Origin of the sequence: Arthrobacter sp. 147(2020) (genome assembly GCF_013116715.1) — a bacterium.
Lineage (GTDB): Bacteria > Actinomycetota > Actinomycetes > Actinomycetales > Micrococcaceae > Arthrobacter_D.
The window spans coordinates 1-57014 of record NZ_JABFOM010000014.1; the positions used below are offsets into that span (position 1 = coordinate 1).

At 64.0% G+C, this 57014-nt stretch carries 54 protein-coding genes, 5 tRNA genes, 1 other RNA gene and 1 pseudogene (1 of these 61 running past the window's edge); 37 read left to right on the forward strand and 24 right to left on the reverse strand.

Features of this window, described 5'->3' with window-relative positions; all coding sequences use genetic code 11:
• The 3 genes from HMI58_RS10610 to HMI58_RS10620 all read left to right on the forward strand — a co-directional run.
• On the forward strand, positions 1–2672 hold a 2672-nt coding region (locus tag HMI58_RS10610; protein ID WP_171619664.1), incomplete at its 5' end, for an HsdR family type I site-specific deoxyribonuclease.
• A complete protein-coding gene (locus HMI58_RS10615; RefSeq protein ID WP_171619666.1) occupies positions 2659–3399 on the forward strand; it encodes a SprT family zinc-dependent metalloprotease in 741 nt (246 codons plus the stop codon). The genes HMI58_RS10610 and HMI58_RS10615, both read left to right, overlap by 14 nt.
• A gap of 155 nt (positions 3400–3554) precedes the next feature.
• Positions 3555–3914 carry a hypothetical protein gene (locus HMI58_RS10620; protein WP_171619668.1) on the forward strand — a complete coding sequence of 120 codons (360 nt, stop codon included), beginning with the start codon at positions 3555–3557 and terminating at the stop codon, positions 3912–3914.
• A gap of 304 nt (positions 3915–4218) precedes the next feature.
• On the opposite strand, the gene HMI58_RS10625 is transcribed toward HMI58_RS10620, so the two are convergent.
• Positions 4219–5100 (reverse strand): hypothetical protein, encoded by an 882-nt coding sequence (locus HMI58_RS10625; RefSeq protein WP_171619670.1) that lies wholly within the window; start codon positions 5098–5100, stop codon positions 4219–4221.
• A gap of 175 nt (positions 5101–5275) precedes the next feature.
• On the opposite strand from HMI58_RS10625, the gene HMI58_RS10630 reads away from it, so the two are divergent.
• The 8 genes and pseudogenes from HMI58_RS10630 to HMI58_RS10665 all read left to right on the forward strand — a co-directional run bounded on the left by HMI58_RS10630 (position 5276) and on the right by HMI58_RS10665 (position 11431).
• The gene (locus HMI58_RS10630) at positions 5276–5866 is read left to right on the forward strand and encodes a hypothetical protein (protein ID WP_171619672.1); all 591 of its coding nucleotides are present in this window, start codon (positions 5276–5278) and stop codon (positions 5864–5866) included.
• A gap of 29 nt (positions 5867–5895) precedes the next feature.
• On the forward strand, positions 5896–6747 hold the full coding sequence (locus HMI58_RS10635) for a hypothetical protein (protein WP_171619674.1): 852 nt from the start codon (positions 5896–5898) through the stop codon (positions 6745–6747).
• A gap of 10 nt (positions 6748–6757) precedes the next feature.
• Positions 6758–6928 carry a hypothetical protein gene (locus HMI58_RS10640; RefSeq protein ID WP_171619676.1) on the forward strand — a complete coding sequence of 57 codons (171 nt, stop codon included), beginning with the start codon at positions 6758–6760 and terminating at the stop codon, positions 6926–6928.
• 79 nt (positions 6929–7007) lie between these two features.
• Positions 7008–7871: pseudogene (locus HMI58_RS10645) on the forward strand (ATP-binding protein); the annotation flags it as partial.
• Positions 7868–9115: a DNA-processing protein DprA gene (gene dprA, locus HMI58_RS10650; protein ID WP_171619678.1), complete on the forward strand. Its 1248-nt coding sequence runs from the start codon at positions 7868–7870 to the stop codon at positions 9113–9115. The pseudogene HMI58_RS10645 and the gene dprA, both read left to right, overlap by 4 nt.
• A gap of 14 nt (positions 9116–9129) precedes the next feature.
• The gene (locus tag HMI58_RS10655; protein ID WP_171619680.1) at positions 9130–9687 is read left to right on the forward strand and encodes a methylated-DNA--[protein]-cysteine S-methyltransferase; all 558 of its coding nucleotides are present in this window, start codon (positions 9130–9132) and stop codon (positions 9685–9687) included.
• Between the two features lie 126 nt (positions 9688–9813).
• Positions 9814–10734, forward strand: coding sequence for a tyrosine recombinase XerC (locus tag HMI58_RS10660; protein ID WP_171619682.1), 921 nt, complete (start codon positions 9814–9816; stop codon positions 10732–10734).
• A gap of 193 nt (positions 10735–10927) precedes the next feature.
• On the forward strand, positions 10928–11431 hold the full coding sequence (locus HMI58_RS10665; protein ID WP_171587029.1) for a DUF3145 domain-containing protein: 504 nt from the start codon (positions 10928–10930) through the stop codon (positions 11429–11431).
• A gap of 23 nt (positions 11432–11454) precedes the next feature.
• On the opposite strand, the gene HMI58_RS10670 is transcribed toward HMI58_RS10665, so the two are convergent.
• The 7 genes from HMI58_RS10670 to aceE form a co-directional block, all read right to left on the reverse strand.
• Positions 11455–12036 (reverse strand): dihydrofolate reductase family protein, encoded by a 582-nt coding sequence (locus HMI58_RS10670; RefSeq protein ID WP_171619684.1) that lies wholly within the window; start codon positions 12034–12036, stop codon positions 11455–11457.
• Between the two features lie 123 nt (positions 12037–12159).
• Entirely contained in the window at positions 12160–13395 is a 1236-nt protein-coding gene (gene fabF, locus HMI58_RS10675; protein ID WP_171587031.1) for a beta-ketoacyl-ACP synthase II, read from the reverse strand.
• 103 nt (positions 13396–13498) lie between these two features.
• Positions 13499–13744, reverse strand: coding sequence for an acyl carrier protein (locus tag HMI58_RS10680; RefSeq protein WP_019482900.1), 246 nt, complete (start codon positions 13742–13744; stop codon positions 13499–13501).
• An 83-nt stretch (positions 13745–13827) separates the two neighbouring features.
• Entirely contained in the window at positions 13828–14880 is a 1053-nt protein-coding gene (locus tag HMI58_RS10685; RefSeq protein ID WP_171619686.1) for a beta-ketoacyl-ACP synthase III, read from the reverse strand.
• Positions 14880–15842, reverse strand: coding sequence for an ACP S-malonyltransferase (locus tag HMI58_RS10690; protein ID WP_171619688.1), 963 nt, complete (start codon positions 15840–15842; stop codon positions 14880–14882). The genes HMI58_RS10685 and HMI58_RS10690 overlap by 1 nt, the downstream gene beginning before the upstream one ends.
• Positions 15843–15938: 96 nt before the next feature.
• The gene (locus HMI58_RS10695; RefSeq protein WP_171619690.1) at positions 15939–17174 is read right to left on the reverse strand and encodes a helix-turn-helix domain-containing protein; all 1236 of its coding nucleotides are present in this window, start codon (positions 17172–17174) and stop codon (positions 15939–15941) included.
• Positions 17175–17331: 157 nt separating this feature from the next.
• Positions 17332–20070 (reverse strand): pyruvate dehydrogenase (acetyl-transferring), homodimeric type, encoded by a 2739-nt coding sequence (gene aceE, locus HMI58_RS10700; protein ID WP_171587035.1) that lies wholly within the window; start codon positions 20068–20070, stop codon positions 17332–17334.
• 417 nt (positions 20071–20487) lie between these two features.
• Between aceE and HMI58_RS10705 the strand changes: the two genes are divergently transcribed.
• The 5 genes from HMI58_RS10705 to HMI58_RS10725 all read left to right on the forward strand — a co-directional run bounded on the left by HMI58_RS10705 (position 20488) and on the right by HMI58_RS10725 (position 22949).
• A complete protein-coding gene (locus HMI58_RS10705; RefSeq protein ID WP_171587036.1) occupies positions 20488–20907 on the forward strand; it encodes a DUF3052 domain-containing protein in 420 nt (139 codons plus the stop codon).
• A gap of 1 nt (position 20908) precedes the next feature.
• Positions 20909–21403 (forward strand): peroxiredoxin, encoded by a 495-nt coding sequence (locus HMI58_RS10710; RefSeq protein ID WP_171619692.1) that lies wholly within the window; start codon positions 20909–20911, stop codon positions 21401–21403.
• Positions 21400–22332 carry an NAD-dependent protein deacetylase gene (locus HMI58_RS10715; RefSeq protein WP_171619694.1) on the forward strand — a complete coding sequence of 311 codons (933 nt, stop codon included), beginning with the start codon at positions 21400–21402 and terminating at the stop codon, positions 22330–22332. Before HMI58_RS10710 ends, HMI58_RS10715 begins: the two co-directional genes overlap by 4 nt.
• A gap of 92 nt (positions 22333–22424) precedes the next feature.
• Positions 22425–22500: transfer RNA gene (locus tag HMI58_RS10720), tRNA-Val, on the forward strand.
• A gap of 113 nt (positions 22501–22613) precedes the next feature.
• Entirely contained in the window at positions 22614–22949 is a 336-nt protein-coding gene (locus HMI58_RS10725) for a DUF732 domain-containing protein (protein ID WP_171587039.1), read from the forward strand.
• A gap of 32 nt (positions 22950–22981) precedes the next feature.
• Here HMI58_RS10725 and HMI58_RS14955 read toward each other — a convergent pair whose 3' ends face one another.
• Positions 22982–24943 carry an acyltransferase family protein gene (locus HMI58_RS14955; protein WP_205208097.1) on the reverse strand — a complete coding sequence of 654 codons (1962 nt, stop codon included), beginning with the start codon at positions 24941–24943 and terminating at the stop codon, positions 22982–22984.
• 296 nt (positions 24944–25239) lie between these two features.
• On the opposite strand from HMI58_RS14955, the gene gndA reads away from it, so the two are divergent.
• The gene (gndA, locus tag HMI58_RS10735) at positions 25240–26679 is read left to right on the forward strand and encodes an NADP-dependent phosphogluconate dehydrogenase (protein WP_171619696.1); all 1440 of its coding nucleotides are present in this window, start codon (positions 25240–25242) and stop codon (positions 26677–26679) included.
• Between the two features lie 89 nt (positions 26680–26768).
• Here gndA and epsC read toward each other — a convergent pair whose 3' ends face one another.
• The 3 genes from epsC to msrA form a co-directional block, all read right to left on the reverse strand.
• Positions 26769–27356 carry a serine O-acetyltransferase EpsC gene (epsC, locus tag HMI58_RS10740; protein ID WP_171587041.1) on the reverse strand — a complete coding sequence of 196 codons (588 nt, stop codon included), beginning with the start codon at positions 27354–27356 and terminating at the stop codon, positions 26769–26771.
• A 22-nt stretch (positions 27357–27378) separates the two neighbouring features.
• Entirely contained in the window at positions 27379–28314 is a 936-nt protein-coding gene (cysK, locus tag HMI58_RS10745) for a cysteine synthase A (RefSeq protein WP_171587042.1), read from the reverse strand.
• Between the two features lie 101 nt (positions 28315–28415).
• Positions 28416–28940, reverse strand: coding sequence for a peptide-methionine (S)-S-oxide reductase MsrA (msrA, locus tag HMI58_RS10750; RefSeq protein ID WP_171587043.1), 525 nt, complete (start codon positions 28938–28940; stop codon positions 28416–28418).
• A gap of 129 nt (positions 28941–29069) precedes the next feature.
• On the opposite strand from msrA, the gene HMI58_RS10755 reads away from it, so the two are divergent.
• The 3 genes from HMI58_RS10755 (at position 29070) to HMI58_RS10765 (ending at position 31784) form a co-directional block, all read left to right on the forward strand.
• The gene (locus tag HMI58_RS10755; protein ID WP_225668052.1) at positions 29070–29951 is read left to right on the forward strand and encodes a Nif3-like dinuclear metal center hexameric protein; all 882 of its coding nucleotides are present in this window, start codon (positions 29070–29072) and stop codon (positions 29949–29951) included.
• A 110-nt stretch (positions 29952–30061) separates the two neighbouring features.
• Positions 30062–30802 carry a C4-type zinc ribbon domain-containing protein gene (locus tag HMI58_RS10760; RefSeq protein ID WP_171587045.1) on the forward strand — a complete coding sequence of 247 codons (741 nt, stop codon included), beginning with the start codon at positions 30062–30064 and terminating at the stop codon, positions 30800–30802.
• Between the two features lie 4 nt (positions 30803–30806).
• Positions 30807–31784 (forward strand): reverse transcriptase-like protein, encoded by a 978-nt coding sequence (locus HMI58_RS10765; RefSeq protein WP_171619700.1) that lies wholly within the window; start codon positions 30807–30809, stop codon positions 31782–31784.
• Positions 31785–31791: 7 nt separating this feature from the next.
• Here HMI58_RS10765 and HMI58_RS10770 read toward each other — a convergent pair whose 3' ends face one another.
• Complete coding sequence (locus HMI58_RS10770) at positions 31792–32556, reverse strand: peroxide stress protein YaaA (protein WP_171619702.1); 765 nt, start codon at positions 32554–32556, stop codon at positions 31792–31794.
• 118 nt (positions 32557–32674) lie between these two features.
• On the opposite strand from HMI58_RS10770, the gene rnpB reads away from it, so the two are divergent.
• The 3 genes from rnpB (at position 32675) to HMI58_RS10785 (ending at position 35751) form a co-directional block, all read left to right on the forward strand.
• Positions 32675–33081: RNase P RNA component class A (gene rnpB / locus HMI58_RS10775), an RNA gene on the forward strand.
• Positions 33082–33148: 67 nt separating this feature from the next.
• Entirely contained in the window at positions 33149–34348 is a 1200-nt protein-coding gene (locus tag HMI58_RS10780; RefSeq protein WP_171619704.1) for a DUF6395 domain-containing protein, read from the forward strand.
• Between the two features lie 134 nt (positions 34349–34482).
• A complete protein-coding gene (locus HMI58_RS10785; RefSeq protein WP_171619707.1) occupies positions 34483–35751 on the forward strand; it encodes an MFS transporter in 1269 nt (422 codons plus the stop codon).
• Between the two features lie 13 nt (positions 35752–35764).
• Here the strand turns inward: HMI58_RS10785 and def are convergent, their stop codons facing one another.
• The 4 genes from def to orn all read right to left on the reverse strand — a co-directional run bounded on the left by def (position 35765) and on the right by orn (position 38475).
• A complete protein-coding gene (gene def, locus HMI58_RS10790; RefSeq protein WP_171587050.1) occupies positions 35765–36337 on the reverse strand; it encodes a peptide deformylase in 573 nt (190 codons plus the stop codon).
• Between the two features lie 52 nt (positions 36338–36389).
• Positions 36390–37544: an acyl-CoA dehydrogenase family protein gene (locus tag HMI58_RS10795; RefSeq protein ID WP_171619709.1), complete on the reverse strand. Its 1155-nt coding sequence runs from the start codon at positions 37542–37544 to the stop codon at positions 36390–36392.
• A 115-nt stretch (positions 37545–37659) separates the two neighbouring features.
• Positions 37660–37735: transfer RNA gene (locus tag HMI58_RS10800), tRNA-His, on the reverse strand.
• Positions 37736–37872: 137 nt separating this feature from the next.
• The gene (gene orn, locus HMI58_RS10805; protein WP_171587052.1) at positions 37873–38475 is read right to left on the reverse strand and encodes an oligoribonuclease; all 603 of its coding nucleotides are present in this window, start codon (positions 38473–38475) and stop codon (positions 37873–37875) included.
• A 173-nt stretch (positions 38476–38648) separates the two neighbouring features.
• On the opposite strand from orn, the gene mptB reads away from it, so the two are divergent.
• Positions 38649–40178 carry a polyprenol phosphomannose-dependent alpha 1,6 mannosyltransferase MptB gene (gene mptB / locus HMI58_RS10810; protein ID WP_171619711.1) on the forward strand — a complete coding sequence of 510 codons (1530 nt, stop codon included), beginning with the start codon at positions 38649–38651 and terminating at the stop codon, positions 40176–40178.
• A 55-nt stretch (positions 40179–40233) separates the two neighbouring features.
• Positions 40234–40644, forward strand: coding sequence for a DUF3224 domain-containing protein (locus HMI58_RS10815; RefSeq protein ID WP_171587054.1), 411 nt, complete (start codon positions 40234–40236; stop codon positions 40642–40644).
• A 363-nt stretch (positions 40645–41007) separates the two neighbouring features.
• Here HMI58_RS10815 and HMI58_RS10820 read toward each other — a convergent pair.
• A tRNA-Arg gene (locus HMI58_RS10820) sits at positions 41008–41080 on the reverse strand.
• A 203-nt stretch (positions 41081–41283) separates the two neighbouring features.
• On the opposite strand from HMI58_RS10820, the gene HMI58_RS10825 reads away from it, so the two are divergent.
• Together HMI58_RS10825 and ettA are read left to right on the forward strand one after the other, a co-directional pair.
• A complete protein-coding gene (locus HMI58_RS10825) occupies positions 41284–41868 on the forward strand; it encodes a single-stranded DNA-binding protein (protein ID WP_171619713.1) in 585 nt (194 codons plus the stop codon).
• A 63-nt stretch (positions 41869–41931) separates the two neighbouring features.
• Positions 41932–43614 (forward strand): energy-dependent translational throttle protein EttA, encoded by a 1683-nt coding sequence (gene ettA / locus HMI58_RS10830; protein ID WP_171587058.1) that lies wholly within the window; start codon positions 41932–41934, stop codon positions 43612–43614.
• Between the two features lie 124 nt (positions 43615–43738).
• Here ettA and HMI58_RS10835 read toward each other — a convergent pair whose 3' ends face one another.
• The gene (locus tag HMI58_RS10835) at positions 43739–44623 is read right to left on the reverse strand and encodes an acyl-CoA thioesterase II (RefSeq protein WP_171619715.1); all 885 of its coding nucleotides are present in this window, start codon (positions 44621–44623) and stop codon (positions 43739–43741) included.
• A gap of 165 nt (positions 44624–44788) precedes the next feature.
• Between HMI58_RS10835 and HMI58_RS10840 the strand changes: the two genes are divergently transcribed.
• Together HMI58_RS10840 and HMI58_RS10845 are read left to right on the forward strand one after the other, a co-directional pair.
• Entirely contained in the window at positions 44789–45271 is a 483-nt protein-coding gene (locus HMI58_RS10840; protein WP_171619717.1) for a thioesterase family protein, read from the forward strand.
• Positions 45272–45274: 3 nt separating this feature from the next.
• Positions 45275–45946: a hypothetical protein gene (locus tag HMI58_RS10845; RefSeq protein WP_318779197.1), complete on the forward strand. Its 672-nt coding sequence runs from the start codon at positions 45275–45277 to the stop codon at positions 45944–45946.
• Between the two features lie 24 nt (positions 45947–45970).
• On the opposite strand, the gene HMI58_RS10850 is transcribed toward HMI58_RS10845, so the two are convergent.
• Both HMI58_RS10850 and HMI58_RS10855 read right to left on the reverse strand, forming a co-directional pair.
• Positions 45971–46456 carry a globin gene (locus HMI58_RS10850; protein WP_225668053.1) on the reverse strand — a complete coding sequence of 162 codons (486 nt, stop codon included), beginning with the start codon at positions 46454–46456 and terminating at the stop codon, positions 45971–45973.
• Positions 46456–47070, reverse strand: a complete 615-nt coding sequence (locus tag HMI58_RS10855; RefSeq protein ID WP_171619719.1) for a mechanosensitive ion channel domain-containing protein — start codon at positions 47068–47070, stop codon at positions 46456–46458. The genes HMI58_RS10850 and HMI58_RS10855 overlap by 1 nt, the downstream gene beginning before the upstream one ends.
• Before the next feature lie 93 nt (positions 47071–47163).
• On the opposite strand from HMI58_RS10855, the gene HMI58_RS10860 reads away from it, so the two are divergent.
• Positions 47164–48147, forward strand: coding sequence for an NAD-dependent epimerase/dehydratase family protein (locus HMI58_RS10860; protein WP_171619721.1), 984 nt, complete (start codon positions 47164–47166; stop codon positions 48145–48147).
• Between the two features lie 19 nt (positions 48148–48166).
• On the opposite strand, the gene HMI58_RS10865 is transcribed toward HMI58_RS10860, so the two are convergent.
• Together HMI58_RS10865 and pepN are read right to left on the reverse strand one after the other, a co-directional pair.
• Entirely contained in the window at positions 48167–48661 is a 495-nt protein-coding gene (locus tag HMI58_RS10865; RefSeq protein WP_171619723.1) for an OsmC family protein, read from the reverse strand.
• A gap of 31 nt (positions 48662–48692) precedes the next feature.
• Positions 48693–51245, reverse strand: coding sequence for an aminopeptidase N (gene pepN, locus HMI58_RS10870; RefSeq protein WP_171619725.1), 2553 nt, complete (start codon positions 51243–51245; stop codon positions 48693–48695).
• Positions 51246–51422: 177 nt separating this feature from the next.
• On the opposite strand from pepN, the gene HMI58_RS10875 reads away from it, so the two are divergent.
• Both HMI58_RS10875 and HMI58_RS10880 read left to right on the forward strand, forming a co-directional pair.
• The gene (locus HMI58_RS10875; protein ID WP_171619727.1) at positions 51423–51896 is read left to right on the forward strand and encodes a ribose-5-phosphate isomerase; all 474 of its coding nucleotides are present in this window, start codon (positions 51423–51425) and stop codon (positions 51894–51896) included.
• Positions 51897–51902: 6 nt separating this feature from the next.
• Positions 51903–52820, forward strand: a complete 918-nt coding sequence (locus HMI58_RS10880; protein ID WP_171619729.1) for an Fpg/Nei family DNA glycosylase — start codon at positions 51903–51905, stop codon at positions 52818–52820.
• Positions 52821–52916: 96 nt separating this feature from the next.
• Here the strand turns inward: HMI58_RS10880 and HMI58_RS10885 are convergent.
• Positions 52917–52990, reverse strand: a tRNA-Gly gene (locus HMI58_RS10885).
• Positions 52991–53122: 132 nt separating this feature from the next.
• On the opposite strand from HMI58_RS10885, the gene HMI58_RS10890 reads away from it, so the two are divergent.
• From HMI58_RS10890 to clpX, 5 genes are all read left to right on the forward strand, one after another.
• A tRNA-Pro gene (locus tag HMI58_RS10890) sits at positions 53123–53196 on the forward strand.
• Between the two features lie 87 nt (positions 53197–53283).
• Positions 53284–54846 carry a trigger factor gene (gene tig / locus HMI58_RS10895; RefSeq protein WP_171619731.1) on the forward strand — a complete coding sequence of 521 codons (1563 nt, stop codon included), beginning with the start codon at positions 53284–53286 and terminating at the stop codon, positions 54844–54846.
• Positions 54847–55079: 233 nt separating this feature from the next.
• Positions 55080–55676 (forward strand): ATP-dependent Clp protease proteolytic subunit, encoded by a 597-nt coding sequence (locus tag HMI58_RS10900; RefSeq protein ID WP_024475965.1) that lies wholly within the window; start codon positions 55080–55082, stop codon positions 55674–55676.
• A gap of 53 nt (positions 55677–55729) precedes the next feature.
• Positions 55730–56404: an ATP-dependent Clp protease proteolytic subunit gene (locus HMI58_RS10905; protein WP_171587068.1), complete on the forward strand. Its 675-nt coding sequence runs from the start codon at positions 55730–55732 to the stop codon at positions 56402–56404.
• 161 nt (positions 56405–56565) lie between these two features.
• Positions 56566–57014 carry the beginning of an ATP-dependent Clp protease ATP-binding subunit ClpX gene (clpX, locus tag HMI58_RS10910; RefSeq protein WP_171587069.1) on the forward strand. The gene runs 844 nt beyond the window's last position, so 449 of the gene's 1293 nt are visible here — the first part of the coding sequence; its start codon is at positions 56566–56568; its stop codon lies off the right edge, out of view.

The window sequence follows — 57014 nt, forward strand, 5'->3', positions numbered from 1 at the left end:
TTTCCGTGCTCTGTCAGCAGGGCAACCCAGAAAATCCACTACTCGCGGATTCGGGTCAGAACATCGGCAACCAGCGCCACGGTTTCGTCCGCCCGTTCTTCACGACCATCCAGCTGCTGTTCGCCGGCAACGATGTCGAGGGGCTGCATTATGGAGTGATCGAGACCCCGGAGAAGTACTGGTTGCGTTGGAAGGAGGAAGGCGAGAACGCCGAACTTGACCTCGCGATCCGCCAGATGTGCTCCAAGGAGCGCTTGCTAGAGATCATCCACGACTTCATCGTCTACGACGCGGGCGTGAAGAAGTCCCCGCGCCATAACCAGTACTTCGGCGTTAAGGCCTCTCAGGCACGCGTCGCGAAGCGCGAGGGCGGCATCATCTGGCACACCCAGGGGTCGGGCAAGAGCCTGACGATGGTGTGGCTGGCCAAGTGGATCCTGGAGACCCAGCATGATGCCCGCGTCCTCGTGATCACCGACCGCACTGAGCTGGACGAGCAGATCGAGGGCGGCTTCTCCGGCGTTGGGGAGAAGATCGTCCGCACCCAGTCGGGCGCGGACATGCTCGCGATGCTCAACACCTCGAACCCGCGGCTCTTGTGCTCCCTGGTCCACAAGTTCCGCGGCACCGACGAAGAGGCCCGCGACAAGGACGCTGAGGACTTCGCGAAGGAACTCAAGACGAAGATCCCGGACGGGTTCAGGGCCAAAGGTAACATCTTCGTTTTCGTCGACGAGGCCCACCGCACCCAGAGCGGCAAGATGCACCGCATCATGAAGGACCTGCTGCCGGGAGCGATGTTCATCGGATTCACCGGCACGCCGCTCCTGAAGAGCGACAAGAAGACCAGCATAGAGACCTTCGGGTCGTTCATCCACACCTACAAGTTTGACGAAGCCGTCCGTGACGGTGTCGTACTCGACCTGAAGTACGAGGCCCGCAAGGTCGAGCAGGAGCTTCAGGGATCCGCGGCGGTCGACAAGTGGTTCGACGCCAAGACCAGGAACCTCACCGACCTGTCGAAGGCTCGGCTGAAGCAGAAGTGGGGCACGATGCAGAAGGTCTTCTCCTCTGCACCCCGTTCGGCGCAGATCGTCCAGGACATCCTCATGGACATGGAGACCCAGCCGCGGTTGATCAGCGGCCGGGGCAACGCCATGTTGGTGAGCGACTCGGTCTATCAGGCCTGCACCTTCTACGAGGCCTTCGTGAAGAGCGGCTTCAGGGGCAAGGTCGCCATCGTCACCAGCTACAAGCCCAACCCGACCGCGATCTCCAAGGAAGACGCGGGCGAGGGTGACACAGAAGAGCTCCGCAAGTACGAGATCTACCGGCAGATGCTTGCCGACCATTTCGGCGAGCACCCCGACAAGGCCATCGGCCGGGTCGAAGAGTTCGAGACCGATGTCAGGAAGAAGTTCGTCAACGAGCCGGGCCAGATGCGGCTGCTTATCGTGGTTGACAAACTCCTGACCGGTTTCGATGCGCCGAGTGCGACGTACCTGTACATCGACAAGAGAATGCGCGATCACGGCCTCTTCCAAGCGATCTGCCGCGTCAACCGTCTCGACGGCGATGACAAGGCCTACGGGTACATCGTCGACTACCGTGACCTGTTCAAGTCGCTCGACAAGACCGTCATCGACTACACCTCCGAGGCTTTCGGCGAGTACGAGGCCGATGATGTCGACGGGTTGATCAGCGACCGCAACGAGCAGGACCGCAAAGATCTCGAGGAGGCTCTCGACGCCGTCCGTGCTCTGTGCGAGCCGGTCGCTCCGCCCAAGGGCACGCTCGAATATCAGCACTACTTCGTTGCGTCCACACCCGGCGATGCCGACCAGATCAAGGACAACGAACCCAAACGCGTCCTGCTCTACAAGTCCGTTGCCACGCTCGTACGCGCCTTCGGAGCCGTCGCCAGCGACATGGAAGCCGCCGGCTACACGGCGGCCGAGATCGCGATAATCAAGGACGAGGTCGCCCACTACGCCGCCGTCAAGAGCGAGGTCGAGGCCGGAGCCGGCGAGAACATCGACATGAAGCAGTACGAGGCCGGGATGCGCCAGCTGCTCGACACCTACATCAACGCCAAACCCGTCGAACAGGTCGCCGACCTGGAGAAGACCCTGGTCCAGCTGATCGTCGAGCGCGGGCCGGATGCAATCGACACGCTGCCACTTGGTATTAAGGGCAGCAGGGCAGCCACAGCGGAGACGATCATCAACAATGTCCGCAAGACCATCGTGGACGAGCACGCGATGAACCCGCGCTACTACGAGCACATGTCAGAACTTCTCGACGCACTCATCGAGAAGCAGAAGGAAGACGCCGAGGACTACGCGGACTACCTCCGCAAACTCATAGAGCTGACTAAGAAGGTCGGCACCCGGGAAGCAGCAGACGGCAAGACCTACCCGGAATGGGCGAACACACCAGCGCGTCGGGCGATCATGGACTTCGGGTGGCGTCCAGAAGATCTGGCCGTCGACCACGAAGCACTGCATCACCGAATCCAAGCGAGCAAGGAACACGGATGGGCCGACGCCGGTGCCGGCAGGATGAAGGAACGCGCGCTCGCTCGTGAGCTGCGCAAGGAACTCCCAGGCGTCGAAGAGGATTCACTGGCGGAGTTCATCGAACTGTTGAAGAACAATGATGAGTACCGTTAACGCCTACCTCACGGTCGCGGGCCTTGGCGTCGACGTTGTCTACAAAGACATCAAGAATCTGCACATCTCGGTCTATCCGCCGGTGGGCCGGGTGCGGGTCGCCGCGCCGCAGCGGACCACTGAAGACGCTATCCGGCTCGCCGTCGTGCAGCGGCTATCGTGGATCAAGCGTAAGCGGGAGCAGCTCCAGAACGCGGACAGGCAGACTGAGCGCAGGATGGTCTCGGGGGAGACGCACTTCGTATGGGGGCAGCGGTATCTCCTCGACGTCTCCAAGTCGAGCGGTGCGTACGGTGTCGAGATCAAGGGCAACACGCTCTGGGTGATCACTCCACCCGGAACCGACGCCGCCGGGCGGTTCGGGGCACTGGATCGTTGGTACCGGCGTGAGCTGAAGGCCGTCGTGCCCGCGCTGCTGGAGAAGTGGCAGCCGATCCTCGGGATCGAGGCTGACAAGTTCGTCGTGCGCCGGATGAAGACCAAGTGGGGCACCTGCGTCACCACGTCACGGACGATCTGGCTCAACCCGGAGTTGGCCAAGAAGGACCCTCGGTGCCTGGAGTACATCGTCGTCCACGAACTCGTGCACCTCCTGGAACGTGGACATGGGGAGAACTTCGTGGCTTTGATGGACCAGTTCCTGCCCGACTGGCGGGCACGTCGAGACGAGCTGAACGAAGCCCCGCTCGGGCACGAGGAGTGGGGCGAAGACGAACGGGCGTGTTGAAACGGAGCAGCCGCAGGGCCTGATGTAGGTGCTGACTAACGTTTGATCCGGTCATGCTCGTGTTCCGGCGCTAAGCAACCTCCTTCGCGGCCCGCAGCGCCAACCCCTACGCCGTCGAAGGACGAACTGAGAGGGCCGCAGACCAGCGATACTGCTTGAACCGCATGAGTGGTGGTGAACCGCCGTTGACTGTGATGCTTGGAAGCCACCTGCCGCGCAACCGTTCGCACGGGCTCGCTGCGGTTCCGCTGTCGCCGGAGGACTACGACCTAGAGTGGGACAAAGTCAGCCTTGCGATTTCGCAAGCAAGAACCTCTCAGAATCCGAGCCTCGTAGGAACGCTCGCGGGCCTCGGCATGACAATCTATGCGGCCCAAGGGTTTGAGGGTCCGCCGTTCCTTTGGTCGAGGAGAGACGCGGCCGCTGGCGCTGCCGCCCGCGGCGAGCTGACCGTCGAGGAATATGCAGCGTTTCTGAAGCTGATGGGCGAAAAGGGCATTTGGCCGGAAAGCTGAGCGCGACGGGCTGAGGCCTCCACCGACGCGGATCAATCGCAGGTCTGCCGCACCAGCACCTGCCGTCCTTGTGCTCCTGCATGACAAGGACCCGTTCCTCTCCGAGCAAAATGATGTCTTCGTAGCTGAGCATGGAACCAGTCCAGCATCAGCAGCAGGCTGTCTCCAGAGTTGCCTTGGCGTATGTGGAAAACCCGATTCAATTTTTGGGAGGACTGGGGGAGTAGCTCGTAACCTCACCTTTGATCCTGGCCGGATCAGTGCTTATTTGAGCAGCAGCACGACGTGTGTGGAAATCCAAGAATCATTGACCCGGCTCCCGTCCGCCGTCGCGCTTGGCCTCCTGTTCATCAAAATACTCAGCGAGCAGATCATCCACGACGGGGTCCATCTCGTCCATTGTCTCCTGCGCCCGTTTCTCGTCCTCCGACAGCTCCTCCTCGCCCTGCCACTCAAGTTCCCATGCCCGATACCTGAGCCGCAGACTCGGCCAGTCATAGGTGTCGTCGTCTGTGACCGTGGAAGCAAGCGGCTCTGGTGCCACCACATCCACTTCCGCCAGCGCCCGACGGAAGCACCAGCGCGCCTCGATGAGCCACACCCTGATCCGCGTGAGAGCGATACCCGCCAGCCAGACCTCCTCGTCGTCGGGCATGGGTAGTTCAAACAACGTTGGCGGGTAGGCCTCCAACTTCACCCGGAGCGCTTCCAGCTCGCGCTCTCCGCCCCGCCTCGTCGCGAGCATCTCGTGGATCTTTTGAAGCATCGCAGCGTGTTCTGATTCCAGCAGCTCCCGCCGCGCCCGTCCCTCGGCATCCTCGCGATGCTCACTCAAGTCCCGCAGCAGGAACAGGATTCGATCCTCTTCAAGCACGGTCTTCGGTCGGTGCTCCTTTGGGAGGCTGGCCTCGGCAGTTTGCACGTGCTGGGTCGCCACAAGCAAGAAGGAGAGTTCGGCCTGTTGCTGCCACCCCAAGGCCACGGTCGGCACGAGGATTGGAGGATCGAACAAGTTCCGTATCCACGGGCGCTCCGCGCAGTCTCGGCGGCGGTTCGCGTCCTCCCGCGCCAGTTCGTTCTCCCTCACCAAGCGCTCGAACCGCGCGCATTGCATCTCGGCTGCCTCGACCCACATCAATCCCTCGGACCACAGCTCAGGGCCAGGCCTCTTCCGTGATTTTGCCATGTCAAGGATGTTCGCACACCGCCGCCGTTGCCACCACGGAAGCAGCGGTTGGTATTCGCCGACGGACACACACTTTGACTGCCGACCGCTTTGTTCCAGTACCCTTCAACCTCCATCCGAACCGCGCCTACCATGGAGGAGGGGAGCACCTATCGTCCGCTTGTCGGGACACGCCATGGCATCACACATCGAGAATGGGCGGGATGATCACACCCTTGGAATTGCGACGTTGCGCCCCGGACACCGCATCAGCGAAATCCGTCGGCACCTCCATGATCGGCATCCTGGCCGGGCCCGCTACCAGGTCATTCCCACGCATCATCCGCCCGCCGGCGGGGCAAGTTTTGCGGCTATGGCCTCGGCCGAATATCAAACCCACCTCTACTGGCGCTCCCGCAAGAGAGACGTCAGAGTGCGCCTCGCCGCGATCAGAGAGGCCATAGCAGCCTCGCCTCATGTGTGGGATGACCTGTCCGCCGATGGCGTGCAGGAAGGGGTTGAGTCCTCGATCGAGGACGACGCACTGTTGGTGGCCGCCGTCGATTCCCTGGGAGACTTGAACGCCGAGGAACGTCCCTACTTTGGGAAATTTTTGGCCGAAACATATCTACGAGATGCTGATGGACGCAGAAGAGGCTTACTGGCACCAATTCTTCCGCAGGCGCTGACCGAAAGTTGTTGCGACCGAGATTCAGCAAACCGACTTCGTGCCGCGGTTATGGACCACACGGCAGACACAGCTGGAGCCGGTCGTGTATGGGACTAGGGACAGACCTCGATGGGACAATCAGGAGAATGACGACGGCCCTTCCCGACCTCTGGACCGACTGGTGCTCCGTCACGGGCGTGCCCGCCGGGAGGATCGACGAGGCCTCACTCTCTCGTTTTGTGCAGCAGGTACAGCCGTCCCGGGCTGTGCTCGCGGCGCTGCGCCGGCGGCTGGCTCCCAAAGATCCACCGGCCCCCGCGTGGCCGCGCGGGCACACGGAGGACACCGGCTCCCTGCAGCGGCTGATCCGGCGTGGGACGGCGATCATCCAGCACCCGGGCACACACTGGGTTTTCCGGCTGCGGATGCGCCGGATGCTGTTCACTGCGGTGCTGCTGGCACCGCGCTCCCACGGAGGCCTCGGACTGGACAGGTCAGGTGCGCTGGGACTGCGGCCGGACGGAATGCACCGGGTGCGCGGGCAGATCGGCGTCGCCCCGGAACCGGAGGACTGCCCGGCGTGCGCCACCTGGTCGTGGCTTGATGTGATCGGCACCAACAGCGGGTGGTCGCACAGTTCCGTCCGGGTCCTGGGACACCGCCGCGACGAAGTAGGCTCCGCGCACCGGCACCTGCGGCCGGATCCCAATCCGGATTGGCACCTCTCCATCGGCTTGCTGCCAGCCGTGGACCGCTGGGGATGGATCGATGCCTACCGCTCCATGCACCCATCCTCGCTGTCGGCGGTCATCAGTGCCGCGGCCCTGCTGCTCGACGGTCCGGAGCCCGCACCTGCGCCGGTGCCTGCTGCAGCTGCGATGCCGGCCAGCCCCCGGCGGCAGATGTCGCGTGAGGAGGAAGAGCAGATCCTCAAGCGCGCCGACGAACTGACCGCGCGCGTCGAGGCGATCCTTCGCGAGTTCGATACCGGCCGATAAAGTCGTGTGTATGGGATTCAACTGGGAGCAGGTCCTCGGGACCAAGGGTGCAGACCTCTCCGACACCTACGACCAGAGCGCCTCGGACGCGCTGTACCAGGACCACCCGGGCGCGGCTCCGCAAGCAAGTCCGGAAGACCCGGGCGATGAGGTCGTCCGCCTGCCTTTCGACGAGAGCTGAGCCTTCAAGCTCCCACGCCGGGGTGTCCGTTTTGAGACATAACCTCAGGTCAGCGCGCATGCACACTTAAGTGTGTAGTCCCCCGGGCGCCGGGAAGACAATGCTGGTCGAGCGCATGCCCGGGATACTCCCTGACCTCACGGACGAGGAAGCCATCGAGGTGACAGCCATCCACTCCCTCGGAAGGGTGCTCTCCTGCCAGGGTCTGCAGCGCAGGCCCCCCTTTGAAAGCCCACACCACACGTCGTCTACCGCAGCGATCATCGGCGGGGGCAGTGGAATACCACGGCCCGGCTCCGCCTCACGGGCCCACCGAGGCGTCCTCTTCCTCGACGAGGCACCCGAATACCAGCGCGGCGTCCTGGAAGCCCTGAGGGAACCCCTCGAAAGCGGCGAACTGATCCTCCATCGCTCGGCGGGCACCGCGTCCTACCCCGCCCGGTTCCAGCTGGTGATGGCTCTGAATCCCTGCCCCTGTGGACTGGCGAGCGGCAAGGGAATCGACTGCGTGTGCACCGCCGAGCAGCGCCGCCGGTACTTCAATCGTCTGTCGCAGCCCCTCCTCGACCGGGTCGATCTTCAACTGGCGGTCTCCCGCGTGTCCCTGGCCGACTACGCCGACGCCTCCACTGCCGAATCCTCCAAGACCGTGGCGGCACGGGTGGCTGCAGCCCGAGCCGCGCAGCGCGAACGGCTGGCCAAGTGGGGAGCCAGCACCAACGCCGGGATGTCCTCGGCCGTCTTGAATGACGGACTCAAGCTGGCCCGGGCGGTCACAGCTCCGGTCGATCGGGCCATGCAGCACGAAACCCTCACCATGCGCGGCCACGACCGGGTGCTGCGCGTGGCCTGGACCCTCGCTGATCTCGGCGGCCGTACGTCGCCCTCCAGCGACGACGTCGAGGTTGCACTCAACCTCCGGCTTCAGGAGAGTTCCCCATGACAGCCCCTGCTGACCCCTTACTGATCGCAAGGGCCGCCCTTTCCCGGTTGCTCGAACCGTCAGACAGTGTGGGCCTGGCACTGACGGCCGCCGTGGGACCACTTGATGCTTTACGCATCGCCAGCGGCCAACTGTCTGCAGGCGGGGTGCTGGCTGATGAGATCGCAGGACTCCTGGAGTCCAATGGCTTCAGTCCCCGGCCACACGTCCTGCAGGAGGCATTGGACCGATGGAAGCCGAGGGTGGCGGACCTCGCCCCGGAACGGGACCTCGCAACCCTCGGCCGACTGGGTGGTGCGCTGGTGACACCCGAGAGTGAGCTATGGCCCTCGGCACTGGACGACCTGCAACTTTCCGCGCCCTCCTGCCTGTGGGTGCGCGGGGACCTGGCTGCCGGCATCCCTGAACTCAGCCGGCTGGTCGCGGTCGTCGGCTCCCGCGACAGTACTGCCTACGGGGCGACAGTCACCGGGGAACTCGCCGCTGGTCTGGTCACCCGCGGCTACACGGTAGTGTCCGGTGGTGCCTACGGCATTGACGCCCAAGCTCACCGGTCCGCCCTGGCCGCGGCAGGGGAGGACCGCCAGGTACCTACCATTGGCGTCACGGCGTGCGGTGTCGACCGTTACTACCCGGCAGGGAACGAACAGCTTCTACGGGAGACTGCGCGCCGTGGACTGCTGGTCGCCGAGGTGCCGCCCGGTTCATCCCCCACACGGTGGAGATTTCTGCAGCGCAACAGGTTAATCGCGGCACTCTGCGCAGCGACCGTCGTGGTGGAGGCACGCTGGCGGTCGGGGGCGCTGAACACTGCTCATCATGCCGAGGGCTTGGGCCGCGCAGTAGGAGCCGTCCCCGGATCGGTGCACTCGGCCAACTCGGCGGGATGCCACCGGCTCCTGCGCGAGGGGAGCGCCGTGTGTGTGACGGATGCTGCCGAGGTGTCCGAACTCGCCGGACCAATCGGCAGTACCCTGGCGCCCGAGCCCGAGATCTCTCCCGCCGTCCATGATGGGCTCAGCGTCGAAGAGCTTCTCCTCTTGGATGCACTCCCGGTGCGGTCAACCACCAGCGTCGACAAGCTCGCCTCAGTGGCCGGCCTGAGCATCCGCGGCGTCCTGGCGGGACTGAGCCGCCTTGAGTTCGGCGGCCTCGCTGAACGCTCCGACGACGGCGGTTGGCGTCGAAAGAGCACACACCCTAAGCACCAGCAGGTCGAAAGCGCACACCGTAAAAACCAGTAGAAGGGAAACCACTCATGAAGTCGCACAGATTTATGGCTACCCCGGTCGGGAAGCTGCTGATCGTCGTCGAACGGGCATCGCTCACCGCTGTCTATCACGAGGTGCACAATCCACCGCCGATACCCTCGGCCGTCGGTGTCGCTTTCGCTAAGCTTTCGAAAGTGGCGGAAGCAGCGGGCGAAACGCCCACAGCAGCCAGTCTGGAGGCCGACGCCGGAACCTTTGACCGCGCTCAGGCACAGTTCCATGAGTACTTTGCCGGGAAACGCCGGGCCTTCAGCCTGCCGGTCCAGCCGAACGGGACGGACTTCCAGCACCGCGTGTGGGCCGCAGTTCTCGCCGTTCCCTATGGCGAAACCCGCAGCTACAAGGAACTCGCCGCCCAACTCGGCAACCCGTTGATGGGACGCGCCATTGGCGCTGCCATCCGGGTGAATCCGTTGGCAATCATCATTCCGGGGCACAGGGTGGTCAGCTCCTCCGGTGGGGTTACCGGGTATTCGGCGGGCCCGGCCGTCAAACGACTCCTTCTGGACCTGGAGGCGGGTGATGCGGTCCGTCCGGCGGCATGAAGGGCAATCTGCGAGAGCTGGGTAGTCACGGCGGCAGGCCTGAACCGAGCGTCAACATGATCCCGACTGGGGAGTGCAGCGGAGCGCCTCCTTGAGGATCGTTCCCACAGGGCGCACAGTGAACAGATGCAGCAACCGCCAGCCCCGTTCGCCGATGCGGTCGATCGGTACCGGACCTACCTGGTCGCGGAACGTAACCGCTCGGCCCACACCGTGCGCGCCTACCTCACCGATATCGGCGGGCTGCTCCGTTTCGCCCACGAGGCAGGAGTTACCCGCCTGGACGAGCTGACCCTTGCCGACCTCCGCGGTTGGCTGGGCACGATGGATGCGCAGGGCCATGCCCGGTCGACGATCGCCCGACGTGCCGCAACCGTGCGCAGTTTCCTGGCCTGGGCAGTGAGGGAAGAACTCATCGACGTCAATCCGGCCCTGCGGCTCCGGGCACCCAAGAAGGAGAAGACGCTGCCGGGAATTCTTTCGGTCAAACAACTGGACGGCATTTTCGACACTCTACGAACAGCGTCCGCGGGCGGCGACCCGATCGCCCTGCGGAACATCGCCCTCGTCGAAGTGCTCTACGGCACCGGGATCCGGGTCGGCGAGCTGGTCGGCCTGGACATCGATGACCTCGACCCGGACCGCCGGACCCTGAGAGTCGTCGGCAAGGGCAACAAGGAACGGACGGTACCTTACGGAGTGCCGGCGGCACATGCCCTCGACGACTGGCTCCGCCGGGGGCGCCCCCTACTGGCTCATCCGACCAGCGGGCCAGCCCTGTTTCTCGGTCAGCGCGGCGGACGGATGGACCAGCGGCAGGCCCGGTCCACGGTGGAGAAACTCTTCGCCGGGGTACAGGGCACCTCCGCGACCGGGCCCCACGCCCTCCGCCACAGCACTGCCACCCACCTGCTGGACGGCGGCGCCGATCTGCGGGCCGTTCAGGAAATCCTGGGGCACTCCAGCCTCGCCACCACCCAGATCTACACCCACGTATCGGTCGAGCGGCTCCGTAAGAGCTACGAACAGGCCCATCCCCGAGCCTGACCGAGCCAGGGTAGGGGCGGATTCAGAACAAGTCCGGGGCCGGCCAAGTGGCAACCAGGTAGTTACAGTGGCGCAATTAGGGTATGTAGGGCAGAATGAACCGTAGTTCGCCGTGTCGGCGGACACATTCGGACGAGTCCATTCACTGTTGCAGGTCGTTGGGGAAGACGTACCTACAGCTATGGAGGATGGAATGTCTGGTATTACGGCGCGCGGAGTGTTGTATATTCACTCAGCCCCTTCTGCGTTATGCCCTCATATCGAGTGGGCGATCGGTTCGGTGATTGATCAGCGGACCGATCTTGAGTGGTCCCCTCAGCCGGCCTCACCCGGGATGTTCAGGTCCGAACTGTCGTGGGTCGGGCCCCAGGGATCCGGAGCCCAGCTGGCATCAGCCCTCCGGGGATGGGCTCACCTCCGCTATGAGGTCACCGAAGAGCAGAGCGCCGGAGCCGACGGCGGTCGCTGGTCGCATACCCCTGAGCTGGGCATATTCCATGCCACGACTGATGTCCACGGCAACATCATGGTGACCGAGGACCGGATTCGGTACGCCTACGAGACCGGCGCAGGCGATCCCGCTGCCGTGTACCACGAGCTGTCGTTGGCGCTCGGCGAATCCTGGGACGAGGAGCTCGAACCGTTCAGGCATGCCGCCGAAGGTGCACCCGTGAGGTGGCTCCACCAGGTCGGCTAACCGATTTCCCCGATCAGGCCAGGTCAGCGGCGCACCCGATATCGGTGGTGCTGTACCCGGATCCCCTGGATTACTTCCTGAGGGTCTTCCAACAGGAGCTGACCCTGGACTGATCCGAAGTAGCGCTTCCCGGATCCGAACACCACGGGGACGACGTCCATGCGCACTTCATCGACCAGACCGGCGGCCAGCGCCTGACCGCCGACGTCGCCGGCAGCGACTTCAACGATCCGGTCACCGGCGAGTTCCTGTGCCTTGGCCACGGCTGCCTCGACGTTGCCGACGAAGTGAAATGGTGCCCCGGGGTCCCACCCCTCGGGCATCGGGCGGTGTGTCACGACAACCACATGGTCGATCCCGCCCGGTGGCTTTCCCTCCCAGCCGTCTGTCAGGTCGAAGACGCGGCGGCCAACGACTGTCGCCCCGATCTGGTCCCAGTACTGCCGGGTGTAGTCGAAGGAGGTCTGCGACACCATCACCATGCCGCTCTCATCCAGGGGGACATCGCCGTTGGTCAACCAGTCGAACAGTGGCCCGGGCTGGTCATTCTCGTCCGCGATGAACCCGTCCACCGACACTGAGCTGTACATAACTACCGTGCCCACCGGGCCCTCCTTTGCGCTGGGACGCCATAGTAGCGCGGGAGCAGTATTTAAAGGCAGAAGGCGCCGACCGTGACGGTCGGCGCCTTCTGCCTTGTTGTACTCCGAGGGCGATCGAGCCGCGGGCTAGACGCTGCGGACCACGATCACTGCGTTGTGCCCGCCGAACCCAAACGAATTGCTCAGTGCCACCAGATCGCCAGCAGGCAGCGTCCGTTCGGTGGTCACAATGTCCAGCGGAATGTCGGGATCCTGCTTCTCCAGGTTGATGGTCACCGGCATCTTGCGATCGTAAACAGCCAGGACAGTCATCACAGCCTCCACCGCACCCGAGGCGCCGAGCAGGTGGCCAGTCTGCGACTTGGTCGCTGACACTGCCACATTATCGATGTGGGAACCGAGGGCGGTCTTCAACGCCACGTACTCCGGCTTGTCGCCCACCGGGGTGGACGTGGCGTGGGCGTTGACATGGGAGATATCGGACGGCTGCACCCGGGCATCGAACATTGCTGCCTTCAGGGCGCGGGTAGCGCCCAGGCCACCGGGATCCGGAGCGGTGATGTGATATGCGTCAGCGGTCACCGAGGTGCCAGCCAGTTCACCATAGATTCGGGCGCCCCGGGCCAGTGCATGCTCTTCAGCCTCGATGAGAAGGGCTCCGGCGCCCTCACCCATGACAAAGCCGTCACGACCGGTGTCGTAGGGGCGCGAAGCGTGCTGAGGATCGTCGTTGCGCCGTGAGAGCGCCTGCATCGATGCGAACGCCGCAATCGGCATCGGGTGGATCGCGGCTTCGGCGCCGCCACACATGACGACGTCGGCCTTGCCGGAGCGGATCAGCTCCAGACCCTGGTGCAGGGCCTCAGTACCGGAGGCACACGCGGACACCGGGGTGTGGGCTCCCGCCCGGGCGCCCAGGTCAAGGCTCACTGCAGCTGCTGGGCCGTTGGGCATCAGCATGGGGACCGTCATGGGAAGGACCCGGCGGGGGCCCTTGGCGCGCAGGGTGTCCCAGGCATCAAGGAGCGTCCAGACACCGCCAATGCCGGTGGCAAACGCGACCGCGAACCGGTCGTGGTCAATTTCTTCAAGGCCGGAATCCCGCCAGGCTTCGCGGGCTGCGATGACCGCGAACTGCGTGGAGGGATCCATGCGCTTGGCTTCGACTCGTGAGAGGACCTCACTGGCAGGGGTCGTGACCTGCGCAGCGAAGGTCACGGGCAGCTCGTACTCCTGGACCCAGTCGGCTTCGATGGTTCGAGCACCGGAGACACCCTTGAGGGCGTTCTTCCACATGGTGGGGACGTCGCCGCCAATCGGCGTCGTCGCGCCCAGTCCGGTGATCACTACTTTGCGTGCCATGGTTCACTCTCTAAAACGTGGGGTGTTGCTGTGGAACGTGCGGGTGGACGCCTCCGCGGCTGCCAGCACCAAGTGGTGCTGGCAGCCACGGAGCCAAGTGGATCTAGGCCTGCGCGCCGGAAATGAAGTTGACGGCGTCGCCGACGGTCTTCAGGTTCTTGACCTCTTCGTCGGGAATCCGAACGCCGAACTTCTCTTCGGCGTTGACCACGATGGTCATCATCGAGATGGAGTCGATGTCCAGGTCATCGGTGAAGGACTTGTCCATCTCGACTGACTCGGGTGCAAGACCGGTTTCCTCGTTGACGATTTCGGCCAAGCCGGCCAGGATTTCTTCGTTGCTAGCCATGGATGGCTCCTTTTCTTGTCAAGCCGGATCAAAGACCCGGCATGGATAATCAAACCGCGGTTGACGGTTTGGCTTGGGAAAAACTAGGGAAGTACTACCACCTGCGCGCCGAACACCAGACCGGCACCGAAACCAATCTGCAGGGCCAGACCCCCGCTCAGCTGGGGGTGTTCCTGGAGCATGCGGTGCATGGCAAGTGGAATGGAAGCGGCCGAGGTGTTTCCAGCGTCAACGATATCGCGTGCCACTTCTACATGGTCGGGCAGCTTCAGCTGCTTGACCATCTCGTCGATGATGCGGATGTTCGCCTGGTGTGGCACGAAGGCCACCAGGTCCTCGGCCGTGACGCCTGCGGCGTCCAGTGCCTGCTGGGCGACCTTAGCCATTTCCCAGACCGCCCACCGGAAGACCGTTTGCCCGTCCTGGCGCATGGTGGGCCAGGAGGCTTTCGGCGTGTCTTCGAGGGATCCGCCGATGGCGCCCACTGAAGCGAGCTCGGCATCGCGGATATCCAGCAGCGAGTGGGACATCCGGATGGCCTGGTGCTTGCTGCCATCCGAGCCCCATACCGACGGTCCAATGCCGGCGCTCTCCGCCGGGCCGATTACCACGGCGCCTGCACCGTCGCCGAGGAGGAACGAAATGGTCCGGTCGGCGTTGTCGATGAAGTCGGACAGCTTCTCGACACCAACCACCAGAACGTACTCGGCGGTTCCTGCGTGCACCATCGCGTCCGCCTGGGCAATGCCGTAGCAGTACCCGGCACAGGCCGCCGAGATGTCATAGGCGGGCGCTGGCGTGGCACCGAGGCGGTCCGTCAGCTGCGCGGCAGCCGAGGGGGTGGCATAGGGGTGGGTCACTGTCGAGACGAGGACTGCGCCCAGCTGGGCGGCGTCGATTCCGGCGTTCTCCAAGGCCGACCGCGCCGCGGCCTCCGCCATGTCGATGACGCTGGTGTCGCGGTCGGCGCGGTGCCGGGTAACAATCCCGGTCCGCTGCCGGATCCATTCGTCAGAGGAGTCAATCCACTGGCAGACGTCTTCGTTGGTGACTATGACATCGGGCCGGAATACGCCGATGCCGTGGATGCGCGTGTGCTCGCGCAGTGGAGCTTGCTTCATGACGGGGGCGTTCACTAGTGTCCTTCTGCAATGGGGGAAATGACCGGATCCGGGGTGCGTGAGTGCTCCTCAATAAAGGAAGCGGCGGCATCCAGATCCTCAGGCGATTTTACGGCCAATGTGGGTGTCCCGCGCATTCCGCGCTTCATTAATCCCGTCAGCGTTCCCGCCGGCGACAATTCGAGAACCCCCGAAACCCCCATGTGCTCCAGCTGGGCCATGCAGAGGTCCCACCGGACCGGGCGCGACACCTGGGCGATCAGACTGTCCAGGTTTCCGTCCCCGGTGGTCACCGGGGCGCCGTCGTAGTTCGACAGCAGCGTGGCAACCGGATCAAGGGGTGTAAGCGTAGGCCGCAGTTCCTGAAGCGCCGCAACGGCGGGGCTCATGTGGTGGGTGTGGAAGGCGCCCGCAACCTTCAGCGGGATGACCCTTGCCTTCGCCGGGGGATCGGCAGTGAGTGCCGCCAGCTGGCCGAGGGTTCCGGCGGCAACAACCTGCCCGCCCCCGTTAGCATTCGCGGGTGTCAGACCGTGCCGAGCGAGTACCTCGGCGACGTCGTCGGGATCGCCGCCCAGGATGGCGCTCATCCCGGTGGGCACTACTGCTCCCGCTTCGGCCATTGCCGTGGCGCGGACCCTAACAAAGGCTGCCGCGTCCTGTTCGGACAGCGCACCGGCAATGGCTGAGGCCGTGACCTCGCCCACCGAGTGGCCTGCGACCACAGTGGCCGCCGTCATCGGACGGTTGCCCAGCAGCACCCGCGCGGTCACCAGACCGGCGGCAACGATCAGGGGCTGCGCCACGGCAGTGTCCTTAATCGTTTCCTCGTCCGAGATGGTGCCGTGGCGAACCAGGTCCAGTCCGGCCTGATCGCTGAGGGACTCGAGATGCTCGGGGACGCCTGGGAGTTCCAACCAGGGGCTCAAGAAACCGGGCGTTTGGGACCCCTGACCGGGGCAGACAATTGCAAGCACGTATCAAGCTTTCCAAACTGCTAGGTGATTGTTGGGTATTCCGGTACACGAAGCTCCGGAGGCCACTTTGTAGGAAGTCTACAACGAAGGCATGGGTTACGGACGAGTAGCAGGCCGCTCCGGCGGGGCCTGGACGGGCTGGCTGAGCCGGCCGACCACCAGTGCGGTTTGGAGGACGAACGCCTCGCGGGGGAGGAGCGGATCCCAGCCGGTGATGTCGCAGACACGCCGGAGCCGGTACCTGACAGTGTTCGCGTGGACGAAGAGGGCGCGGGAGGTCGCTTCGAGCGAGTGGCCCAGGTTCAGGTAGGCGGACAGTGTTTCTTCGAGGCCGTTGGAGGCTCCCACCAGGGGGCGGTAGATGTTCCGGATGAGGGCTTTCCGGGCGGTGTCGTCGCCGGAGATGACCCGTTCGGGCCAGAGATCGTCGGCGGCGACCGGCCGCGGGGCTGCCGGCCACGCACGGGCCGCCGTCAGCCCGGCGAAGGCTGCCTGTGCCGAACTGCTGGCGGCGACAAGAGATTCGGATTCCGGACCGTACACCACCGGTCCCTGGCCGAACAGATCGCTGAGGCGGCTGTAGGTGTTCTCGGTGTTTTCCACCCCGCCGAGGACCAGGATCAGCCGGTCGCCCTGGATGCCCACCAGGGTGTCCTCGGCGATTCGGTCGGTGGTGCGGCGCAGCTCGTTCAGGAACATGGCGTTCGGTTCAGGTGGTGAACTGCCAACCATCACCGTGATCCGGGCCTGCGATTTCCAGCCCACCGCGGCGATCCGGGAGCGGAGGGCGTCCGAGCTTTCACCCCGCAGGATGGCGTCTACCACCAGCGCTTCCAACCGCGTGTCCCAGGATCCACGGGTTTCGGCCGCCCGGGCGTAGACATCGGCGGCGGCGAAGGCAACTTCTCGGGAATAGCGCAGCACGGCCTCGCGGAGGGCGCCCTGGTCGGCGTCGGCAGCGAGGTCGGGCACACGGTCCTCGACCACCTGCACCACCACACGAATGAGCTGCAGCGCTTTCTGCAGGCTGATGGACCGGGTGAGTTCAGTGGGTGCTGTGCCAAAAACGTCGCTGAGGACCCAGGCAGGCGACACCGGGCGCTGGTACCAGTTCACAAACGAGGCGATGCCCTTTTGCGCCACCATGCCCAGCGCCGAGCGCTCATCCGGCCGCAGGCTTCGGTACCAGGGGAGCGACGCGTCCAGTTGTTGGAGAGTGGCGGTGGAGAGTGCGCCAATCTTGGCACGCAGCCGCTCCACCGTGTCGGGGTCGGCAACCGGGATCTGGGTCCTGCGGGAACTGGGCGGAAACGGGCGTTCGGACACAGGCATTCCATGAGCATACGTCTGAACCGGTATCCGGCTCCATTTGTGTAGAGGCTACAAACCGGCGATACCTTCGCCGGTGCCCAACAGAAAACTGCCCCGGGGAACGGGTGGATCGGTAATAACCGGTCCACCTGTTCTCCAGGGCAGTTTCTAGCGCGTGCTAGCTGTCCCCACCGGTGTTTCCGGTGGTGCCCGCGTTGACGTCGAGCAGCTTGTACTTGTCGATCGCTTCGGCGGGCGCGCTGGCGTCCACCTCGCCGCGGCGTGCCAGCATCTCGAGAGCCCGCACCACCACTGAGTGGCTGTCGATCTTGAAGAACCGGCGTGCTGCAGCCCGGGTGTCGGAGAAGCCGAAGCCGTCAGCCCCAAGAGTGGCAAACTCGTTGGGCAGGAACTGGCGGACCTGGTCCGGAACAGCCTTCATGTAGTCAGTCACGGCAACGATCGGGCCGGTGGCGCCTTCAAGCTGCTGGGTGATGAACGGTACGCGGGCTTCACCGGACGGATTGAGGAACGCTTCTTCCTCGGCGGCCAGTCCGTCGCGACGCAGCTCGGTCCACGAGGTGACCGACCAGACGTCGGCCGAAACCCCCCAGTCCTCGGCGAGGATCCGCTGTGCATCAAGGGCCCAGGGCACTGAGACACCCGAGGCGAGGATCTGGGTTCGCGGCCCGTCGATCTTCGCAGGCGAGACCAGATAAATGCCCTTGAGGAGGCCCTCGACGTCGAGCTCTTCCGGCTCTTTCGGCTGAAGGATCGGCTCGTTGTAGACGGTGATGTAATACATCAGGTTCCGGTCGTCCGAGCCTTCGCCGTACATCCGGTTCAGGCCGTCACGCATGATGTGGCCAATTTCGTAACCATAGGCCGGGTCATACGTGACCACTGCGGGGTTGGTGGAGGCCAACAGCGGTGAGTGCCCGTCCGCGTGCTGCAGTCCCTCGCCGGTCAGCGTGGTGCGGCCAGCGGTGGCCCCGATGATGAACCCACGGGTCATCTGGTCGGCGGCTGCCCAGTAGGAGTCGCCGGTGCGCTGGAAGCCGAACATCGAGTAGAACACGTACACGGGGATCAGTGGTTCGCCGTGGGTGGCGTAGGACGTACCGGCGGCGGTGAAAGCGGCTACCGATCCGGCCTCGTTGATCCCTGCGTGCAGGATCTGTCCTTCGACCGACTCCTTGTACGCGAGGACCAGGTCACGGTCGACGGACAGGTAGTTCTGGCCGTTCGGGTTGTAGATCTTCGCCGTCGGGAAGAAGGAATCCATCCCGAAGGTGCGGGCCTCGTCGGGGATGATCGGGACAATCCGCTTCCCGAACTCCTTGTCCCGCATCAGGTCCTTCAGGAGCCGCACGAAGGCCATGGTGGTGGCCGCCATCTGCTTGCCGGAGCCGCGCTTCGCGACCTCGTACGCCTTGTCGCCCGGCAGGGTAACCTCGGTGTGCTTGTTGCGACGCTCGGGGACAAAGCCGCCGAGCGCCTTGCGGCGTTCCAATAGGTACTTGATCTCGGGTGCGTCAGCGCCGGGGTGGTAGTACGGCGGGTTGTACAGGTCGTCGTCGATCTGCTCGTCAGTGATGGGAATGCGCAGGTGGTCCCTGAACGCCTTGAGGTCATCAGAGGTGAGCTTCTTCATCTGGTGGGTCGCGTTGCGCCCCTCGAAATGGGGGCCCAGGCCATAACCCTTGACCGTCTTCGCGAGAATAACCGTCGGCTTGCCCTTGAACTCGGTGGCGGCCTTGTACGCGGCGTACACCTTGCGGTAATCGTGCCCACCGCGCTTGAGCTTCCACACCTTGTCGTCGCTGAAATCGGCGACCATTTCCTTGGTCTGCGGGGTCTTCCCGAAGAAGTGTTCGCGGACAAACCCACCGGACTCGGCCTTGTAGGTCTGGTAATCGCCGTCGGGAGTGGAGTTCATGATTCCCACCAGGGAACCATCTTCATCCTTCTCCAACAGGTCATCCCACTCGCGGCCCCAGACCACCTTGATGACGTTCCAGCCGGCGCCCCTGAAGAATGCTTCGAGTTCCTGCATGATCTTGCCGTTGCCGCGCACCGGACCATCGAGGCGCTGCAGGTTGCAGTTGATGACGAAGTTCAGGTTGTCCAGGCGCTCGTTGGCTGCGAGTTGCAGCAGGCCGCGTGATTCCGGCTCGTCCATCTCGCCGTCGCCCAGGAAGGCCCAGACCTGCTGGTCGGAGGTGTCCTTGATGCCACGGTTGTGGAGGTAGCGGTTGGACTGCGCCTGGTAGATCGCGTTCATCGGGCCGATTCCCATCGACACGGTGGGGAATTCCCAGAAGTTCGGCATCAGCCGGGGGTGCGGGTAGGAGGAGAGCGCGTGGCCTTCCTTCGACTTCTCCTGGCGGAACCCATCGAGGTCCTCCTCGGTGAGGCGTCCCTCAAGGTAGGCCCTCGCATACATGCCGGGGGAGGCGTGGCCCTGATAGAAGACCTGGTCACCGCCGCCTGGGTGGTCCTTGCCCCGGAAGAAATGGTTGAATCCCACCTCATAGAGGGTCGCGGCTCCTGCGTAGGTGGAGATGTGACCGCCGACGCCGATCTCGGGGCGCTGCGCACGGTGCACCATGACGGCCGCGTTCCAGCGCATCCAGGCGCGGAACTTCCGTTCGATTTCCTCGTCACCCGGGAAATCGGGTTCCTGGTCCGCCGGAATGGTGTTCACGTAGTCGGTGGTCGTCACCATGGGCACGCCGACGCTCCGCGCACCAGCGCGCTGCAACAGCGAACGCATGATGAACTGCGCCCGTTCAGTGCCCTGGACCCGGATCAGCTCATCAAGTGACTCAATCCACTCGGCTGTCTCCTCCGGGTCACCGTCGGTTCCGCCGGTCAAATTACTAAGAATTTCCGGTCCACCTTGCTCTACAGCCACGCCAAACCTCTCCCACTCCGCAGATGATGTCTACGATGCTTACAACTGACGCAACGGAACGATGCTCCGCAGCCTGTCTGTGGCCACGACCCCAAGATCGTAAGGATCGTGACAAATCACTTTTGTAACTCTAGCCGCGACGAGTCGGAGATGCGTAGTGGAGACCCGGCAGCTGAGCGGTTTCCGCTCTCGGCGGTATTTGCGGCATCCGCCCGCGCCTGGATCCACCGGGGGCGTCCGGGCGGGACTTTCCGGCGGTTTCCTCCCTATATGGTGTACATATGCGACCGAGGATTCGCCAGGGAGACCGGCTGGCTTGATGCATGGCGTTTAAAGGTGTTGGCTGGTAATAATGCATATCAACGTAACTAGTGGATCCGCTAATCAAAGTGACCACAGTCTTTCGGGAGGAAAACAGTGAGCGAGGCCGAAGCCGCCACAACGGATACCGTGGCGGGCAAGTTGGGTTTCAAGAACGGGGACCTGCTTCAGGAACTCGGCTACGACGAGGATGTGGATTTCGACTTCCGCGCAACCCTCGAGGATGAAACCGGGTCTGAACTGCTCACTGAAGAGGACCAGGACGTTGTGGACGGTGTGCTGCTTTGGTGGCGCAACGACGACGGCGACCTCGTCGACGCACTCGTTGACTCACTGACCTGCCTCGACGAAGGCGGCACTGTCTGGGTCCTGACCCCGAAGTCCGGACGCACCGGCTACGTTGCCCCCTCGATCATCCAGGAAGCCGCTCCTACCGCGGGTCTGCACGCCACGTCGTCGGCTGGTGTCTCGAAGGACTGGGCCGCTACCCGATTGGTCAGCCGACGGAAAAGCTAGCATGAGCGGGCTCCCGCTGATGGGCGAGCCAGCACCTGACTTCGCCCTGTCCAACCAGTTCGGTGAGACGGTCCGCCTCAGCGATCTGCGCGGAACGCCCGTCGCTGTGGTGTTCTATCCCTTCGCGTTCTCGGGTGTCTGCACCGGCGAACTCTGCGAGCTGCGCGACAATCTGGCTTTGTTTGACGACGACGGCGTGCGGCTTCTCGCCGTTTCGGTCGATTCCAAATACACTCTGCGTGCGTACGCCCAGGACCAAGGCTTCAGCTTCGACCTGCTGGCAGACTTCTGGCCCCACGGCGATGTCGCCGCCCGATACGGCGCGTTCGACGCCGACCGGGGTTATGCAGAACGTGCCACCTTCCTCATCGACGCGCAGGGTGTCATTGTGGCGACCCTCCGCTCTGAGCTCGGCCAGCCCCGTCCGCTCGAGGACTACCGGGCGGCGCTGACCAACCTCACCGGCCGGGTAAACGGCGTCGGACCGTCATTGTGACACCCGAGTCAGCTGGGGGAGCAGCTACACCCCCTGGCCTCGGTCTGACCGGATTCGCCAGTGGTGACCCAGTAGATCCCGCTCCCACCTTCAGCCCCGAGCAACGCACCCGAATGGCAGAGGTGGTGAGACTGCTCAGCGGCCACCGCCTCGCCGTCCTGACCGGCGCGGGACTGAGCACCGACTCCGGCATTCCGGACTACCGCGGGCCCCAATCGGTCCCACGTAACCCCATGACGTACCAACAGTTCGTCGGCGATGAAGTGCTGCGGCGCCGGTACTGGGCCCGCAACCATGTGGGCTGGCACCACCTCCGTCACGCCGACCCCAACCCCGGTCACCTCGCCCTGGCGTCGCTCGAATCCCGGGGGCTGCTCTCCGGGCTGATCACCCAGAACGTGGACAGGCTCCACTCGGCGGCAGGCAGTGAACAGGTGATCGACCTGCACGGGACCTACGACCGCGTCGTCTGCCTGCAGTGCGCCAGGAGCTATAGCCGGTCCGAGATTGCGGTCCTGCTGGAAGCGCTGAACCCCGGTTACCTGGAGCGTGAATCGAACGCGGGGGACGTCGCGCCTGACGCCGATGCCGACGTCGACGACACGAGCGATTTTGTGATGGCCCCCTGCCCCAACTGTGGCGGCATGCTGAAGCCGGACTTCGTGTACTTCGGGGAGAACGTGCCGAAGGACCGGGTTGCCGAGGCCTACCAGGTGGTGGACTCCGGCGACGCGTTGCTGGTCGCCGGGTCATCCCTGACCGTGATGAGCGGACTGCGTTTCGTCAGGCACGCCGCGAAGGCAGGGAAGCCCGTGGTAATCATCAATCGGGGCGCCACCCGTGGTGATGACCTGGCCAACATGCTGGTCAACCTGGGGGTCTCCGAGGCGCTCAGCTACCTGGCCGATGAACTGCCCGACCTGCAGTAGCGGGCAGGGCGGACGATTGGCGTTCTCTTGGGAATCCCAGTAGAGTAATTCTTCGTTGGTTGGCCGGTCCGAGGGCCGCCACCGACAGGTAAGGGTCTTTAGCTCAGCTGGTAGAGCGCCACGTTTACACCGTGGATGTCATCGGTTCGATCCCGGTAGGACCCACCACCAAAAACCCCGCCCTTTCAAGCACTAACGCTTGAGACGGCGGGGTTTTTTTATCAGGAACTGCGCTACCGGTCGGAACCGGGTTGGACGAAGAGAAGGGATCTACAGTCGCGATGATCAGCAGTGGAACTTCACGCCGCACCTCAGGCGCAGCAATGCTGTGCCTGATGGTTGGCCTGGTTGGCTGCGGGACAGCCGACAGGGGGAGCGTGGCCGCCCAGGAGCGCTTCCTCACCGAGCTCCGCGAGCAGGCACCCGATTCGGCCTATTCCGGGGACGAGCAGTTGATTGCCACCGGTGAGCAGGTGTGTGCCGATCTGGAGGCAGGTGCCAACCTCGAGGAGCTGGGCGCCCGCAACCCCGCCGAGAACCTGACCGACGAAACCGTGGAACGCATCCGGATCACCCAGGCCCTCGCCGCCGAGCATCTCTGCCCCGGCGCAGCCTGAGGCACTATCGGCCGTCAGGCTGGCAGCCGACGCTACCGGACCCTGTCGATCTCTTCGCCTAACGGTCCCGCCAGCGCCCTACTGAACGTGGTGGTGATGTGGTGCTCATCCCGGTAGACCAGCAGGTCTCCAATGATTGACGGACAAATGTCGGTACAGAGGTAGCTACTCAGGTCAATGAACGACGAGTTGCCCTCCTGCACCGCCCGCTCTTCCGCGGCAATAATCTCGCCGTCGAGCGCTTCTGCCCGGGGCAGGTCACAGGCCGCGGCCTCCTCGGTGTTCCGGGACAGGCAGTCCAGCGGGGACGCACTGTGGTTCGGGGTATCCGCGAGGACCAGTGCGTGCGATGACGCAGGCAGTGCGGCCAGAGTGGAACGCAAGCCCGCCTCCCACTGCTCCACGAGTGCGGTCGAGGTGTCAACGGGTGCCACCTCCCCGAAGTTGCTGAGCACCACTACAGCTGGATTGAGTTCATCAATGTACTCGAAGGCGCTCTGACGCCATTCCTCGCACTGGGAGTATGGGCGCTGCTCGTGGAGGATCTCAATATCCACAGATGGGCAGCTGGATTTCGTGAGATTGTGCAGGCGGAAGGAGCCGTCGGTGGCGTAGGCCTCCAGAGCCGGAAACCACTGTGCGGCATGGGAGTCGCCGAAGAGCACAATGTCCACGGTGCCGTCGGGGTCCCCGTAGACGCAGTCGGTCCTGACCTCGGTCGCGGGGAAATCGGCGTGACAGCCGTCGTCGTACGTCCCAGGAATGCTGTCCGGTGCATCGCGCAGGGTCGGGTTCAAGTTGGCTGGAACGAAGGTGGAGCCATTGGGGGCCACCTGCAACGGTTGCGACGCCGCGTCACGGGTAGAGGCGATCGGTGCTGTGCTCTGCACCGCGTTGAGACCGGCGGCGACCGCCACGAACGCCAGAGACGCGAGTGCCGCAGTTGCGATGACCCGGCGTGAGCGCAACGGGCTCCCCGCCGCCGGGTGACGGAAACGATTCTCCACATACCTGTACAGCAGAACCGCCAGCGGCACGCTGAGTGCACCCAGAGTCAGGGTGAGGGCCAGCGGTAGCGGATTTTCATAGCCGACCGCCGCCTGCGGGATAACCAGCAGCGGCCAGTGCACCAGGTAGATCGAGTACGACCAGGCGCCCACCTTCTGCATCGGGGCGCGGCTCAGCAGCACTCCGGCACCGCCCGGCGGAAGGTTGCTGCCGCACACGATGACGGCGGCAGTGGACAACACCGGAAGGAGCGCAGCCCACCCCGGGAAGACGGTGTTCTCATTGAGGGCTATCAGGCTGAGGGCGATGCCAGCCATCCCCAGCCAGGTGCCGAGCGCCGCCAGCCGGCCATTCAGGCGTACCCGCCCGGAGTGCAGGGCGAAGGCCGCCAGGGCGCCGATCCCCAGCTCCCAGGCGCGGGTCGGCAGCAGGAAGAACGCTGCCGGTTGCGAGGTCCCGGTCAGGACGATGCACAGGGCAAAGGAGAGGACGACGATCGACAGGACCACCCAGAACAGCCGCCGGGTCGATCTGCGCACCAGCAGGAACCCCAGCAGCAGGAGCAGCGGCCAGAACAGATAGAACTGCTCCTCAACGCCAAGCGACCAGTAGTGCTGGAACGGTGACGGCGCGGTTTCGGCGAGGTAATCAGCACCCTGCGCGGCAAACAGCACATTGGGGACATACAGGGCGGTGGCGATGGCGTCCTCTAGAGCGCCGGGACGGGTGGCTGGGGGAAGAAACACCAGCGACGCCACGGTGGTCAGGGCAAGCACAGCGAACGAGGCGGGGATGATGCGACGGATACGTTTGGCGTAGAACTCGCCAAAGGGGATCCGGCCCTGGGCTTCCAGCATGGAGATCAGCTGGCCGGTGATGAGGAAGCCGGAGATGACGAAGAAGATGTCGACGCCGACGTAGCCTCCCGGCACCGCTGACAAACCGGCGTGGTAGAGCACTACCGCCCCCACCGCTACCGCCCGCAAGCCTTGGATGTCCGGCCGGAACGGAGCCGACTGTCGGGCGGTTGGTCGCGAAATGACAAGCTCCTTCCCTGATGAATGTCTTGGGTTAATCTATATCAGTCGTGCAACGATCGTCCTCGGAAGGGTTGACCTCGGTGCCGGCAGGGGGGACACGGCTGCTTCACTATTGGTCGCCGTGTGGCCAGTAGGTATCCGGCGGTAATAAGGTAAAAGTACTGTTTCGTGGCGCGGAGCTCTTCCGGCTGCCCGCGCATCGGCCCCCGACACCCGGGGGCAAACCCAGTATTGGAGACTTCATGAGTGCACAGATTGGTGTCACAGGCCTAGCGGTCATGGGCGCAAACTTGGCCCGCAACCTTGCCCGCAACGGTTACACCGTCGCGTTGCACAACCGGTCGATCGAGAAGACCGACGCGCTGCTGGCGAAGCACGCCGACGACGGCGACTTCGTCCGCACCGAAACCCTTGAGGAACTGGTCGATTCCCTGGAGAAGCCCCGCAGGGTCCTGATCATGGTCAAGGCTGGCGGACCCGTGGATTCGGTTATCGGCCAGCTGGAACCGCTGCTCGAGCCAGGCGACATTGTGATCGACGGCGGCAACTCCCACTACGAAGACACCCGACGACGGGAAGCCGCCCTGGCGACCAAGGGCCTGCACTTCGTGGGCGTTGGGGTCTCCGGCGGCGAGGAGGGCGCCCTGCTGGGCCCGTCCATCATGCCCGGCGGCTCACGCGAGTCCTACGATTCCCTGGGCCCCATGCTGGAGAAGATTTCCGCCAAATACAACGGTGAACCCTGCTGCCGCTGGATCGGCACCGACGGTGCCGGGCACTTCGTGAAAATGGTTCACAACGGCATCGAATACGCCGACATGCAGGTGATCGGCGAAGCCTACGACCTGTTGCGCTCCGGCGCCGGCATCGAGCCCGCCGAACAGTCCAAGATCTTCACCGACTGGAATACCGGCACCCTCTCGTCCTTCCTGATTGAAATCACCGCTGAAGTGCTCGGCCACACGGATGCCAAGACCGGCAAACCCTTCGTCGACGTCGTCGTCGACTCGGCGGGGCAGAAGGGCACCGGCCGTTGGACAGTTGTGTCGGCGCTGGAACTGGGCAGCCCGACGTCGGGCATCGCTGAGTCCGTATTTGCCCGGGGCCTGTCCTCGCAGCGGGACCAGCGGGCCCAGGCACAGGACATCCTTGCCGGTCATGAGGGCACCGTGGACCTGCCTGAGTCGTTCGTTGAGGACGTTCGCCTGGCCCTGTACGCGTCGAAACTGGTCAGCTACGCCCAGGGCATCGACATGCTCACAGCTGCTGCCAAGGAGTACGGCTGGGAACTGAAGCTCGACGAGATTGCGTCGCTGTGGCGCGCTGGCTGCATCATCCGTGCCGAACTGCTGGACGACATCATGAAGGCGTACGCTACTGCTGACGGCCAGCCGGTGAACCTGCTGCTGGCCCCGGCATTCGCCGAGTCGATTGCCGGGGCGCTCCCCGCCTGGCGTCGCGTCGTGTCGACAGCCGTCCAACTCGGTATCCCCGTGCCGGTGTTCTCGGCATCGCTGGCCTACTACGACGGTCTGCGCCGTCGTCGGCTGCCCGCGGCACTGACCCAGGGCCTCCGGGACCTGTTCGGTGCCCACACCTACAACCGGGTGGACATGGATGGCACGTTCCACACCCTGTGGGGCGAGGACAAGTCCGAAATTGAAGCGGTGGACACCCACTAGCTCCTCTTAACTAGTGATGGCCCGGGCATAGTGCCCGGGCCATCACTAGTTAAGAACCAACGCCGGCTGACCGCGCTGAAAGTGGGGCGCTAGATGTACAGCGCCGGATCGATGTACTCGGCCGGATCGACCGCCGGGAGAGTCTCCCGTGTGGAGTCACGATGCCTGAACGTTGCGGGAATGCCGGTGGCAATCGAATCCGGGGGCGTGTCCTTGACGACGACGGCGTTGGCGCCGATCGCACTGCCGGCACCAATCGTGATTGGTCCGAGCACCTTCGCACCAGCACCGATCGTTACCCTGTCACCGATCGTCGGATGCCGCTTGACCTTTTCAAGAGACCGCCCGCCCAGCGTGACGCCCTGGTAGAGCATCACGTCGTCGCCGATCTCGGCGGTACCGCCAATGACCACGCCCATGCCGTGGTCAATGAAGAACCGCCGGCCAATGGTCGCTGCGGGATGGATCTCGATCCCGGTGGCGGCCCGCGCCAGCTGTGCGAGCAGCCGTGCCGGGAACCGGAGCCCTGGCCGCGCCCACATGCGGTGCGTGAGTCGGTGCACCCAGATGGCGTGCAGACCGGAATAGACCAGTCCATTCTCGATGGAGCCACGGGCGGCTGGATCGTGCTCTCGCGCCGTCTCCAGATCCTCGTGCAGTCGCGCTAGAAAACTCACAGACTACTTTCTGTTGGTGGGGTTAGCCCCGGATATCGTCAAAAAGGACAGTGGAGATGTACCGCTCACCGAAGTCGCAGACAATTGCCACAATGAGCTTACCCGCGTTCTCTGGCCGCTTGGCGAGCTCCAACGCCGCCCACACGATGGCGCCGGACGAGATGCCGCCCAGGATCCCTTCCTGGGTTCCGAGGGCACGGGCCACCCGCACTGAATCCTCAACTGTCGCATCCATGACCTCGTCATAGGCGTTCCGGTCCAGGATTTCGGGGACAAAGTTGGCGCCGATACCCTGGATCTTGTGAGGTCCGGGCGCGCCACCGTTAAGGATTGGCGAGTCCGCTGGCTCCACGGCAACGATCTGCACCCCGGGCTTGCGTTCTTTCAGGACCTGCCCGACGCCGGTGATGGTTCCGCCGGTGCCCACGCCTGCCACGAAGATGTCGACGGCGCCGTCGGTGTCTTCCCAGACCTCCTCGGCAGTCGTCGCGCGGTGGATGGCGGGGTTGGCCTCGTTGGCGAACTGCTGCGCCCAGATGGCGTTCTCAGTCGTCGCCACGATGTCCTTGGCCTTATCAACGGCGCCACGCATACCCTCGGATCCGGGTGTCAGCACAATCTCGGCGCCGTAGGCACGAAGCATCACGCGGCGCTCTGTGGACATCGTCTCGGGCATGGTCAAGAGCACCCGGTAGCCGCGCGCCGCACCGACCATGGCGAGCGAGATGCCAGTGTTGCCCGACGTCCCCTCCACGATGGTGCCGCCTGGCTTGAGTGCTCCGGCCTTCTCGGCAGCATCGATGATGGCGACGCCGATTCGGTCCTTGACGCTGTTCGCGGGGTTGTAGAACTCAAGCTTCACGGCAACCTGGGCGTCGAGGCCCTCGGTGAGACGGTTGAGACGGACCAGGGGGGTCCGCCCCACCAGCTGAGTGACGTCGTCGTAAATCTTTGCCATTGCTACCTGCCTAGGGTCGGGGGTCGGGGGAGTGCTCGCCGGATCCTGCGCTGCGCGCTGGGATTCAGCCTAGCCGCGCGGCGTTCCGCCGTGCCGGAAATCTAGTCAATCAGCCATTGAGCGTAATACTTGCGCGCCTTGGCCAGCTTGGGGTTGATGATCACGCGGCAGTAACCCTGTTCGGGGTGCTTTGCGTAGAAATTGTTATGCCACTCCTCCGCCGGGTGGAACCGCGGGAGCCGGGTCACCTCGGTCACGATCGGGTCGGACCAGCTCTCCTGGTTCCGCTCGATGGCCCGCTCAAACAGTTCCTTCTGCTCGGTGTCCTGGTAGAACATCGAGGACCGGTACTGGGTACCGACGTCGTACCCCTGCCGGTTCAGCGTGGTGGGGTCGTGCGACACGAAGAACATATCGAGGATCACCTCGGCAGGGATGACCGTTTCGTCGAAGGTCACTGCCACAACCTCGGCGTGACCGGTGGTGCCTGAGCAGACCGCGTCATAGTCCGGATCGGGGGTATGGCCACCGGTATAACCGGAGATCACATCGGTGACGCCGCGGGTTTTTTGGTAAAGGGCGTCGAGGCACCAGAAACAGCCTCCGCCGAGCACGAATGTCATCATGCCTATATCAATGCGTTGCCGGGCCAGAAGATTCCCGACCCTATCCGGCGCAGCCGCCGGAAGCGCCACGAAAATTGGGCCGTTCCTACCTGAGCGGGTACAACTAGAGCCATGGAAGCTGATCCGTTGATGACTGGCCAACGCACTACCGACGGTGTTGGGAGTCCCAAACCGCCCAGCGTGGCCGAGGTGCTGTTGGCGGTTGAAGAGCTCTGGCCCGAAACCCTGGCGGAAAGTTGGGACGCGGTTGGCCTGGTGGTGGGAAAGCCGAGCAACAGCGCCTCGAAGATCCTGTTCGCCGTCGATCCGACGCACGAGGTCATCAGCGAGGCGCTTGAGTGGGGCGCCGACCTCATCATCACCCATCATCCACTGATGATGAAGCCGGTCAATTCGGTGGCGGCAACCCACTTCAAGGGCAACGCGGTGCACCGGCTGATCGAAGGCGGGTGCGCCCTCACCACCGTGCACACCAATGGTGACAGCGCCGTCGGGGGAGTATCCGATGTGCTGGCGGACGCGTTCGGCCTGACGGATGTCCAACCCCTCACGTCCTCGACCGGCGGTTTGCCGGAGGAAGGGCTGGGGCGGGTAGGGAACCTGAAGACCCCCACCACCCTGGGAGACTTCGCGGGAGTGGTGTTCTCCATTCTCCCCGCGGTGGCCGGTGGAGTCCGGGTGGCCGGCGACCGGGATGGGCTTGTGCGCAGGGTTGCCGTCTGCGGCGGCGCCGGAGACAGCCTGTTCGACCAGGTACGGGCAAGCGGGGCTGACGTGTACGTGACCGCCGATCTCCGACACCACCCCGTCTCGGAGGCCCGGGAGGCAGCCTCGAACGACCGGCCTTACCTCATCGATGTGTCGCACTTCGGCAGTGAGTGGCTGTGGCTGACCCCCGCCGCGGCGGCGCTGGCCAACGTGCTGGCGGACCACGGGTTCGACGCCGACATCCGGGTGAGCAGCGTCAACACCGACCCGTGGGACTTCGTGCTCACCGCAGGGGTGCACTAGGGCGCGGTACGCCCGACGGCGCGCGCCGTCGTTCTGAACGGCGGTGACCGCGGGAGGCGCCGTGCAATAGGGTAGATGGACGGGTAATCGGCAACCGCGGAGGTTTTACTGTGGCAAAAGCAGCACCGGCAGAACAGCTTCGGCTGTTGGAACTTCAGGCACTGGATTCGCGGTTGAACCAGCTGCAGCGGCAGGCCGCCACCGCGCGTGCCAATCCGGCCCTCGCTGAGCTGGCAAAGCAGCTGGAAGGCACTGACAGCGAGCTCGTTGCGACCGCGACTGTCCTCAGCGACCTGGAACGTGACCTCACCCGCGCTGAGGATGACGTGCAATCGGTGGTGAACCGCTTGGAGCGCGACCAGAAACGCCTCGACAGCGGGACCGGGAGCCCCAAGGACCTGACCGCCCTTCAGAGTGAGATCGCGTCATTGACCAAACGCCGCTCTGACCTGGAAGACGTGGAATTGGACATCATGGAACGGGTGGACGCCGCCCGTGCCGCCAAGGAAGCAGCTCAGCAGCGGAAGGTGGAAGCGCAGGAGCGCCTCACCGCGATCGAGTCCACCCGCGACGCCGAACTGGCCACCATCGAGGAGGAGGCAGGATCCGTACGCGCCCAGCGCAGTGAACTGGCCGGAACGTTCGACGCCGGACTCCTGGCGTTGTACGAGAAGACACTAGCCCGCCGCGGTGTCGGTGCGGCACGACTGTTCCATGGCACGTCGGAGGGCTCGGGAATGCAGTTGAGCCCCGGAGATCTTGCTGAGCTCAAGAAAGCCGCTGAGGACGACATCGTGTTCTGCCCAGACTCGGGTGCCATCCTGGTCCGCTCCGCCGAATGGGGCAATTAGGCCAGTGCCAGCTGAACAGACCCTCTTTGACCACCTGAGTGAGCCCACCGAACCTGCAGCACCTCCGCGCTTCCTGATCGTGGAGGCCGACGGCGGTTCCCGGGGAAACCCCGGACACGCTGGCTATGGCGCCCTGGTCCGGGACCCCGAGACTGGGGAGATCCTGGTCGAAAAGGCCGCCTATCTGGGCAAGGTGTCCAACAACGTTGCCGAGTACTCGGGGTTGGTGGCCGGCCTGGAACTGGCGAACGAGCTGGATCCCACGTGCCGCATCCTGGTCAAGATGGACTCCAAACTGGTGGTCGAGCAGATGGAGGGCCGCTGGAAGATCAAGCACGCGGACATGCGCGCCCTGGCCACCAAGGCCCGTGCGGTGCTCGACCCCTCCCGGGTCAAGTACCAGTGGATTCCCCGCGAGATCAATAAGGACGCTGACCGGCTGTCCAACGAAGCGATGGATGCCGGGATGGCCGGTATCCCCTGGGTGCCGCGCGCTTCCTCAGCCTCGGCCGCCGCTTCCTCACCGGAACCTGAGCCGTCCGACGGCGGACCGGAGCGGGTCAGGCAGCCCACGGGACGGCTGCACCACGTGGAGCTCTGGGTGAGGGACCTGCAGGAGGCAAACGACTCGATCGGCTGGCTGCTCCGGCAACTCGGGTTCACCGTCAAGGAGACCTGGGCCGAGGGCACCAGTTTTGTCGGTGCCGACGGCCTGTACCTGGTGATCGAATCAGGATCGGCCGTCGCCGACGAACCCCACCAACGGTTGCACCCCGGGCTGAACCACCTGGCCTTCCGGGCAGGCACCCCGGCGGAGGTCGACTTGCTGGCACGCCGGGCCACCAGCCACGGGTGGACCCCAATGTTTGCTGCCGCCTACCCGCACGCCGGTGGCAAGGACAGCTATGCAGCGTACCTGGAAAACAAGGCCGGCTTCGAGGTGGAACTGGTCGCCGAATGGGACGGCGCCGCGGGAGACTAGGACGCGCTCAGCCGGGCAGGATGATGTTCAGCTGAGCCGGTTTGCGGGGTGTCGCGGGGATCAGTTCAGCGGTCCAGCGTTCCCGGGCGGCTTTCAACAGCTCCGCTGGGGTGCCCGGCTGCCGCGCCCGCCGGGTCAGCAGATGCCGGGCAAGCAGTCCACGGGTATGCTTCGCGGCGTGCGAGACGACTGTGCGCTTGCCGTCCCGTTCGAGCAGAACGTTGACTGCGACGGTCCGCTCAGGGTGGCCGGCCCACGCCGTCGCGTAGGTGCTGGAACGGCAGTCGACCACCAGTGCGTCCCCGGACCGGTCGCCCAGGGGCGCAGTCAGCCGCGGCTTCCAGAATGAGGAGAGGGTTCCGGTGGCGGGGAGTGTGACTGACATGGATAACCGGTAGGCAGGAATGGCATCGGCGAAACCCAGGGCACCCCACAGCGCCGAGACCACCACCACCGACTCATGGGCTTTTCGACGCTGTACCGGGGTCATGGTGCGGTAGCCCAGCGCGTCGTACAGCACGCCGGAGTAGATCAGGTAAGCGGGGGCCGCCGGCTGGTCGCGGAGCGTGACGTTCCGTTGTATTTCGGCTCCGAGGGACTGGCCCACTCCCAGAATGCTGTGGGCGGCGGGATCGGTGCTTGCGGCGGCGAGGGCATCCAGCACAGTGTGGCGGGCCTCGGTCAGTTCAGGGAACCCGAGCATTCCCAGATCCACTGTGGGCCCCTTAACTGCGGGTGACTTACCTTCGGAGGGCGGCAGTAGAATCAGCACCGCACCACTTTACCCAAGATCTCCGGGTGTTACCGAACCGTGCCTCCGGACTGTGCGCGGGGCGAAGCTGTTCGGCGTGCGGCACGGGTCTCCGCCAGCCCGTAGAATCGATGAAGGATGGGTTGACCAGGCGGTCGCGTTGGACCGGTCGCAGTGCCTTGTGCACGGGCTCCGGTTCGCCGAGGAACGTCCGGGCTCCGCAGAGCAGGGTGGTGGGTAACGCCCACTCGGGGTAACCCGCAGGAAAGTGCCACAGAAAATAGACCGCTGCGCCAGGCAGCAATGTCTGGGGTAGTAAGGGTGAAAAGGTGGTGTAAGAGACCACCAGCGTGCCGGGTGACCGGTGCGGCTCGGTAAACCCCACCCGGAGCAAGGCCAGACAGGGCGCGTTTGAAGGCTGCTCGCCTGAGTGTCCGGGTAGGCCGCTGGAGGGCGTCGGCAACGGCGTTCGTAGATGGATGGCCGCCGCTTCTTCGCCGGCGACGGCAGGAAGCACAGAACCCGGCGTATCGGTCAACCCATCCCTCGACCCCGGTCCTCCCGGGCAGTGTCCGCTCCCGGACGAATCGCCCTGTGTCGTTATCATTACGACATGCAAACGGTGAAGTTTGACGCCTTTATTGGCAAGAACCGCCTCCGTCTCGGCATTTCCGGAGACGTGAGCCGGGGAGAAGTGACACGATCCGAGGGCGGTATCGCCATGATGCTCGTCGACCCGGTGCTCTCGGTGGAGTGCGAAGGGATCGACTTCGCATCCATCCACCCGGATGTGCTCGCCCTGATCGGAGTGCTGGCCTTTTTCCCCGTGCTGCCGGAGACCGATTTCGAGCTACGTACCAGTTTCCCGGTATCGGCCAACCTTCAGGCCGCGCTTCGCAGACCCTGGATTCTTCCGGGGGTGTCAGTCTCTGGCAATGGTGTACCCGGCCCGTATCTCCCCAAGGTCGACACCGTCATCAGCTATGGCGGCGGAGTCGATTCCCTCGCGGCAAGCATCCTCTTCCCGGGGATCCCCTTGGTCCATGAAACACCCCTTCCGACGAGCACGGCAACCTACACGGATGTAGTAAACGCCATTCTGCGCAGGCAGCCCGAAAATTGGGTGGTTTTCGATAACCTGAGGCAACTCTTTTCGGCGTGGGGTCTCCCTCTGTGGGTCGCGGTGTATATCTCTTCGCTGATTGTCGAGCCGCGCAACATCATTTCGGGCACCGAAATGACCGGAACCTATCTCTCTGGGGGAGTCGGCTACAAACCCCGGAACGCAGACGTCTGGTACCGGGTATTCCAGACTATCGGGGTGAATATACTTCCCACCTCGTTCCTCTCCGAAATTGGCAACGCCAGAATCGTCATGGCGGGAGGGCGCATGAATGATGCAGCTTATTGTGTGAAAATCGATGTACCGGGCTGCAATAGGTGCACCAAGTGTCTTCGCCGCAGGCTCATCCGAGCCATGCTCAATCCGAAGGAGACCGTGATGGTTGACGAGTTTGTGCGCAGCGAATCCATTGTGGAATTCCTTGCCACCCGACCCCTTTATTACGGAGACGTGTTCATTCACGCCGCAGGGTCAACAGCGCGGCCAACGTGGGTCAATGAGCACATTGCCGACCTGATCGAAGCGCACGGCTCGCTAGCTTTCCATGACGCGTATTACCCAGACGCATTCGAGCACTTCGGGTATCCGGATGAGCTGCGCAAAATGGCTGAGGAAGGAATGGCGGCCGTGGGCATTCCATCTTTCGATGCGGCAACGCGAAAACAATTCGAAACATATTCCCAGCTCTAGCCGGACTCGTATAAACGGCGCAAGTACGCGGGATTATCGGGGCGCAATAGCCGTGGGTCAATAGCCCCGAATGAAGTTTTTGCTGAATAGCGAAGATGGCATCTGACCGGTGTTTGCTCGGATACGCTATCCCAATGACAAACACCGTGGCGCCGCAGAAGTCGCTGCTGGTACGCAATCCAAACTTCCGTGCACTGTGGCTTTCCGGAACGGTCGGCGTGCTGGGCACAGCCGTCACCTCCATCGCACTTCCGGTCATCGCAGTGGTCGAACTGCAGGCCAGCGACTTCGCCGTTGCGGCCCTCGCGGGAATGACTTTTCTCCCCTGGCTGCTCCTCGGGCTACCGGTGGGCGTGTGGGTGGATCGGTGGCCACGGAAGCCGGTCATCGTGTGGTCCCTCATTGGCCGGATCGCGGCTTTGGCAACCATCCCCGTCACCTTCTGGCTCGGGATCATGTCGGTGGCGCAACTATTTGTCATCGCGTTCCTCGTGGGTCTCTCGGCCGTCTTCTTTACCCTGGCGGATCAGGCACTCATTCCGCAGGCTGTTTCCAAGGACGAACTTGTCGAGGGAAACGGCCTGATGACTGCCTCGTCAGCGTCAGCGGACGCGGCAGGGCGGGGCATCGCTGGCTGGCTGACGGTGGCGGTAGGCGCCTCGAACTCGCTCCTGGTCCAGATCATCACCTCCTTCGCCTCCCTCGTCGCCATCTCCTCCCTCAAGCTCAAGGAAGCCGAACCCTATCAGGGGGAGCGGCGCATCTTCCGGGAAATGAAGGACGGTCTGCGCTACACCTTCAGTACCGGACCGCTCCGGGCCATCCTGTTCAACGCTGCCCTCTGGAACCTCGGCGGCAGCATGGTCGCCTCCCTTTTGGTGCTCCTGGTGCTGCGAACACTGAATGAGTCGGAAATCTGGCTGGGGGTGCTCATGGCTGCGGCATCGGTCGGCGGAGCGCTGGGCGGCATCACCGTCAAACGGGCTACCGAGCGGTTCGGCTCGGGCCCGGTCTGGCGCTACGCAATGGTTCCCGGCGTACTCGGGTACGCGTCGCTCCTGATCATGACCCCCGGCTTCGGAATGCTCTGGGGAGTCGTGGGGATGTTCGTGATGGGCGTGTGCATCGCCTGGAACATCGTGGTCGGGTCGGCCTTCCGGCAACGCGTGTGTCCGCCTGCCATGATGGGCAGACTTGGTGCTGCCTCCCGGATGGTCAGCTGGGGCATGCTCGGCGTGGCCAGCATCCTCGGGGGAGCCCTCGCCGAGCTGGTCGGCATCTGGAATGCCGTCCTGATCGGGGTCCTGCTGTCAGTCGCAGCGCCCTTGGTGGCCATCTTCGGTCCGCTGCGCCACGTGGAGCGACTCGAGGACCTGGAACCCGGACAGGAGCCATGGGACTGACGCCCGGGCCCGTCTAGTGGCCGAACGGGTCCGGATCCACCCCCGGCATCCAGGTCAGCCCGGGAACTCCCCAGTCATTTTTCTTGATGGCTTTGCGGGCAGCCTTGGAATACGGCTCGATGAGTCGGTCCACGTAGAGCTTGCCCTCAAGGTGGTCATACTCGTGCTGCATGCAGCGCGCAAACCACCCAGTGGCAACGAACTCCAGCCGTTCCCCGAAGCCGTCGAAGCCGGTCACCTTGACCCAGTCGGCCCGCTTCAGGGGGAAGGACTCGCCCGGCACCGACAGGCACCCCTCGGACTCTTCCTCCGGGTCGGGATCGGCCCCCGAAATTTTGGTGGTCACCAACGAAGGGTTGACCAGTACCCCGCGCGGCGCCACGTCGTCGTCGTTCTCCATGCCGTAGACAAAGATCCGCTGACCGACGCCGATCTGGGGGGCTGCGAGCCCAACGCCGTTGGCCTCGTCCATGGTCTCGAACATATCGGCAATCAGGGCGCGGAGGTCGTCATCAAACGCGGTGACGACGGCGGCCCGGCGGTGCAGCACTGGCTCACCGGTGATGGTGACGGGACGAACAGTCATTGTGGTGTTTCCTGTGGATTGGGGAGGGACTACGACTAGTGGCAGGGGTGGGTCAGCCGGCGATGTGGCGGCCGACGACGTCGCGCATGATCTCGCTTGTGCCGCCGAAGATAGTGAGCAACCGGGTGGCCAGGAACGCCTGGGCAACCGGGTATTCGAGGATGTACCCGTACCCTCCGTGCAGCTGGAGGCAACGGTCAGTGATCGACGTGGCGCGTTCGCTGGCCCACAGCTTGACCCGTGCGGCGGCGGCAGCATCCAGGGTGCCCGCGTTGAACGCGAGCATCGCCTGGTCGACGTAGGTCTCGGTGACCTCCACCTCCGTGAGGATATCGGCGAGCTGGAAGCGGGTGTTCTGGAAATCGATGACCCGTTCGCCGAACGCGTTGCGCTCCTTGGTGTACGTGACGGTGGCCTCGTAGATCGCACGGGAGACAGCTGAGGCCGCAACAGCGATCGCGAGCCGACCCTGCGGCAATTGTTCGTGGGCGTAGCGGAGTCCGTGACCGAGCTCGCCCACCAGGTTGTCACCGACCACCCGGACACTGTCGAAGAAGAGTTCAGCGGTATCCGAGGCCTTGAGCCCCATCTTGTCGAGCTGCTTGCCGGTGGTGTATCCCTCGCCCTTTTCGACCATGAAGAGCGAGAAGGAGTCGGCTCCGCCACGGCCCGTGCTGCCATCGGTGCGAGCCATCACCAGTGAAGCGTCACCGCTGATGCCGTTGCCGATGAAGGTCTTCTGCCCGGAAATCAGCCAGTCGTCGCCGTCGCGCACGGCCTTGGTTCTGATCCCACGCAGATCACTGCCCGCCCCCGGTTCGGTCCAGGCCACACTCGTCACCCGTTCGCCACTGACCATTCCGGGAAGCCAGCGCGACTTCAGGTCGTCGCTGCCGTAGGCAAGCAGGTGGGGGAGCACCATGTCGTCGTGCAGGTGGAAAGCCAGTCCGACGGCGAGGTGGTTGGTTTTGGCGAACTCTTCGTCCAGCACAGCCCGGAACCGGTAGTCGGGCATTCCTGCGCCGCCGAACTCCTCGGGCACCGCCAGGCCCAGCAGGCCCTGCTCGCCAGCAGCCGTCCACAGGGTGCGGGGCATCAGGTGGTCCTGATCCCACTGGGTGTAGTGCGGGGAAACCTCACGGGAGGTGAATTCGGCCGCGACCTCACGGAACAGCAGATGGTCTTCCTCGAACACTGTGCGTTCCATGCGGTCCAACCTCCACGGTGGTTCATGGCCGGCTGTCCCCGGCCTGGGTCTTACAGGTAAGGCCGCCCCCGAAGTTCTTCAGGAACGGCCTTCCAAGGTCAACCATCGACCTTCTTGGGGTGAGTAACGGGGCTTGAACCCGCGACCTCCTGGACCACAACCAGGCGCTCTGCCAACTGAGCTATACCCACCATGTGCCTTACGAAATGGCAGTCCCGCAGTTCATTCCTGCGGAAGTGTCACCTACAAAAGGCAGCGCAGACAAGTCTACACAATTTTTGCCGGGCCTTCGCCACCGCGGCTACGCGAGGGCGTTGGGGCCGGCCCGTCAGTCGGCCAGCGACCCGGCAATCGCCTTGCTGGTTGCTGAATCCGGGCCCGGGCTGGGCACGAAAACTGACTCCCGGTAGTAACGCAGCTCACGGATGGAATCGCGGATATCCCCGAGTGCGCGGTGCCCGCCGCTCTTCGCGGGGGACTGGAAGTACGCGCGGGTGAACCACCGCCGCGCGAGCTCCTTTATGGTGGACACGTCAATGATCCGGTAGTGCAGGTGGTCGATCACGGCCGGCATGTCGCGGGCCAGGAAGGAGCGGTCCGTCCCGACCGAATTGCCACCCAACTGGGCCTTCCGTGGTTCGGGGACCCATTTCATGATGTAGCTGAGCACCTCCGCTTCGGCTTCCTTCATGGTGATGCCCTGGGGGAGCTCGGTCAGCAAGCCCGACGTGGTATGCATGTCGCGCACAAAGTCGCCCATCTGCGCGAGCGCCGCGTCGTCGGGCTTGATGACGACGTCGACCCCGTCACCCAGGATGTTCAGCTCGGAGTCGGTCACCAGGACAGCTACTTCGATCAGTGCGTCGGACTCAAGGTCAAGCCCAGTCATTTCGCAGTCGATCCAGACAATGTGTTCATTAGATATCGGCACCTCCCAAATGTACCGCGACTCCCGGCCGGGCCGTCGTCGTACCCCTCGGACATCCCGCCTCGTGGTGCGCGGCGTTACCGGCCCCGGTACAGGGGGCGATGCTAATATCTAGCCAGTCTGCCCGGTCAGAAGTGCAGAAGTTTCGTGTTCCACCGAGGATTGGATAACAGCAGATGACCGCCCAGGTGCCAGCGGACGCCTCGCAGCCCCGGACGGATTCAGCCGTGGCTGACCGACCCAACGTGGCGGTCATTCAGGGATTCATTGGGTCCCTGATGATGATGATCGGTTCGTACGGCGTGGGCTGGCTATCCCTGGCATCGGTGGAACTGCGCAGGATTCCGATCATCATCTGGATGCGGTTCGAACCGGCTGGCGCCGTGGTGTCGGTGTTGATCCTCGCGCTCGGCGGCATGCTGTTGGTCAGGTCCTGGCTGCGGCTCGGGCAGCGGCTCCACGGGTGGGGCCCGGAATCCCGACCGGTCATACTTCGTGCAGTCATCGCCTGGGGCGCGCCGATGTGTCTGGCGCTGCCGTTGTTCAGCAGGGACGTGTTTGCCTACATCGCCCAGGGGCAGGTGGTTCTCTCCGGGTTGAACCCCTACGTCGACGGCTATTCGCAGATCTCCAACTACCTGCAAATCGGGGCAGACGACATGTGGGCGCAAAGCCCTACCCCGTACGGCCCCGTGTTCCTCTGGATCGAAGCCCTGGTCGTGGGCATCACCAATGGGCAACCCGATTTCTCGGTGCTCCTGTTCCGACTTATCGCGATCGTCGGGGTGGCGATGTGTGTCTACTACGTGCCCAAGCTCGCGGAACTGCACGGCATCAATCCCAACCGGGCGCTCTGGCTTACCGCCGCGAACCCGCTCTTCCTGATCAACTTCATTGCCAGCATCCACAATGATGCGCTGATGATTGGTCTCGCACTCTGCGGCCTGTACCTCGCCGCGACCCAGAAGCCGTGGCGTGCGGTGGTCCTGGTCACGCTGTCGGTCGCGATCAAACCCATCACGCTGATCTTCCTCCCGTTCATCGGGCTGATGTGGGCCGGCAAGGGGGCAAGCTGGCGGCGGAAGTTCCTCTACTGGGCCCTCACGGCCGGCATCTCCTTCGGGATCCTGTGGGTGATGGGGCTGATCAACGGCTTCGGGTTCGGCTGGGTGGGTGCGCTGAGCACTCCCGGTAGCGTCTGGATCTGGTACGCGCCGATCGGTTTTCTGGGCATGGTCGTCATGATCCTCGGGGATGCGGTGGGGCTCGACGGCCAGGCCTTCGCCGAAGTGGTGTACCTGATCGGTCGGCTTGTGGCGCTGGCAATCATCGGCTGGCTGATGTTCACCGGGGAACACAGCAGACTGGTGCGCCGCCTGGCCCTGGCATTCGCTGCGATCGTCTTCCTCGCCCCCATGATCCAGTCCTGGTACGTGGTCTGGCTGATCCCGCTGTTCGCAGTTACCGGTATCCGCAACGACTGGCAGGTCAAAACCCTCTACTTCCTCGTGTCCTTCTTCATGATCTACGCCATTTCGGACCAGCTGGATATTTTCCCCTATTTCGAACTGAGCCTGACGGTCGCACGGCAGGTGGCAGCGGTCGTCGCGCTGGGCTTTGCGCTGTACCTGGTTTTTGTTGATCCGAAGACAAAAATCCTGTTCCGGAAACGGTACGAGGAGCCGGTCGCGGGCGAGCTACGCTAGCGGCCGCTGGCCGGTCAAACATGCTTTCTGTGGCCGAACCGGCGATACTTGGACGATGACCGACTCCACAGAACACATCATCAGCGGCGAATTCGAGATCTCTGTCTGGAGCCCGGAACCCTACTCAGTACCAGGTTCCTCGAGCGAGCTGACCAAGGTGAGCGCGACGAAGGTCTTCAGCGGAGGGCTGATCGGCACCAGTTCAGCAGAGCTGCTGATGGCTGGCAACGACTATGGCGCAGGGTATGTTGCCTCCGAGGTCTTCACCGGTTCGGTCGATGGCAGGGAAGGCACCGTGATCGTGCAGCACTGGGGGATCGCTGAAGGCACCGCAGCCGCCAGTTCCGGCCACATCATTCCGGGATCCGGGACCGATGGTCTCAAAGGAATTTCCGGCAAGGCCGTGTATTCACAGGACGCCGCAGGGCAGCACCACCTGGAGCTCAAGGTCACTTTCGGAGACTAGGATTCACCAGTGATCGCCGGGTCGGGATTTCCCGCACCTGTGCGGCGTCGGCCGTCCCCACCGAGATCCGGCCTCACCCTCAGGGCCAGCAGGACAAAGGCAAGTCCGGCGGCCGTGTGCATGCAGGCGAGCAGTAGGCGACTGACAATATCAGGGGCCGGAGATCCTCGAACTCGGTCACCCGCGCAGCATCAAAAGCACTGGACGTTTCACCGCCCGCCCTCAGATGTTCCGGTTCACCACCCGACCGAGACATCGCCCCACTTCCGGACCGTTCAGCAGCTCTCGGGAAGCTGTTGTGGGCCTAGGCTACGACGGCAGGAATCGGCAGTCCAGAGCGTTGACCCATCGGCGTGATTCTTGTGCCCCCGGCGCGACTCGAACGCGCAACCTACGGATTAGAAGGCCGTTGCTCTATCCATTGAGCTACGGGGGCCGACGGCGGAGATCTCCACGCCACCGCAAGTTTATCGTCAAGTTGGACGAACGCCAGTCGGCGACTCTCCCTCCACCTGGTTCCCTTCCCTCAGGATGTCCACATAACCGGATCGGGTACCCTCTGCGCCCGCGCGCAAACAGGAGACTGGATGCTGTTGGCAAGCCAGCCAGCATCCAGATATCTGCTGAAGGGTACGACCGATGAGTGACAACATCACCGTCCGCGGCTACGTGGCCACCGACGTCAAAACGGGAGTGGCAGTGAGCGGCCTCGCCTACGCGAGTTTCCGGATGTGCTCGACCGAACGCCGGTTCGACCGCCAGACCAATTCATGGACTGATGGCCAGACCAACTGGTACACCGTGTCAATGTTCCGCCAGCTTGCCACCAATGCCGGGGTGAGCATCAAGAAGGGCGACAAGGTGGTGGTCAGCGGGCGCCTGCGGGTCCGGCCCTGGATCCGTGAGGACGGCCGCACCGGTACCTCGGTGGACATTGATGCCGACACGGCCGGACACGACCTGATGTGGGGTACTGCACACTTTCGGCGGACCAGTGCTGACCGTTCCGGGACCGAGACCTCGACCGCCGGCGATCCACCGGATGTCCAGGACTCCGATGTCGATGATCCGGACGTTGATCGGGACACCGGTGAGATCTTCGACCGTCCGGGTGATGAGGCTGCTCCTGGTGGCCAGGAGACCTCCGGGGCGGACCCCTCCGACGATGCCGACCACGCCGGGGGCGAGCAATCAGGCCGTCAACTCAGCGACGCGCCGTTCTAGTACCGCTACGACTGTCGCGCCCACAAATGGGAGATAGGTGGGTGCAGCGACTAGCCTTGAGGTATGGCGGAATTTATCTACACAATGACCAAGGCACGCAAGGCTGTCGGCGACAAAGTAATCCTCGACGACGTCAGCATGTCCTTTTATCCTGGCGCGAAGATCGGCGTCGTGGGTCCCAACGGCTCGGGCAAGTCGACCATCCTGAAGATCATGGCGGGTCTTGACACTCCCTCCAACGGTGAAGCAAAGCTGAGCGCCGGCTACTCGGTGGGAATCCTGCTGCAGGAACCACCACTGAATGAGGAAAAGACTGTCCTGGGCAATGTGCAGGAAGGCGTCGGGGAAATCTACGGCAAGATCCAGCGGTTCAACGAGATCTCCGAAGAAATGGCCAACCCCGACGCGGATTTCGATACGCTGCTCGAGGAAATGGGCAAACTCCAGGAAGCCATCGACTCCGCCGACGCGTGGGACCTCGATTCGCAACTGGAACAGGCGATGGACGCTCTGCGCTGCCCACCGCCCGACACGGACGTCACGATTCTCTCCGGTGGTGAACGGCGCCGCGTCGCGCTGTGCAAGCTTCTCCTGCAGAAGCCCGACCTGTTGCTCCTCGATGAGCCCACTAACCACCTTGACGCCGAAAGCGTGCTCTGGCTCGAGCAGCACCTGAAAAGCTACTCGGGCGCCGTCCTGGCCGTAACCCACGACCGGTACTTCCTGGATCACGTCGCCCAGTGGATCGCCGAAGTGGACCGCGGTCACCTTTACCCCTATGAAGGCAACTACTCCACGTACCTGGAGAAGAAGCGCGCACGCCTTGAGGTGCAGGGCAAGAAGGACGCCAAGCAGTCCAAGCGCCTCACCGAGGAACTGGAATGGGTCCGCTCCAACGCCAAGGGCCGCCAGACCAAGTCCAAGGCACGGCTGGCGCGGTACGAAGAGATGGCTTCTGAGGCTGAGCGCACCAAGAAGCTCGATTTCGAAGAGATCCAGATCCCGCCCGGCCCACGACTGGGCAACCAGGTCATCGAGGCCACCGACCTGCGGAAGGGCTACGACGACCGGATCCTGATCGACGGACTGTCCTTCTCACTGCCCCGCAACGGCATCGTCGGAGTCATCGGCCCCAACGGTGTGGGTAAGACCACGCTGTTCAAGACCATCGTGGGGCTCGAACCGATCGACGGCGGCAAGCTGACGATCGGTGATTCGGTCAAGATTTCCTACGTTGACCAGTCGCGTGGCGGCATTGACCCAGAAAAGACCTTGTGGGAGGTCGTCTCCAACGGTCACGACTTCATCCAGGTGGGCCAGGTGGAGATGCCGTCACGGGCCTACGTGTCAGCGTTCGGCTTCAAGGGCCCGGATCAGCAGAAGCGTGCCGGAGTGCTCTCCGGTGGTGAGCGCAACCGGTTGAACCTGGCGTTGACCCTTAAACAGGGCGGAAACCTGTTGCTGCTTGACGAACCGACCAACGACCTCGACGTCGAAACGCTCTCCAGCCTGGAGAACGCGCTCCTCGAGTTCCCCGGCTGCGCCGTGGTGGTCTCGCACGACCGGTGGTTCCTCGACCGGGTAGTCACTCACATCCTCGCCTACGAAGGCACCGAGGAGAACCCGGACAAGTGGTACTGGTTCGAAGGCAACTTTGAGTCCTACGAGGAGAACAAGGTAGAGCGCCTCGGCGCCGACGCGGCGAAGCCTCACCGCGTCACCCACCGCCGCCTTACCCGCGACTAGTACCAGCACGGCCGCAGGTCAGGCTGGCCAGGCAAAAAAGAGCGCGCCCTGCGGTGACCAGTCTGTGGTCACCGCAGGGCGCGCCCTTTTGCTTAACCTGATGACGGGGCAGGCGCCGGGACGGTCAGTCGGGCACCCGGACCATTCCCTCCTGGGCAACGGTGGCCACAAGTTCCCCTGCGCGGTTGAAGATCTGCCCAGTGGACAGGCCACGGGCTCCCGACGCGCTGGGGGACCGCTGCACATACAGCAGCCACTCGTCCACCCTGACCGGACGGTGCCACCACATGGCGTGATCCAGGCTCGCGATACTCATCCCCGGTGTAATCCAGCTCAACCCGTGCTGGCGCAGGATCGATTCCAGCAGCGTGTAGTCGCTGGCGTAGGCGAGGGCCGCCCTGTGGAGTCCCTGGTCGGAGGGCATCGGGGCGAACGTCTTCATCCACACGGCGTTGTGAGCCACCCGGTCGCCGTTGTGCTGCACATAGAGCGCACCGTCCACATGCCGGATGTCGAACGGACGGTCGAAGGACCAGGCCTTTGCCAGCGGATGGTCCATCTCGCCCAACAGGTCTGCAGTGCTGGGCAGCGTTTCGGGATCCGGCATGCCTTCGGGCATCCGTTCCTGGTGGCTAAGCCCGTCGTCGGGCTCCTGGAACGACGCGATCATCGACAGGATCGGCACACCATTCTGGTAGGCATGGGTTCGTCGCGCCGAGAAGGAACGTCCGTCGCGCAACCGCTGGACGCCAAACGTGATCGGCTGCAACGCATCGCCGGCCCGGAGGAAGTAGGCGTGCATCGAGTGGACCTCACGGGTCGGCTCAACCGTACGGATCGCAGCAACCAAAGCCTGCCCCAGTACCTGGCCCCCGAAGATCCGCCGCCCCGCCTGCTGCACCGAGGTTCCCACAAAGATTTCCTCGTCGGTCTGCGCCCCGTCAGCGCTGCTTAGGTCAAGCAGATCGACCAGGGTTTGGGTGGGATCGACCGTGGACTCGACTGCCATGGATCTGGTTCTCCTTGTGGTGCGGTGAAGGGGAGGGGGCGACGTGCCGCGTGAACGGCGCGGAAAGTACCTCTGACCTTAGACGCACCCGCGTCCACCGCTCAACATCGGCCGCGATTATGGCTCCGGTTAGCCGGGGCAGCAACCGTTTGAGAGGATTGCAGCATGCCCCGGATCCAACGCTTCCCCATTCAGCTTCGCTTCGGCGACGAAGATTCTTACGGACACGTCAACAATGTCCGGTTCCTCCAGTACCTCGAGGATGCGCGGGTGCAGTTTATCCACCTGCCGCTGTCGGACTCAGCTCCCGACGGCGTTGGGCAGCAGGACACGTTGCTGGATTTGATTGGTCCCGACCATTTCACCCTGGTCGCACGCCACGAGATTGAGTACTCGGCCCCGTTGAACTACCGGCCTGCGCCCCTGGACATCAGCATTTGGGTGACAGGAGTCGGCGGCTCCAGCTTCGACCTCGGCTACCAGATTGCCGAGCCTGACGGGTCAGCGAGCTACGCCCTCGCGGCCTCCACCATGATCCTGGTGAACCGGACTACCGGCCGTCCGGCGAAACTCAACGATGCGCAGCGTGCCGCGCTTGAGCACTGGCTCGGCGAACCAGTGGCTTTCCGACGCCGTTCGGAGGCCTAACCGGTGGAACAACAACACGCACCGACCTCCGAGCTGGTCTTCGCCGACCAGTGGAATGTCGCCGATCTGCGCACCTTCATTGCCCGTGCCCGCGCAGCAGAGGACGGCGCCGTCAGGTTGCAGGCAGCAGGGAGCGTCCTCGCCGCCTATATCTGTATCCTTCGGCCACGAATCCTGGGCGAAGCCACGCCGACAGTCCTGGGACTGCGGACCATGCCGCTCGACGCTCCCGCCCACGTTGACACCACGGTGGCACTGGCATCGGTATCGGACCGGCTTGCGCGGATGGCCGAGGATGAAGTGGTGCTGCAAATCCCGCCGACCACCGTCACCGAAAGCTGGGCGGGAGTCCTTCCGCCGCGTTCCGGATGGGAGTCACAGGGGGACCTGGACGCCAGCGTGGTCGAGACCGCTGCCCGCGACGGTATCCGCGAAGTTGCCGAGACCGTGCCCAACAATCCGGGTGCCCTGATCGTGAACAGCGCCCGGGGAGCAATCTGGGGCCGCAGCATCGAGGGTCTGCCGGTGGATGTCCCCGCGGGGGCAGCCTTCGGCGCTTTCGCCCTGGGCTTCCTTGCAAAGGGCGAACGCCCGGCGATCTTCACCAATGGACGATGGACCAGGATCAGCACCTCACGCGGCCACGTGCTGTCGCGGATCCCGACCGTGCTCTAGCCAGCCGGTTCGCAGAGACGGGACCTAGCGCTCGTCGGCAGAGTTGACCATTGAATGAGCTGCCCGTTCCAGGTAGTCCCAGAGAGTCGCTTCGTGCAGGGGCGCCAGGTCAAGCGAATCGACTGCCGCGCGCATATGCGTCAGCCAATGGTCGCGTGCCTGAGGCGACACGGTAAAGGGCATGTGCCGCATCCGCAGCCGGGGGTGGCCGCGCTGGTCCCCGTAGGTCTTCGGGCCGCCCCAATACTGCTCCAGGAACATCAGCAACCGCTCCTTCGCGGGCCCCAGATCTTCCTCCGGATACATCGGCCGCAGCAGCTCATCCTCCGCGATGCCATCGTAGAAAACGTCGACCAGCCGCACGAAGGTCGGGTGGCCGCCCACCGCCTCATAGAAGTTGTCGGTGTAGGCCGGCTGGTCGAAGCGTGGCCCCACCGGGGTCAGCTTGGCCAGCGGTTCACCGAACCGGGATGGGATGGGAATGCCTTCGGGACTTCCAGCGCTGGTCATTATTTCTCTCCTGTTGGTTCGTCGGCGGCTACCGGGGCCACGTAATTGCCCTGTGAACGGTTGCCCACTTTCATGATGTCTCCGTTCCGGATGTACCAGATGGCACCGTTCTCGTCGATCAGCCGGGTGATCCGTAGCCCGACCGACTGCACCACACCCACGGTGTCCCCGACCTCGATGGTGTCGCCGATCCCATACTGGTCCTCGAGGGTGATGAAGAATCCGAGGAACGCGTCCCGGATGATCTCGCGGGCGCCGAAGCCTATCGCTATACCCACAATGCCCACGCTCGCGAGAATCGGACCGATATCCACGCCGAGCGCCTGCAGCGCCATCATGATGGCGATGATGGCGATGGTCAGTCCCGACACGCTGCGGAGCAGCGCTCCAATGGTTTCAGTGCGTTGGACCCGCCGCTTGTGGTCGAGCGTCCGAAGGACCGGCTGCGCCCACTTGAAGTGGGGCTTCTTGAAGAGGTCGGAACCGGTCCGTACCCGCCGCACCATCCGATTAATGACAAACCGGACCACCAGCCACAACACCAGCCCTGCCACGATGATGATGGCGGCGTTCAGTAGCTGGTCTCCTAGACCAATCTCCGTGGGGGACTGCATGGGGGAGTGACCGATTCCTTCACTGGCTCAGGGGGCTCTCCGCGCGCGGCGGAAAGGGTGTCTGCTCCTAGGCTAGCGCCGTAGGCTGGGCGGATGCGCATCCTGATCCTCGGCGGAACCGTATTTCTCTCCCGGCGAATTGCCGAACGTGCTCTCGAGTTGGGGCATGAGGTCACGTGCCTGGCCCGTGGCTCCGTGTCCATGCCGCCGCCGGGTGCCAATCTCGTCCAGGCTGACCGGGACGGGGCCACGCCGTATGCCGGAGTGGAGCGGGACTGGGACGTGGTGGTCGAAGTGTCATGGCAGCCCCATCAGGTCGAGGATGCCCTGCGGTCTCTGGGTGCCAGAGCCGGCCTCTGGATCTATGTCTCAAGCTGTTCCGTGTACGCCGACAATTCAGCGCCCGGTGCCGACGAGAGCGCTCCTCTCCTTCCCGCGTACGACGGCGACACCCCCGCACCCGGCGAGTCGTACGGCGAGGCAAAGGTGGCCTGTGAGGAGCTATGCCACAGGTACCGCCGTAACGGTGCGCTGATTGCCCGCCCCGGACTGATCTGCGGCCCGGGCGACCCCAGCGACCGGTTCGGCTACTGGCCGGGCCGTCTGGCCCGCGGGGGAACGGTCATCGTCCCGGCCATCCGTGATCGTTGGACCCAGACCATCGACGTGGACGACCTTGCCGGATGGCTCCTCACGGCTGCCGCCCGGGGCCTGACCGGTGTGTTCAACACGGTTGGCCCGTCGACCGGGTTCGGGGATCTCATCGACCGGACGGTCTCCGTGGTGGGCTTTGAGGCGGCTCTGCGGTGGGTGGAGCCGGGCTGGCTCCTGGAGCACGGCGTCGCCTACTGGGCTGGCACTGACTCCCTGCCCCACTGGTTGCCCGAAGGTTATGACGGGTTCGCCTCCCGATCGGGCGAGGCTGCCCTTGCCGAGGGGCTGTCCCAGCGGTCGGTGGAGGAGACGATCCAACGGGTGTTGGAGGATGAACGACGGCGGGGGCTCGACCGCGAGCGGAAGTCGGGGCTGACCGCGGGCACGGAAGAGCGGCTGCTCGCGGAGCTCCCGGACACATAACGTCCGGACTGCCACCACTCTAGGCGTGCTGCTGGGCGTCCTCGGCGATCATCACCACAGGCTCGTGATTGACCGGAAAGTTGACCGACCGCGCAATGAAACAGGACGCGGCGGCCTCGCGGTGGATGGACTGTGCCGTGTACTTCAGCAAGTGGTCGGTGATGGTCACCCGCGGTTTGAGGGTGACGCTGAGGAACTCACCGCTGCCATCAGGGTTCAGGCGCATGGTTCCTACCGCCGTGTCCTCGTATGCCGTCACCACCAGACCGTGTTTCACCGCCATGTGGAGGTACGCGAGCATGTGGCACTGGGACAGAGCGGCCAGGAGCAGCTGCTCCGGGTTCCACCGGTCCTTGTCCCCATGAAACGTGGGGTCCGCCGTGCCCAGGAGCAACGGCGGACCCTTGGCCGAGACCTCGTGTTCCCGACCGTAACCGCGGTAGGAGAGAGTGCCTTCGCCACGGTTACCTGTCCATTTGGTAGTGACCCGATAGTGGTGCTCGGAGAGGTTCATGGCTCAAAACTACACCCGAACCCACCGGTTTCTACCGGTCGACTGCCTGCGCTTTCAGGGCCCTGGCAATCCCGTCCTGGCTCTCCACCACCAGCCGTCGCAGCGAGGTACTTTCGGCATCAAGCGTTGACAGGAACGCCGCCGATTTATCCAGGGTGTCCTGGGTGGTCAGCCTCGATGGGTACAGTCCCACAATGATCTGCTGGGCAATCTCGTGGGTACGGCTGGCCCACACCTCCGGTGCTGCGGCGAAGTACTTGTCCACGTAAGGGGCCAGGACCGCAGGGTCGTGGACCCGCATGAACCCGGTGATCGCCGAGCGCTGCGCAGCGTTGGGCATATCGGACCGTTCGACGATGCTGCGCCACGCGTCCGCCTTGGCCTCCGCCGTCGGGATGGCCGCCTTGGCCTGCGCAGCTGCGAGCTGGCCTGTCGCCGTCGCGTCGCGCTCCTGCTCCGAGTCGATTTCGGCCTGACCGAACCGGCCGCCCGCCACCAGCGAGGTGACGAGTTCCCAGCGGAGATCCGCATCGATTTCCAGCCCCTCGGGGACCAGCGAACCGGTGAAGATGGCCTCCACGGTGTCCAGGTGGGTGTCGGTCTGCGCATGGCCCGCGAATGCCTTGACAAACTGCAACTGCGAATCCGATCCGGCAACTGCTCCGCGCGCCAGCTCCCAGAGGCTCTCCGCCGCCGCGACAGTCATCGCCAGGCGGTCACCGGGGTTGACGTAGAACGCGAGCGTGGTCGCCAGCTGGCGCAACAGCACCAACACCACCGACGAGTCGGACTCGGAGGCAATGTTCTGAAGGATCAGCTCAACATAGTTGCGTGCCGGGGTTTCCCCATCCCGCGCCGCGTCCCAGGCCGACGCCCAGACCAGCGTGCGGGGGAGTGAGTCGTTGAAGTCCTTCAGGTGACGGGTAGCGGTCGCCAGGGACGCCTCGTCCAGGCGGATCTTCGCGTAGGCAAGATCGTCGTCGTTCAGCAGCACCAGGTCCGGACGATTCCGACCTACCAACTCCGCCACGTCGGTGCGTTCACCGTCGACGTCGAGCTCCACCCGATCGGTGCGCTGCAGCTTCCCTGCACCATCCAGGTTGTAGAACCCGATCGCCAGGCGGTGGGGCCGGATGGTGGGGTAGTCGGCCACTGCCGACTGGAGCACAGCGAAACTGGTGATGACGCCGTCGTCGTCGGTCCCGATTTCGGGGCGGAGGGTGTTGACTCCGGCAGTCTCCAGCCACAGGGCCGACCATTCCTTCAGGTCCCGGCCGCTGGCTGCCTCCAGCTCGGACAGGAGGTCCACCAGTTCGGTGTTCTTCCAGGAATGCTTCCCGAAGTACTCCCTGACCCCCTCCATGAACTTGTCCTGGCCCACCCAGGCCACCAGCTGCTTGAGCACCGAGGCGCCCTTTGCATAGGTGATGCCGTCGAAGTTGACCTGGACGTCTTCGAGGTCGTTGATCTCGGCGACGATCGGGTGGGTGGACGGGAGCTGGTCCTGGCGGTAGGCCCAGGCCTTTTCCAGTGACGCGAAGGTGGTCCACGACTGTGTGAACTCGGTTGCCTCGGCGGCGGCGAGCGTGGACATGAACTCGGCGAAGGATTCGTTCAGCCAGAGGTCGTTCCACCACCGCATGGTCACCAGGTCGCCAAACCACATGTGGGCGAGCTCGTGCAGGATGGTGATCGCGCGGCGCTCGACTGTGGCGTCAGTGACCCGGGACCTGAAGACGTAACTCTCAACGAATGTGACCGCTCCGGCGTTCTCCATCGCCCCGGCGTTGAACTCGGGGACAAAGAGCTGGTCGTACTTGGGGAAGGGGTAGGGCGTTCCGAACTGGTCCTCGAAGAAGGTGAAGCCCTGCCGGGTCAGGTCGAAGACGTTCTCCGCGTCGAGGTGCTGCATCAGGGACTTCCGGGCGAAGACGCCCAGGGGGATAACACGGCCGTCCGAGCTGGTGAGCTCGCTGCGCACGGACTGGTACGGGCCGGCGATCAGGGCCGTCACGTAGGAGGACAGCACGCCGGTCGGTTCGAAGGACCAGGTGGACTTCGCTCCGCCATCATCAGCCGACCCGGCGGTTACGGGCTCGGGGGTGGGCGAATTGGAGATGACGTCCCAGTGTGACGGCGCCGTGACGGTGAAACGGAAGGTTGCCTTCAGATCGGGCTGCTCGAAGACCGGGAAGACCCGCCGCGAATCGGGCACCTCGAACTGGGTGTACAGGTAGACCTCATTGTCTACCGGGTCGACGAAGCGGTGCAGGCCCTCGCCAGTGTTCATGTATTGCATCTCGGCGACGATCACCAGTTCGTTTGTCACAGCGAGGCTGGGTAGCTGGATGCGCACCCCGTCGGAAACCTTCGCAGGGTCGAGGTCGACGCCGTTCAGCGTCACCTGTGACACGTCCTTGGTCACCGCGTCGATGAAGGTCGAGGCGCCCTGGGTGCCCGTAAACCGAACGACGGTACGCGACTCAAAGACGGTGTCCCCGCGGGTGAGGTCCAGATTGATGTCATAGGAGGTGACGGAGAGCAGTTCGGCACGGGCTCGTGCCTCGTCGCGGGTCAGATTCATGCCTGGCAAGGTGGAGCCTTTCGGGAAACATGTGGGAAAGCCCTGGGGATGAAGGGCGTGTTCTGTGATGCAGCTTACGCAGCACAGTCATTCTTTCACCAGCGGCGACCATCACGCACACCCGGCGAACAAGTACCCTTGACTCCAACCACCCACCACATTCGGAACGGATTTTTCATGCGCGTTCATATCGCCACTGACCACGCTGGCATGGAGCTCAGCGCCCACCTGATCGACCACCTGCGCCACTCCGGCCACGAAGTCATCGATCACGGACCGCAGGCCTACGACGCCGAGGACGACTACCCCGGATTCTGCATCAACGCCGCACAGGCAGTGGTCATCGACCAGCAGGCGGGGCGCGATGCGTTGGGGATTGTGCTGGGTGGATCCGGCAATGGGGAGCAGATGGCTGCCAACAAGGTACGCGGCGTGCGTGCCGCGCTGGCCTGGAATCTGGATACCGCTAAGCTGGCCCGCCAGCACAACGACGCCAACGTGGTGGCCGTAGGGGGACGGCAGCACTCGGTTGACGAGGCAACCCGCATCATCGAGGCGTTCCTCGCCGAGCCGTTCAGCGAAGCAGAGCGCCATGTCCGCCGGATCGGGCAGATCGCTGCCTACGAGACCACCGGCAGCGTCAGCGGGTAGCGCCGGATGCCTGAAGGTCATTCGATCCACCGGCTGGCGTCACAGCTGTCGTCGGTCTTCGGCGGCAAGCGTCTGGCGGCGTCAAGCCCGCAGGGCCGGTTCGCTGCCGGCGCGGCAGGACTGAACGGGCGGGTCCTGATCGGCGCGGACGCTCACGGCAAACAGCTGTTCGTCGAGTTTGCGGACGCCCCAGACGACAGTCCCACCCCGCCGATCTTCCTGCGGGTGCACCTGGGCCTGTACGGGGCGTGGAGCTTCGGCGGGGACCGCTCCTTCATGGGCGCCTCCAGCATCGGCGCGCCGCGCAGGGTCGGAGAACGGGAACTCGACGGCACAGCCGACGCTGCATACAGCGGGCCCCCGGACCCCGTGGGAGCGGTCCGGCTGCGCCTGGCCAGCGATGCCGGCTGGGCGGATCTGCGCGGTCCCACAGCGTGCGAGGTCATCACCGGCCCGGAACGCGATGCCGTCGTCGACCGGCTGGGACCCGACCCGCTGCACAACGACACCAGCGGGGACGACGTCGCCCGCTTCACCGCCGGGGTGCGCAAGAGCGCGAGCCCGCTGGGACTGCTGCTGATGAACCAGGCGGTGATCGCCGGGGTGGGGAACATCTACCGGGCGGAAGCCCTCTTCAGGCGAAACCTCAACCCCAGGCTCCCCGGGAAGTCAGTTAGTGCTGCGGAGGCGTCAGCACTGTGGCAGGACATCGGGCAGATCATGCGCGACGGGGTGCGCGACGGTCGGATCATCACCACCCTGGCCGGTGATCGCAGTTCGAAAGCAACGCGGGTGAAGCGTGAGGACGCGCACTACGTCTACGGACGCGCCGGGCTGCCCTGCCGGCGGTGCGGGACCCCGGTGGCATTGGCGGACCTGGCCGCGCGCAAACTCTACTGGTGTCCCCGATGCCAGGCTCCCTAGCCGCGGCCTGCCGGTTACTGCCGCAGCCGGCCGGTTAACGACAAAGGCACCCACCGTGAGGCAGGGTGCCTTTTCGCTGTCATGAAGAGTGCTATTTGGAGGGGATGACGGGAATCGAACCCGCATCATCAGTTTGGAAGACTGAGGCTTTACCACTAAGCTACATCCCCTAAAACCCGAGCAAAACACTAACATCTTGGCTTGCTCAGGCCGTCGGAACGCCTATAACTACACCACAGGCAGGGCCATTTAGCCAAATGTGCAACTGGGGCAAAAGTTCCGTAGAGTGATGACTGCACTTACGGGGTGTAGCTCAGCTTGGTAGAGCGCCTGCTTTGGGAGCAGGAAGTCGCAGGTTCAACTCCTGTCACCCCGACTCTGCATTATCGCCGCGGATGCCGTTCCGGTAATTCCACGGACGCCGTGTGGTCATTCATCTTCAATCATTCAGGAGTACTACGCCGTGAAGAGCGCTGTCGAAAACCTCACTCCCACGCGAGTGAAGCTCAATGTTGAGGTTCCTTTCGAGGAGCTCAAGCCGAACATCGATGCGGCTTACAAGACCATCTCCGCGCAGGTCCAGGTTCCTGGCTTCCGCAAAGGCCGTGTTCCCAACCAGCTGATTGACCAGCGTGTGGGCCGCGGCTATGTCATCGAAACCGCCATCAACGACGGTCTGAATGACTTTTACCAGAGCGCTGTCCAGGAAACGGGAATCCGTCCCCTGACCCGCCCTGAGGTTGAGATCACTGAAGTTCCCGATCCCGCTGCCAAGGACGGACAGCTCCTCTTCACTGTCGAGCTGGATGTCCGCCCGGAGATCACCCTTCCCGAGTACTCGGGTCTCGAAGTAACCGTCGAAGCTGCCGAGGCTTCCGACGCCGACGTCGACAAGGCCCTGGATGAGCTTCGCGGCCGGTTCGGTACCCTCACCGCCGTGGACCGTCCCGCGGCCGACGGCGACTTCCTCACCCTGAACCTGGTGGCCACCGTCGACGGTGAGCAGGTCGACGCCGCCCAGGACGTGTCCTACCAGATCGGGTCCGGCACCATGCTTGAAGGCATGGACGAGGCCGTCACCGGACTCAGCGCCGACGAAGACGCCATCTTCGAGACCACCCTGGCCCGCGGCGACAACGCCGGCGCCAACGCGCAGGTCAAGGTAGAGGTCAAGGCAGTCAAGGAACGCGAGCTTCCTGAAGCCAACGACGATTTCGCCCAGCTGGCCAGCGAGTTCGACACCATCGCCGAACTGCGCGCTGACCTGACCAAGCGCGCAGCCGAGGAAAAAGTCACCGAGCAGGGCGTCGAGGCACGCGACCTGGTGCTGGAGAAGCTCATAGAGCTGATCGAGGTTCCCGTTCCTGCCGCATTCATCGAAGACCAGCTGGAGCAGCACTTCTCCGGCGAGAACGCCCACGCCAACGCTGAGGGTCACGACACCGAAGAGCACCGCACCGAGATCCGCGAGAACACCGAGCAGGCGTTCCGCAACGAAATGATCCTGGACGCGATTGCCGAGAAGGAAGAAATCGGTGTCAGCCAGCCCGAGCTGATCGACTACATCGTGTCGACCGCAGGCCAGTACGGCATGGAGCCGAACCAGTTCGCCCAGATGCTGGACCAGAGCGGCCAGGTTCCGATGATTGTTGGAGAGGTCCGTCGCCGCAAGGCACTGGCGAAGGTCCTCGAACTCGCAGTCGTCAAGGACAGCTCCGGCTCGGTCGTTGACCTGAGTGACTTCGTCCGCCCCGGCGACGAGGCAGAGGACGCTCCATCCCAGGCGTCGTCCGAGGCCCCCGCCGAGAAGAAGCCAGCAGCCAAGAAGCCAGCAGCGAAAAAGCCAGCAGCCGAGAAGAAGCCAGCAGCTGAAAAGAAGCCAGCAGCTGAAAAGAAGCCAGCAGCCGAGAAGAAGCCGGCAGCGAAGACCGCTGCCGTCAAGGCGCCCGCGGCCAAGAAGGCAGCACCCAAGAAGACCGCCGCCAAGGCCAAGCCAGCAGCCGACGAAGAGTCCGCCAAGGCCTAACCAAACGTGCGTGTCTGAGGGCCGTTTCCCTGCCGGGAAGCGGCCCTCAGCCGTTAAAGCCCGTTGCCCGCCGCAATCGTGCGCCGTCAGCGAACAGCCTCCGCGCCGGGATCAAACGGGACCCGAAACAAGTTACTGTCCAATGAGAGACAAACGGTCGGCTGTCGACACTCGGCAGACCAACCAGAGTGAGAGGCTAACTTCCAATGGCAATCGAACCCACCACACCGACCATGGCAACCGTAGACCCCGCAGGCCGGGACGACTACATCTATAACCGGCTCCTGAAGGAGCGCATCATCTGGCTCGGCTCCGAGGTCCGGGATGACAACGCCAATGCCATCTGCTCGCAGCTGCTGCTTCTGTCCGCCGAAGACCCCGACAAGGACATCTTCCTGTACATCAACTCGCCGGGCGGGTCCGTCACCGCAGGCATGGCGATCTACGACACGATGCAGTTCATCCCCAACGACGTCGTCACCGTCGCCACCGGGCTTGCCGCATCGATGGGACAGTTCCTCCTCTCCTCGGGCACCAAGGGCAAGCGGTACGCGACCCCTCACGCCCGGGTCCTGATGCACCAGCCGTCAGGCGGAATCGGTGGCACCGCCTCCGACATCCGGATCCAGGCTGAACTGATCCTCCACATGAAGCGTGTGATGGCTGAGCTGACCGCCGAGCAGACCGGCCAGACCGTCGAGAAGATCCTCAAGGACAACGACCGCGATAAGTGGTTCACTGCCCAGGAGGGTCTCGAGTACGGCTTCTTCGACAAGATCGCTGCACACGCCAACACGGTATCCGGCGGCGGCGGCACGCAGCGCGACTAACCCGCTGCGGCCTGCCCCTACCGACCACAGCAGAGACCACCTCAGGAGAGACCATGAACCACAATTTTGGAGCCGCAGCAGGCGGCGCCGCACCCCAGATGCCGTCCAACCGCTACGTTCTGCCCCAGTTCGAGGAACGCACCCCCTACGGGTTCAAGCGCCAGGACCCCTACACCAAGCTCTTCGAGGACCGCATCATCTTCCTCGGCGTGCAGGTCGACGACGCATCAGCTGATGACGTCATGGCCCAGCTGCTGGTCCTCGAGTCCACCGACCCAGAGCGCGATATCACCCTGTACATCAACTCCCCGGGTGGATCCTTCACCGCCATGACGGCGATCTACGACACCATGCAGTTCATCCGGCCCGAGATCCAGACCGTCTGCCTCGGCCAGGCAGCCAGCGCGGCAGCCGTCCTGCTGGCAGCCGGTGCTCCCGGCAAGCGGCTGGCCCTACCCAACGCCCGCGTGCTGATCCACCAGCCAGCGCTCGGCGGAGGCCAGGGCGGGCAGGCCTCTGACCTGGAAATCCAGGCCAACGAGGTTATGCGCATGCGCACCTGGCTCGAGGACACCCTGGCACTGCATAGTGGCAAGAGCTCCGAACAGGTGAACATCGACATCGAGCGGGACAAGATTCTCACCGCCGCCGACGCGAAAGCGTACGGTCTGGTGGACGAGGTCCTTACCTCCCGCAAGATGACCCCTCCGAAGATCAACAAGCCATAACGTCCCTCTCCGGGACCGGGCCCGTGATGCGACACAATCGCACCACGGGCCTTTTTGTGCTGATTACCCGCCCTGATTGTCCTAGACTCGAAGGTAGCGCGACCGGGCCTGCCCGGAGAACCCGCTGTCTATTCAACAGATCCACGTAAGGGGACTGACACATGGCTCGCATTGGTGAGAGCACAGATCTGCTTAAGTGCTCTTTCTGTGGGAAAAGCCAGAAGCAGGTCCGGAAGCTCATTGCCGGACCTGGCGTCTACATCTGCGATGAATGCATTGACCTATGCAACGAAATCATCGAGGAAGAACTCTCCGAGGTCGCTGACCTGGGCACCTTCGAACTCCCCAAGCCACGTGAGATCTTTGACTTCCTGCAGGAATACGTCATCGGTCAGGAACCAGCGAAACGCTCCCTCGCCGTCGCCGTCTACAACCACTACAAGCGGATCCAGTCCGGCCACACCCCACGGAGCACCGGAAACCTTTCCGACGCGGTGCCCACCGAGGACGTGGAGATTGCCAAATCGAACATCCTGCTGATCGGTCCCACCGGCTGCGGTAAGACCTACCTGGCCCAGACCCTCGCCCGACGGCTGAACGTGCCCTTCGC

Bases quoted from the DNA above. Each gene is read 5' to 3' on its own strand.
- HMI58_RS10795 (WP_171619709.1), bottom strand. From the start codon at position 37,544: ATGGAACGCACAGTGTTCGAGGAAGACCATCTGCTGTTCCGTGAGGTC.
- HMI58_RS10615 (WP_171619666.1), top strand. From the start codon at position 2,659: ATGAGTACCGTTAACGCCTACCTCACGGTCGCGGGCCTTGGCGTCGAC.
- HMI58_RS10660 (WP_171619682.1), top strand. From the start codon at position 9,814: ATGCAGCAACCGCCAGCCCCGTTCGCCGATGCGGTCGATCGGTACCGG.
- HMI58_RS10865 (WP_171619723.1), bottom strand. From the start codon at position 48,661: ATGAACCTCTCCGAGCACCACTATCGGGTCACTACCAAATGGACAGGT.
- HMI58_RS10680 (WP_019482900.1), bottom strand. From the start codon at position 13,744: ATGGCTAGCAACGAAGAAATCCTGGCCGGCTTGGCCGAAATCGTCAAC.
- def (WP_171587050.1), bottom strand. From the start codon at position 36,337: ATGACTGTTCGTCCCGTCACCATCACCGGTGAGCCAGTGCTGCACCGC.
- HMI58_RS10875 (WP_171619727.1), top strand. From the start codon at position 51,423: ATGCGCGTTCATATCGCCACTGACCACGCTGGCATGGAGCTCAGCGCC.
- msrA (WP_171587043.1), bottom strand. From the start codon at position 28,940: ATGATGACATTCGTGCTCGGCGGAGGCTGTTTCTGGTGCCTCGACGCC.
- HMI58_RS10630 (WP_171619672.1), top strand. From the start codon at position 5,276: ATGGCATCACACATCGAGAATGGGCGGGATGATCACACCCTTGGAATT.
- ettA (WP_171587058.1), top strand. From the start codon at position 41,932: ATGGCGGAATTTATCTACACAATGACCAAGGCACGCAAGGCTGTCGGC.
- HMI58_RS10840 (WP_171619717.1), top strand. From the start codon at position 44,789: ATGCCCCGGATCCAACGCTTCCCCATTCAGCTTCGCTTCGGCGACGAA.
- HMI58_RS10640 (WP_171619676.1), top strand. From the start codon at position 6,758: ATGGGATTCAACTGGGAGCAGGTCCTCGGGACCAAGGGTGCAGACCTC.
- HMI58_RS10855 (WP_171619719.1), bottom strand. From the start codon at position 47,070: ATGCAGTCCCCCACGGAGATTGGTCTAGGAGACCAGCTACTGAACGCC.
- pepN (WP_171619725.1), bottom strand. From the start codon at position 51,245: ATGAATCTGACCCGCGACGAGGCACGAGCCCGTGCCGAACTGCTCTCC.
- HMI58_RS10905 (WP_171587068.1), top strand. From the start codon at position 55,730: ATGAACCACAATTTTGGAGCCGCAGCAGGCGGCGCCGCACCCCAGATG.
- HMI58_RS10695 (WP_171619690.1), bottom strand. From the start codon at position 17,174: ATGCCTGTGTCCGAACGCCCGTTTCCGCCCAGTTCCCGCAGGACCCAG.
- HMI58_RS10815 (WP_171587054.1), top strand. From the start codon at position 40,234: ATGACCGACTCCACAGAACACATCATCAGCGGCGAATTCGAGATCTCT.
- HMI58_RS10860 (WP_171619721.1), top strand. From the start codon at position 47,164: ATGCGCATCCTGATCCTCGGCGGAACCGTATTTCTCTCCCGGCGAATT.
- HMI58_RS10755 (WP_225668052.1), top strand. From the start codon at position 29,070: ATGACTGGCCAACGCACTACCGACGGTGTTGGGAGTCCCAAACCGCCC.
- HMI58_RS10725 (WP_171587039.1), top strand. From the start codon at position 22,614: ATGATCAGCAGTGGAACTTCACGCCGCACCTCAGGCGCAGCAATGCTG.
- HMI58_RS10850 (WP_225668053.1), bottom strand. From the start codon at position 46,456: ATGACCAGCGCTGGAAGTCCCGAAGGCATTCCCATCCCATCCCGGTTC.
- gndA (WP_171619696.1), top strand. From the start codon at position 25,240: ATGAGTGCACAGATTGGTGTCACAGGCCTAGCGGTCATGGGCGCAAAC.
- HMI58_RS10835 (WP_171619715.1), bottom strand. From the start codon at position 44,623: ATGGCAGTCGAGTCCACGGTCGATCCCACCCAAACCCTGGTCGATCTG.
- HMI58_RS10625 (WP_171619670.1), bottom strand. From the start codon at position 5,100: ATGGCAAAATCACGGAAGAGGCCTGGCCCTGAGCTGTGGTCCGAGGGA.
- HMI58_RS10710 (WP_171619692.1), top strand. From the start codon at position 20,909: ATGAGCGGGCTCCCGCTGATGGGCGAGCCAGCACCTGACTTCGCCCTG.
- HMI58_RS10635 (WP_171619674.1), top strand. From the start codon at position 5,896: ATGACGACGGCCCTTCCCGACCTCTGGACCGACTGGTGCTCCGTCACG.
- dprA (WP_171619678.1), top strand. From the start codon at position 7,868: ATGACAGCCCCTGCTGACCCCTTACTGATCGCAAGGGCCGCCCTTTCC.
- HMI58_RS10880 (WP_171619729.1), top strand. From the start codon at position 51,903: ATGCCTGAAGGTCATTCGATCCACCGGCTGGCGTCACAGCTGTCGTCG.
- fabF (WP_171587031.1), bottom strand. From the start codon at position 13,395: ATGGCACGCAAAGTAGTGATCACCGGACTGGGCGCGACGACGCCGATT.
- mptB (WP_171619711.1), top strand. From the start codon at position 38,649: ATGACCGCCCAGGTGCCAGCGGACGCCTCGCAGCCCCGGACGGATTCA.
- cysK (WP_171587042.1), bottom strand. From the start codon at position 28,314: ATGGCAAAGATTTACGACGACGTCACTCAGCTGGTGGGGCGGACCCCC.
- HMI58_RS10665 (WP_171587029.1), top strand. From the start codon at position 10,928: ATGTCTGGTATTACGGCGCGCGGAGTGTTGTATATTCACTCAGCCCCT.
- HMI58_RS10785 (WP_171619707.1), top strand. From the start codon at position 34,483: ATGACAAACACCGTGGCGCCGCAGAAGTCGCTGCTGGTACGCAATCCA.
- HMI58_RS10780 (WP_171619704.1), top strand. From the start codon at position 33,149: ATGCAAACGGTGAAGTTTGACGCCTTTATTGGCAAGAACCGCCTCCGT.
- HMI58_RS10655 (WP_171619680.1), top strand. From the start codon at position 9,130: ATGAAGTCGCACAGATTTATGGCTACCCCGGTCGGGAAGCTGCTGATC.
- HMI58_RS10825 (WP_171619713.1), top strand. From the start codon at position 41,284: ATGAGTGACAACATCACCGTCCGCGGCTACGTGGCCACCGACGTCAAA.
- HMI58_RS10900 (WP_024475965.1), top strand. From the start codon at position 55,080: ATGGCAACCGTAGACCCCGCAGGCCGGGACGACTACATCTATAACCGG.